The organism is Amycolatopsis sp. NPDC058340 (assembly GCF_042723975.1).
Lineage (GTDB): Bacteria > Actinomycetota > Actinomycetes > Mycobacteriales > Pseudonocardiaceae > Amycolatopsis.
The window spans coordinates 6489-63484 of record NZ_JBHXIB010000011.1; the positions used below are offsets into that span (position 1 = coordinate 6489).

Here is a 56996-nt window from a genome sequence, read left to right on the forward strand (position 1 = left end):
GCCTCCTCGGGGGGTTCATCTCCACGACTAAGTCTGTGGGTAAGTGATTAAACCGGGGTTGGTGTCGTGGGCCTCCCCCTAACCCGAAGGCCTCGTCGCGGCCAACGCCGCGCTCCACGCGTTCATCACCGAACTGTCCGGCAACGCCGTCCTCGCCGAGATGATCGGCATGGTCGACCGCCGCGTCCGCTGGTACTACACCCCGATCGCCCGTCCTCGCAGCCACGACGCCTGGCAGGAACACGAGGACCTGATCAAGGCCATCGCCGCCGGTGACCCCGTCGCCGCCGAACGGATCATGAACCAGCACACCGAGCGCACCCGGCAGGCCTTCCACGAACGTCCGAAAGAGGACTGAGCGGCGCACGCGGGTGTGTCGTCCGGCGGATCACGCGTGACGGCGATCGGATCACGCGTGATCGAAGCCGGATCACGCGGGATTCAGCTCCTGCTCACGCTTCGGCGTCCGCGAACGTGACCGCCCCGGCTGCCGGAGCAGCAGGCTGAGCGCGGCCGCCAGCAGGCTCGTCCCGCCCGCGAGGAAGAACGCGCCGCCGTAACCCCACGCCACCACGACCATCGCGCCGACACCGGAACCGACCAGGCCCGAGATCAGCTTCGAGCTGTAGACCAGGCCGTAGTTGCTGGCGTTGTTGTTCTCGCCGTAGAAGTCCGCCGTCATCGCCGCGAACAGCGGGAAGATCGCGCCGCCGCCGAAACCGGAGATCATCGAGGCCAGCAGGAACAACGGCATGCTGCCGATCGACCCGGACAGGTACACCGCCACCTGCGCGAGGCCGAGCACCACGCAGACCATGAACAGGGTCTGGCGCCGCCCGTAGCGGTCGGAGATCCAGCCGATCACGCCGCGGCCGGTGCCGTTGATGATCGCCTTCAGGCTCATCGCGAGCGCGACGATCCCGCCCGCGAAACCCATCTCGTTGCCGAACGGGACCTGCATCGCGATGCCGAAGATGTTCACCCCGGCCGTGCACAGCAGACAGAACCACATCAGCGGCAGCATGCCGGTCCTGAGCGCCTCCTTCGGCGTGTACTGCTTCACCGCCGGCGGATTCTTCTGCAGGGAACGGCGGACCCGGGGATCGTCGGACACCTTCAACGGGTCGACGTGCGCCGGCCACCAGTTCTTCGGCGGGTCCTGGAAGTAGAAGCCGCTCACCCCGACCACCGCCGCCAGGAAGATGCCGACCACGAGCAGGACGCCCGAGAAGTTGGAAAGGTCCATATAGGAGGTGAAGAGGAAGATGAAGGGCACCGAACCGTAGGCGAAGCCTCCGTTGACGAAGCCCGTCTTGCCACCCCTGCGCTCCGGGTACCACTTCCCCACCATGTTGACGCAGGTCGCGTACACCAGCCCGGCCCCTCCACCGCCGAAGAACCCGAAGCCCAGGTACGCCCAGATCTCGCTGGGCGCGTACGCGAGCGAAAGGTACGCCAGCAGGGTGCCCACCGCACCCAGCAGCATCGCCGCCTTGGCGGGCAAGGTCCCGTTCTCCCGCATCTTCCCCGCCGGGAAGGCGACGATCGCCTGGAAGAACACCCAGACCCCGAGCAGCCAGAAGATGGTGGCGCCGTGCCAGCCGTGTGCGGCCGACAGCGTCTCCTCCGCCGACGTGAACGCGTATTCCGAAGAACTGATGGCCATCATGGCGACCCAGGGCAGGATCACCATCGTCCATCGTGGACGGCCCATGATGTCGCGATCGGTTTCGCCGACGCGATAGATCCGGCCGTTCGAATCGATTACTTCCTTGTACGCTCCGGGTGGTTGAGCCGCGGTCGATGACGTCATTGTCATTCTCCTTGGGTCGGTTTGGGGCCGGAATCAGCCGAGCAGTCCCGCGGAACGTGCCCAGCGATACTTCGCACCGAGCACGGCCACCGGTTTCTCCGTCGTGTAGGGATAGGCGACGACACCGTGCTCGTACAGAAAACTGCTGGCCTGTTCGACCTCGACATCGCCTGCCAGCGAGGCGACGACGGGCTTGTGGATCCCCTTCGCCCGATATTCGGAAACGACTTCCGAAACCAGTTCCGCGAAGATCATCGGCGGGGTGACGATAGTATGCCAATAGCCGAGGATCAAGGCGTGGATTCGCTCGTCCGCCAAACCGAGCGCGATGGTGTTCCGGTAGGTGGTAGGTGGCTCGCCGCCGGTGATGTCGACGGGGTTGCCCGCGGCGCCGAACGGCGGGATGAATTCCCGGAAGGACGCGTCGAGATCGGGCGGGATCTCCATCAGATTCAGCCCGTTGTCCACACAGGCGTCGGAAAGCAGCACACCCGAGCCGCCCGCGCCGGTGATGATCACGACGTTCTCACCCTTCGGCGTCGGCAGCAAGGGGATGCCGCGCGCGTATTCGAGAAGATCGTTGAGGCCGGGTGCCCGGATGACCCCGCTCTGCCGCAGGATGTCGTCGTAGACCTTGTCGTCACCCGCCAGCGCGCCGGTGTGCGAGCTCGCCGCTTTCGCGCCTTGGGAAGTGCGGCCCGCTTTGAGGACGACGACCGGTTTCCGTGCCGAAACCCGTTTCGCCGTTTCCGCGAACGATCGCCCGTCTTTGAGATCTTCGAGATGCATGGCGATCAGCTCGGTGTTTTCATCCTGCTCGAAGAACGTGAGCAGATCGTCCTCGTCGATATCGGCCTTGTTGCCGACTCCGACGATCGACGAGACACCCATTTTCGCCGACCGGCTGAAGCCGAGGATCGCCATCCCGATACCGCCGCTCTGCGAAGAGAGCGCGACACCGCCCTTGACGTCGTACGGCGTGCAGAACGTCGCCGAAAGATTCTCGGGCGTGTAGTAGTAGCCGTAGATGTTGGGGCCGAGGATCCGGACGCCGTGTTCCCGCGCGATCGCGACGACCTGGTCCTGGAGTTCGATGTTCCCGGTCTCGCCGAAGCCGGACGGGATCAGGATCGCCCCGGCCACCCCTTTGCGGCCCGCCTCTTCCAGCGCGGCGGGCACGAACTTCGCGGGGATGGCGAACACCGCGACGTCGACATCGCCCGGAACGTCGGAAATGCTCGGATAGGCCTTGCGGTCGAGGATCTCGGCCGCCTTGGGATTGATGGGATGGATCTCCCCCGCGAACCCGCCGTTGACGAGGTTCTTCATCACCGAGTTGCCGATCTTGCCCGCCTCGGCCGACGCGCCGATGACGGCGATCGACGCCGGCTTCATGATCCGGGTCATCGACGCCAGGATCTCCTCCTGGGTGAACCGCACCGGCTCCCGCGCCGCTTCGGGATCCACCAGGATCCGGACGTCCACCGCGGTGGCGCCACCGGGGGTGGCCAGCACCGGGTTGAGGTCGACCTCGGCAAGCTGCGGGAAGTCGGTGACCAAGGTGCCGACGCGGGTGAGCACGTCGGCCAGCGCGTCCCGGCTCACCGGTTCCGCACCTCGGACGCCGCGCAGGATCTCGGCGGCGGCGATGCCGTCGATCATCGAGAACGCCTCGTCGCGGTCGAGCGGGGCGAGGCGGAACGTGACGTCCTTGAGCACCTCGACCAGCACCCCGCCGAGGCCGAAGGCGACGATCTTGCCGAACGTGGCATCGGTGGTGGCGCCGATGATCACCTCCTGCCCGCTGCTGAGCATCCGCTGCACCTGTACGCCGGTGATCTCGGCTTCGGCGTCGTACGCCTCGGCGTTGGCGACGATGGTCCGGAAGCCGTCCGCCACCGCCTCGGCGGTCGAGAGGCCGACCAGCACCCCACCGGCCTCAGTCTTGTGCAGGATGTCCGGCGAGACGATCTTCAGCACCACGGGGAGCCCGATCTCCTCCGCCTGCGCGACGGCCTCCTCCTCGGTGGTCGCCAGCCGTTCCGCCGGGGTCGGGATGCCGTACGCCTCGCATACCTGACGGCCTTCCGGCGCGGTGAGCGACGTCCGCCCCTCGGCGGCGACCTTTTCGAGGATCTTCTCGACGATCTCTTTGTCTGCCACGAGTTTCTCCACTCAGATCACGCCGGCCGCGCGCAGCCGGTCCAGGTCGTCCGCGCCGTAGCCGAGCTCGCCGAAGACCTCGGCGTTGTGTTCGCCGAGCAGCGGCGAGCGTTCGACCTCGACCGGCGAATCCGACAGCTTCAGCGGGCAGCCCACGGTCTTGAAGGCCCCGCGTTCGGGATGGTCGACCTCGACGACCGAGCCGAGCTCGGCCAACGTGGCGTCCTCGGCGAGTTCCTTGGTGGACAGGATCGGGCCACAGGGGATGTTGTGGGCGTTGAGTGCCTCCATCACCTCCCATTTGGTGTGCTGCTCGGTCCACTCCTCGATCATCCCGAAGGCCTTGTCCAATTTGGACAGCCGGGCTTCCGGGGTGGCCCAGTCCGGGTCCTCGGCCAGTTCGGGTTTACCGATCAGTCGGGTGATCGGCTGCCAGCCGACCGGCTGGATGATCACGTAGATGTAGTCGTTCGGCCCGCCCGGCGCGCATTTCACCGCCCAGCCCGGCTGGCCGCCGCCGGACGCGTTGCCCGAACGCGGGACCTCGTCGCCGAAGACGTCGTTCGGGTACTCGTTGAGCGGGCCGTGCGCGAGCCGTTGCTGGTCGCGAAGCTTGACCCGGCAGAGGTTCAGCACCGCGTCCTGCATCGCGACCTGGACCCGCTGCCCGCGGCCGGTGTTCGTCCGCTGGTAGAGCGCGGCCAGGATCGCGGCGACGAGGTGGATGCCGGTCCCCGAGTCCCCGATCTGCGCACCGGTCGCGGTGGGCGGGCCGTCCTCGAAGCCGGTGGTGCTCATCGCCCCGCCCATCGCCTGAGCGATGACCTCGTAGGCCTTGAAGTCCGCGTACCGGCCGGGCCCGAAGCCCTTGATCGAGGCGTAGATCAGCCGCGGGTTCAGCTCCGCCAGCCGCTCCCACGGGTAGCCGAACCGGTCGACCACGCCGGGCCCGAAGTTCTCCACCAGGACGTCCACACTGGACACGAGCTGGTCGAAGACCTGCTTTCCCTGCTCGCTCTTCATGTTCAGGGTGATGCTGCGTTTGTTGGCGTTGAGCATCGTGAAGTAAAGGCTGTCCACCCCTGGCAGGTCCCGGAGCTGGCCCCGGGTGATGTCGCCACGGCCGGGGGTCTCCAGTTTGATCACGTCCGCGCCGAGCCAGGCCAGGATCTGCGTGGACGAAGGTCCTGATTGGACATGCGTCATGTCGAGGACGCGGACGCCGTCGAGTGCCTTTCCCATCGGTGATCCCTCCCGGCTACTTGTACATGGTCTGGTTCATGGTTCCGGGCGCGTACACGTCCGGGTCGATCCAAACGTTGATCAGCGAAGGCTTTCCGGACTCGCGGGCGCGCAGCAGCGCCGGGCCGATGTCCGCGGGGTCGCGCACCGCCTCGCCGTACCCGCCGAGCATCCTGGCGAACTCGTCGTAGGGGACGTCGCCGAGCGTGTTGCCGACGCGTTCCCGGCCGAGGCCGTACTTCGCCGCCTGGCCGTACCGGATCTGGTTCATCGAGGAGTTGTTGCCGACGATCCCGACGAACGGCAGGTTGAACCGCACCAAGGTCTCGAAGTCCCAGCCGGTCAGGCTGAACGCGCCGTCGCCGAAGAGGGCGACGACCTCCTTCTCCGGCCGCGCGTGCTTCGCGGCGAGGACGAACGGGATCCCGACGCCGAGCGTGCCGAGCGGGCCGGGGTCCATCCAGTGCCCCGGCGCCTTCGGCTGGACGACCTGTCCGGAGAACGTCACGATGTCGCCGCCGTCGCCGATGTAGAGCGAGTCCTCGGTGAGGAATTCGTTGATCTCGTGCACCAGCCGGTACGGGTGGATCGGGCTCGCGTCGGAATGCTGGAGCGGCAGGCGCTTCTGTTTCGCCTTCGCCTCCACGTCCTGCAGTTCCTCCAGCCAGGCCTTGCGCGCGACGGCACCGTTGTCGACCCGGCCGGTGGCCGCCTCCGCGACGGCGGCGAGCACCTGCCCCGCGTCGCCGACGATGCCGAGGTCGATGTCGCGGTTCTTCCCGACGGTGCGGTAGTCGAGGTCGATCTGCACGACGGTCGCCTCCGGCGAGAGCCGTTTGCCGTAGCCCATCCGGAAGTCGAACGGAGTGCCGACGATGACGATCACGTCGGCGTTGTCGAAGGCGTACCGGCGCGAGAGCTGGAAGTGGTGCGGATCGCCGGGCGGCAGCGTGCCGCGCCCGGCGCCGTTCATGTACGCCGGGATGTTCAGCCCACGCACCAGCTCCGTCGCCGGTCCGGTGGCGCGGGTCGTCCACACCTGGCTGCCCAGCAGGATGGCCGGCTTCTTCGCGTGGACGAGCAGATCCGCGAGTTTCTCGATGTCGGCCGGGTCACCGGCGTTGCGGGTCGACGCCCGGTACCGGCCTTCGGCGGGGATCCGCGCCTGGTCCACCGGGACCTTCGCGTCGAGAACGTCCCTGGGAATCTCCAAAAAGGACGGTCCCGGCGCGCCGTGGTAGCACTCCCGGAACGCCATCGAGACCAGATCCGCGACCCGCGCGGTATGCGGGACGGTCGCGGAGAATTTGGTGATCGGCGCCATCATGTCGACGTGCGGGAGATCCTGCAGTGAACCCATCTTGTGCTGGGTCAACGCGCCCTGCCCGCCGATGAGCAGCATGGGGCTCTCCGCCCGCAGCGCGTTCGCGACACCGGTGACGGCGTCCGTGGTCCCCGGGCCCGCGGTGACGACCGCGCAGCCGGGGCGGCCGGTGATCCGCGCGTAGCCGTCGGCCGCGTGCGCCGCGACCTGCTCGTGCCGGACGTCGATGACTTCGATGCCCTCGTCGACGCAGCCGTCGTAGATGTCGATGATATGCCCGCCGCACAACGTGAAGATCGTGTCGACGCCCTCCGCCTTGAGCGCCTTGGCCACCAGGTGGCCGCCGGAGATCAGGTCCGGGGCGGGTTCGGAACCGTTGGTGGTGGCCTTCGTCGCGGTGTCCCCCGCAGCGGTGCCGGTCGTTGGCGCCATCGTTCAACTCCTCTTTCTCGCACGCCGGACCTCTCTGATCCGTGCGCTCGTTTCCGGTTCTGCTCCGTCCGCCCGCCCCTGTTCGAAGCCCCTGGTCGCGGCAGACTGTAGATTGCATACCGTATGAGGTAGGCATATAGTTACTCTTCGAACGCTCCGGTGTCCAGGGCCGCAAGAAGGTTTTCCCGGCCACCCCCGGGGCTCGTCCTCTTCCGCGGAGAAAGGACTTCACGTGGACCTTTTCGAGCACGAGGCACGGGATCTCTTCGAGCGGCACGGTGTCCCGGTCCCCCGGGGAAAGGTCGCCACCACACCGGAATCGGCGAGGGCGATCGCCGTCGAACTGGGTGGATCCGTCGTGGTCAAGGCGCAGGTCAAGACCGGTGGACGCGGTAAGGCCGGCGGGGTGAAGGTCGTCCACTCCCCCGACGACGCCGAACAGGCCGCCGAGGACATCCTCGGAATGGACATCAAGGGACATCGGGTACACAAGGTGCTCGTCACCGAAGCCAGCGCGATCGCCGAGGAGTACTACCTCTCCTTCCTGCTCGACCGCGCGGCCCGGACCTTCCTCGCGATGGCGTCGGCCGAAGGCGGGATGGACATCGAGGCGGTCGCGGCCACGAAACCCGGTGCGCTGGCCCGGATCCCGGTCGATCCACTGACCGGTGTGGACACCGCGCTGGCCTGCCGGATCATCGAAGCCGCCGGGCTGCCCGCCGCGGCGACGGACGCGATCGTCGCGCTGTGGACGGTCTTCACCGAAGAAGACGCCACGCTGGTGGAGGTCAATCCGCTCGTGCTGACCACGGACGGGACGGTCGTCGCGGTCGACGGGAAGGTCACCCTCGACGCGAACGCCGCGTTCCGGCAACCGTCCCACGCCGGGTTCGTCGATTCGCCGGACGAGGACCCGCTCGAACGAAGGGCCCGGGAGTCGGGGCTCAACTACGTCAAACTGGACGGTGACATCGGCGTGATCGGCAACGGCGCCGGACTGGTCATGTCCACTTTGGACGTCGTGGCCGCCGCCGCCGCGGAAGCGGGTGCCCGAGGGCCCGCGAACTTCCTCGACATCGGCGGCGGCGCGTCGGCCGAGGTCATGGCGGCCGGGCTCGGTGTCGTACTTGGCGACGAGCAGGTGCGCAGCGTCTTCGTCAACGTCTTCGGCGGGATCACCGCTTGCGACGCCGTCGCCGACGGGATCGTCCGCGCGCTCGCCCTGCTCGGCGATCGCGCGGCCAAACCGCTCGTGGTACGGCTCGACGGCAACAACGTCGCCGAAGGCAGGCGGATCCTCGTCGAGGCCGCGCATCCCCTGGTGACCTTGGTGGACACGATGGACGACGCCGCCGCTGCGGCGGCGAAACTGGCGGCCGCGGAACCGGAGGCGTGAGATGGCGATCTTCCTGGACGAACACAGCAAGGTCGTCGTCGCGGGTATGACCGGTGCCGAAGGACGCAAGCACACCGCGCGCATGCTGGCCGCGGGAACGAACGTCGTCGGCGGGATCAACCCGCGCAAAGCCGGACAGGAGGTCCACCTCTCCGGGCGTTCTCTGCCCGTATTCGGTGATACCGCCGAGGCCGTCGCGGCGACCGGTGCGGACGTCTCGGTGCTCTTCGTCCCACCGCCCGCGGTGAAGGACGCCGTCATCGAAGCCGTGGACGCCGGAGTCGGGATGGCGGTCGTCATCACCGAAGGGGTTCCGGTGCACGACGCCGCCGCTTTCTGGGCCCACGCGCAGGGAAGCCCCACGCGGGTGATCGGGCCGAACTGCCCGGGCGTGATCAGCCCCGGCCGGTCCAACGCCGGCATCATCCCGGACGGGATCACGAAACCCGGGCGGATCGGGCTGGTCTCGAAATCCGGCACACTGACCTATCAGCTGATGCACGAACTGCGCGAACACGGGTTCTCGACGTGTGTCGGCATCGGCGGCGACCCGATCATCGGCACCACGCACATCGACGTCGTCGAGGCGTTCGAGAAGGACCCCGAGACCGACGTGATCGTGCTCATCGGCGAGATCGGTGGCGACGCCGAGGAGCGGGCCGCCGAGTACATCCGGGCGAGGGTGAGCAAACCCGTCGTCGGCTACATCGCCGGGTTCACCGCGCCACCGGGGAAGACGATGGGGCACGCCGGCGCGATCGTGTCCGGGACCGGCGGAACGGCCGAAGCGAAGAAGAAGGCCCTGGAGGCGGCCGGGATCCAGGTCGGCCGCACGCCGAGCGAGACCGCGGCGATCGTCCGGGAAACCCTCGTCCGGTGAGCGAGATCGACGCCTTGCTGGCGAACGCGAGCGCCTACAAGGAGGCCGTCGGCGACGCGACTAGGCGGCCACGGCGGCGGATCGCCGTCGTGGCCTGCATGGACGCGCGGATCAGCGTGTACCGGCTGCTCGGGCTCCGCGAAGGCGAGGCACACGTCATCCGGAACGCGGGCGGCGCGGTGACCGAGGACGCGATCCGGTCCCTGACCGTGAGCCAGCGTCTGCTCGGCACCCGCGAGATCGTGCTCATCCACCACCACGACTGCGGGATGCGGACGTTCACCGACACCGATTTCGCCCGGCAGATCGAGGCGAGCACGGGGATCCGGCCGCCGTGGGCGGCGGAGACGTTCACCGACTCCGCCCAGGACATCCGGCAGTGCATCGCGCGCCTTCGGACGTCGCCGTTCCTGCTGCACACCGCCTCGGTGCGCGGGTTCGTGTACGACGAGCGGACGGGGAAGCTCGCCGAAGTGTCCTAGGTCGCGGCCGGGTCCGCCACGAGTCGTCCGCCTGGACACGCGTGTCGTCCGTCTGATCACGTGTGTCGTCCGTCTGATCACGCGAAACGCCCGAAGGGGCCCCTCACAGCCCCCTTCAGCCAGCTGACTCACGACCCCGCACAAGGCACCTGGACGCCCTCGGCAAACGTGACATGTTGCGAAAGCCACTTTCGCAACGTTGAAGGTTGCGAAAGTGGCTCTCGCAACGTCACGTGAAGTGTCAGGTCAAACCGAGGCGGTCCGGCCTGCTGTAGACGTTCATCGACGTGCCCCGCAGGAATCCCACCAGCGTCAGGCCCATCTCCGCGGCGAGGTCCACCGCCAGCGACGACGGCGCGGAAACCGCCGCCAGTAACGGAATCCCGGCCATGACCGCCTTCTGCACCAGCTCGAACGACGCCCGCCCGCTGACCATCAGCACCGTCCCGGACAGCGGCAGCCTCCCCTGGCGTGCCGCCCAGCCGACCACCTTGTCGACGGCGTTGTGCCTGCCGACGTCCTCGCGCAGGCACAGCAGCTCCCCCGCCGCGCTGAACAGGCCCGCCGCGTGGAGCCCGCCGGTGCGGTCGAAGACCAGTTGCGCGGTCCGGAGCCGATCCGGCAGTTCGGCCACTGTGGACGGCGAGATCACGAGACCGTCGCCGTCCACCGGCCAGGTCGCGGTCGTCCGGACCGCGTCGAGGCTCGCCTTTCCGCAGAGCCCGCACGACGACGTGGTGTAGAAGTTGCGCTCCAGGGAAGCGTCGGGTGGAGCGACCCCGTCGGCGAGGACGACGTCCAGCACGTTGTAGGTGTTGGCGCCGTCGGCCGTCGCGCCCGCGCAGTACCGGATCGACCGGATGTCGTCGCTCGACCGTGAAACCCCTTCGCCCACCAGGAAACCGGCCGCGAGATCGAAGTCGTGGCCAGGGGTGCGCATCGTGATCGTCAGGGGTTTGCCGCCGACGCGGATCTCCAGCGGTTCCTCGACGGTCAGCGTGTCCGGACGGGCACCGGGCACCCCTTCCACGACCCGGACCACCCGACGTCGGCTCGTCACCCGGCCCATCAGCGGATCGCCGGCAGCAGCGATTTCGGCCGTCCCGGCTGGGAAAGCCGTCCGCCGAGCAACGCCCCGAGCACACTGAGCGCCCCCGCGACGGCGAACGCGCCGAGATAGCCGTGGGTGGACACGACGAAGGCGGCCAGACCGACCCCGAGCAGTGCCCCGACGGCTTTGGCGCTGTACAGCACCCCGAAGTTCTGCAGTGCGGACTCTTCGCCGAAGTAGTCCCGGACGAGGGACACCAGCAGCGAGTAGCAGCTCCCGTTGCCGAGCCCCGCCAGCGCGGCACCGGCGACGAGCCCCGCCGCGTTGTGGCCCGAGCAGAGGAGGACGAACTGGGCGATCCCGCCCGTGGCCAGTGCCAGGCGCAGGATCCGGCGACGGCCGAGCCGGTCGGACAGCCCGCCGAGCAGGACCCGTCCGGCGCCGGTCACCCCGGCGAGCACCGCGAGCGCGACGGCGGCGAGCACCGGCCCGCCTCCTTGCGCGGCGACGAAGGTCGCGAGGTAGGCGACGTCGAAGAGCAGGACCGCGGCGGCGAGCACGACGATGAGGTACATCGCCACCGCGGTCGGGCACCGGAGCACTTCGGACGGCCGGTACTCGCGCAGCGCGGGCCGGTTGACCGCGACGCCGCGGTTGCGCACCTTGTCGGCCGCCCACACGCGCGGATCCGGGTGTTCCGGCCACCACCGGGGCGGCGGATCGCGCAGCAGCACCGCCGTGCTCGCGATCATCATCAGCACGGCCACCGCGACGACGTCCAGGATCGGCCGCCGAGTGCCCTCCGTCAGCCAGAAACCCCCGGCCAGCACGAAAACCACGCTCCCGTAGGCGAAAGCGCCGCTGACGGCGCCGACCCGCGCCGGGACGCGGTCGGGGAACCAGTTCATCACCGTGCCGACGCAAGTCGCGTAGACGACGCCCGTCCCGATCCCGCCGAGTACGGAGTAGCCGATGAACATCGTGAGCAGAGTGCTCGCATGCCCCAGGGTGAACATCCCGGTGGAGCAGAGCACTCCACCGGCGATCACCGCCACCGCGGGCGGGAACATCCCGCGCTCGCGCAGCCGGGCGACCGGGAACACCACGCACGCCTGGCACACCGTCCAGAGTGCGAAGGAGACGACCACTTCGGGGAACGTCCATCCGTAGGTGGCCATCAAGACCGGTGCGACGACACCGAAGCCGTACTGCTGGATCCCGGCGGCGAACATCGCGGCCCAACTGAGCCATGACATCCACGACCGGGGCTTGCCGAGCAGGTCCACGTCGCTTTCGCCGACGCGATACCGGCGGCCGTAGTGGTCTCGCACAATTCGAGGATCGGGCATGGGTCCCACCCCGCTCACGGCAGATTGTATACAGTATGTGGTTTGGTTATAGCACTCGTCCCGCCGGAAGTCCACGAATTGTCGGACCCCCTCGTTAGCGTCGGCCGTCATGGACACCACGCCCTTCCGAGCCCGGATCCCGGAGGCCGATCTCGAAGACCTCCGAGGCAGGCTCCGCCGCGCCCGCTGGCCCGAGGACGAGACCGTCGACGACTGGTCGCAAGGTGTTCCGGCCGCGTACCTGCGCGAACTGTGCTCGTACTGGGCGGACACCTACGACTGGCGGGCCGCGGAGTCCCGGCTCAACGCGTTCCCCCAATTCCGGACCGAGATCGACGGGCTCGGCATCCACTATCTGCACGTCCGCTCCCCGCACCCCGGCGCGCTGCCGCTGATCCTCACCCACGGCTGGCCGGGTTCGGTCTTCGAGTTCCTCGACGTGCTCGGCCCGCTCACCGATCCGGTCGCCCACGGCGGCGACGCGGCGGACGCCTTCCACGTCGTCGTCCCGTCCCTGCCCGGGTACGGCTTCAGCGACAAACCCGCTCGCGCCGGCTGGTCGATCCAGCGCATCGCCGACGCGTGGATCCGTCTCATGGACGGCCTGGGCTACGAGCGCTACGGCGCCCAGGGCGGCGACTGGGGCACCAGCATCACCACGCTCATGGGGCGGACGGCGCCGGAGCGGCTGGCGGGGATCCACCTCACCCCGCCGCTGGCCGCGCCCGATCCGGCGACCTTCGACGAACTGACCGCCTCGGAGCGGAAAGCGCTCGACGACCTCGAAAGCGCCAAGGCGGACGGCTCGGGTTACGCGATCCAGCAGGCGACGAGGCCACAGACGATCGGCTACGCCCTGGCCGATTCGCCGGTCGCGCTGTGCGCGTGGATCGTCGAGAAGTTCCAGGCGTGGACGGATTGCGGCGGCCATCCGGAGAACGCGCTGAGCCGGGACGCGATGCTCGACGACATCACGCTCTACTGGCTGACCGGAACCGGCGCCTCGTCCGCCCGCCTGTACTGGGAGAGCTTCGCCGAAGTGTCGGGCTGGTTCTCCGAACCCACCGTGGACACGATCGCCGTGCCGACGGGCTGTTCGCTCTTCCCGCGCGAGATCCCGCGACCGTCCCGCCGGTGGGCCGGACGCCGGTTCACCGACATCCGGTACTGGAACGAACTGGACCGGGGCGGCCATTTCGGGGCGTTCGAGCAACCGGCCGTCTTCACCGAGGAGGTGCGCTCGTTCTTCCGGCTCGTGCGGTGACCGTTGACTGTGACACCGTGTCAGGCTGTCTGGTGGGAGGACCATGTTCAGTATCGGAGACTTCGCCAAACACGGCCGGGTGTCGGTCCGGATGCTGCGTCACTACGACGTCATCGGGCTGCTGCGGCCCGCCCATGTCGATCCGTTCAGCGGCTACCGGTCCTACACCGGCGACCAGCTTGCCCGGCTCAACCGGGTGATCGCGCTCAAGGATCTCGGCTTCACGCTCACCCAGGTGCAGGAGATCCTCGACGCGGAGATCGGCGTCGACGAATTGCGCGGAATGCTGCGGCTGCGTCGTGCCGAACTCGAAGCCGCCATCGCGGCCGACGAGGCACGGCTCAAGGCCGTCGAAGCGAGGCTCCGGTCGATCGAAAGCGAGGGAACCATGCCTTCCGAAGACGTCGTCGTCAAAAGCCTCCCCGCGGTACGCGTCGCCGAGCTCACCGGGACGGCCGGCGGGTACGTGAACGAGGAGATCGGGCCCGTCGTACAAGGGCTCTACAAGGAACTGTTCGGCGCGCTCGGCCCGATCACGCCGTCCGGGCCGCTCATCGCCTACTACGAGGACGACGTCGACGGCGAACGAGTGCTGATCCACGCCGCGGTCCCGATCTCGGCCGAAACCGACGGCACCGAAGGATTTTCGACCGTTCGCCTCGCCGAAGTCCCGACCGCGGCGACGATCCTGCACCGTGGCTCGATGGAGACCGTGCTTTCCAGCTACCAGGCGCTGGCGAAATGGGTCGACGCGCACGGCTACCGCGCGAACGGCCCGGCGCGGGAGTTCTACCTCGAGTGCCCGGCCGACGGGGACCAATGGGTCACCGAACTGCAGCAGCCGATCGCCAAGGCCTGACCCCTCGTGAGTGGTAAGGACGGTTAGAACCGTCCTTACCACTCACGAGGCAGCGAGGAAATCGGTCACGGTGGCCCGGAAATCGGCAGGCGCCTCCAGCCAAGGCACGTGCCCGACCCCCTCGAACCGCACCCTGGTCACCGAGGGCAAGGCCTGCTCCAGCGAGTCGACGGCCCACCGAGGCCGGTTGTCCGCCATGCCGTCCACGATCAGCGTCGGCAACCGCAGCGACCGGCAGGCCGCGACGAGCTCCGGCTCCGGCACCGCCCGCATTTCCTCGCTCAGCGCCGCGTTCGCCTCGTAGTTGACCGGGAACCAAGGCGTCGCCATCGCTTCGGCGTGACGCTCGCCGTCGGTCACGAAATCGGCCGTCCATTGCCGCACCGCGCGTTCACGGCCCTCACCGCGAAGCTCCCCATCCAGCGCCCGCTCGAAGTTCCGCTTGAACTCCGCGTGCCACTCGTGGCCGAGGCCGACCCCCGACACGTAAACGAGCGCGCTCACCCGTTCCGGGTGCGCGAGCGCGTACAGGAGAGCGAGGTGCGCGCCCCACGAATGCCCGAGCACCGGCACACGGCCGAGGCCGTGCCATTCCCGGACCGCGTCGACGTCGGCGACCATCCGTCCGAGGGTGTACGGGCCGCGTGCTTCCGAGCGCCCGGCGCCGCGCTGATCCCACCGGATCAACCGGAATCGCGGACCGAGATCGAGCGTGCCGAACATGTCCCACAGGCCGGGACCGCCATGGCAGCACAGGATCGGTTCGCCCTCGCCGGTCGCCGTGGTCCACAACTCACGTCCGTCGTCGGTGATCATCACGGGATTATCCGATAGGCGACGGGGCCTTCGTTGGCTATCTTCCGCGGCATGACCACCTACATCCCGCCGCAACGGACAGCCACCCTCGCGGACGCTCCCGCCATCGCGGCGCTGATGCGGGCCTCGGTGCTGGAGTTGTTCCCCAGGTTCTACGACGAGCGGCAGACCCTGAGCGCGGCCGAACACATCGCGAGCCTCGACCTGCGGTTGATCGAAGACGGCACCTACTTCGTCCACGAGGCCGACGGCGAGATCGTCGCCTGCGGGGGCTGGAGCAGGCGCAACAGAACGCACGCGGGCGCGGGCGAGGCGGCGGACGACGACCGTCCCCTCGATCCGGCCATCGAGCCGGCCCGGGTGCGCGCCATGTTCGTCCGCGGCGACTGGACCCGGCGCGGGCTCGGGCGCGCGATCCTCGAGTCCTGCCGTCTCGCGGCGAAGGCGGAGGGCTTCGGCTCACTCACCCTGACGGCGACCCTGCCCGGTGTCCCGCTGTACCTCTCGTTCGGCTTCACCGAAGTCGAGCGGGTGACGGTGACGACGCCCGACGGTGTGGACATACCCGGCGCCGTGATGGCCAGGGACATCGACGAGCCGGATAGCATCGGAAGATGATTTCCGGGGCCACCGCACTCTCGTTCGTCTTGATCTGTCTGCTCGGCGCGATGGCACCGGGCCCCGATTTCCTGGTGGTGACCCGAAGCGCGATCCTCGGCGGGCGCAAGGCCGGGATCGCCGCCGGACTCGGCATCGCGCTCGGGGTCTTCGTCTGGGTGGTCGCGATCGCGCTCGGGGTCGCGGCGATCCTCACCGCGTCGGCGATCGCGTTCACCGTGGTGAAGCTGGTCGGCGCCGCGTACCTGATCTTCCTCGGCGTCAAGGCGTGGCTGGCGGTACGCCGCGGCGACTACAGCGAACTCAAGGACAAGGTCGCACCGGTCGTCGCCCCCAAAGAGGCGTTCCGGCAGGGACTGCTCACCAACCTGCTCAACCCGAAGGTCGCGATGTTCTTCCTCGCGCTCATCCCCCAGTTCCTCCCGCATTCGGCCTCGACCGCGCAGACCTTGCAGCTCGCCGTGCTGGCCACCACGGTGGCCGTCGTCTGGACGTTCGTCCTCGCGACGCTGGTCGGTTCGCTGCGGAGGTTCTTCAGCTCCGGGCGGGTGCGCCGCATGATGGACGCGGTGATGGGCACCTTCCTGGTCGGACTCGGGATCCGGGTCGCGGTCCAGAACTAGAGTACGTCGGCGGCGAGGCGCGTACCTTCGACGCGGGCGGCGATCTTGGCGAACGCGATGTCCCGCGACGTCGAGGTGTCGTCGGCGAACGGGGAGAACCCGCAGTCGTCACAGGTGCCCAGCCGGTCCGGCGGGAGGTACCGCGCCGCCTGGAGAACCCTGTCCCGCACCTCCTCGGCGGTTTCGACCCGCGGGTCGATCGGGTCGGTCACACCGATGAAGACCCGTTGTTCAGGCCTCGCGTGCTCGGCGATCACGCGCAGCGCCCGTTCGGGATCCGCCTCACTGGCGAGCTGGACGTAGACGTTGCCGACCTTCAGCCGGAACAGCGTCGGCAGCAGTCCGGCGTAATCGACATCGAGGCTGTGCACGGAATCCTGGTCCCCGCCAGGACACGTGTGCACGCCGATCTTCTTCCGCTCCTCGTCGGAGAAACGGTCCAGTACCGCGTTGTTCAAGTCCACAAAGGACTGGAGCAGGCCGCCCGACGGATCGAGCTTCAGCGACAACCTGCCCTCGGTGAAGTCGAGCTGAACGCTGTCCGCGCCCGCGTCGAGACTGCGGCGGATATCGGCCTCAGCTTCGTTCACCAGGTCGGCGATGAACTGTTCTTTGTCATATCCCGCCAATTCCTCACCGGGATAGACGAGACTGATCGCCGAAGCCGCGATCACCGCCTGCTTCACCGGTTTGGTCGCATACTTCTTCGCCTCACGCAGATACGAGTCGGCGTAGGCCTGATAACGGAACGGTCCGGCGGTGAGCCTCGGAAGCCGCCGGGTGTGCCCGTCGGCGAATGGGATCACCACACCGTCCGGCGCCAGCGAAGTGAGGCCTGCCAAGGGATACGTGGCGAAGCTCGGCTTGCCCTGCTCCCCGTCGGTGATGACCGGGGAACCGGTCTCCTCCAGGCGCTTGATGGTGTCCACGAGAGCTTTTTCGTGCAACTCGCCGAGCCCGTCGGCATCGAGCCGCCCTGCCGCGTGCTCACCGAGCGCCTCGATGAGATAGCCGGGCCGGGGAATACTGCCGATCGGTTCGGTGGGCATGGTCATCGCTCGCGTCCTCCCGGATGGCGCAACCGCGGCCACCCTGGCCACAGGCGCAGAAGGTACCGAGATCTCCCCTCCGTGACGATCTTTTCCCGTGCCGAAACCCCTAATGGCGCAACCATTCGATCGAAATCGATCTTCTGCCGCCGCGCGGTATAGGCCGTTATACGGAAGAGCGTGAAATCAGATGCTTATCCAGCCCCGCTCCTGGGTATTCCGTGGTTGTCGACGGCCGGGGCGCGCCGAAGGAGAAACCGATGCTGAGCCATCATGATCGGCAAGAGCTGGAGAAGATCGAGCGCTGGTTCGAGCTCACCGAGCCGGCGCTGGCCGCCCGGCTCCGCGCCGGCAAGCCCGCCCGGCCGCCGCTGCTCCGGCTGGCCGTCCTCCTGAGCCTCGACCTGACCGCGGCACTGCTGATGCTGCTGGGCTTGATACTGAACAGCCCGGCCCTGTTGCTGACCGGGATGATCACCGTGACCACGGCGGTGATCGTGCATCTTTCCCGGTTCGGGCGCGACTGATCGTCTTCCCCGCCACCGGTAGAGTCCGGGCGAAACGTCCGGTTCACGGGGAGGAAGACGCATGCGGTTCATGATCATCATCAAGGCGGACGAGGATTCCGAGGCCGGGAAGATGCCGCCGATGGAGGCATTGACCGCGATGGCGAAGTTCAACCAGGACATGCTCGACGCCGGAGTGCTGGTGGGTGGCGAAGGCCTGCAGGAGAGCTCCAAGGGCGCGCGCGTCACGCTCAACGCGGCCGGGGCCACCGTCACCGACGGCCCGTTCACCGAGGCCAAGGAACTCGTCGGCGGTTTCTGGATCGTCGATGTCCCGTCGCGCGCCGAGGCGATCGAGTGGGCGAAGCGCTGTCCCACTCCCCCGACCGGCGACACCGTGCTCGAGGTCCGCAAGATCCTCGAAGCCGAAGACTTCGGCGAGAACTTCACCCCGGAACTGCAGGAGAACGAGCAGCGGATGCGCGACGAGATCGCGGAACGGTCCTAAGCTCGGCTCATGACCGACCGGGAGTGGGTACTCCACGTCGACCTCGACCAGTTCATCGCAGCGGTCGAGGTCTCCCGGCGGCCTGAGCTGCGCGGCAAACCCGTGGTCGTCGGCGGCACGGGCGATCCGACCGAACGGGCCGTGGTGGCGACGGCGTCGTACGAGGCGCGGGAATTCGGCATCCGGTCCGGGATGCCCCTGCGAACCGCCGCGAAACGCTGTCCTGACGCGATCTTCCTCGCCACGGACGCACCCGCGTACCAAGAAGTCTCCGATCGGGTGATGGCGACGCTGCGCGAATTCCCCGTGGTCGTCGAAGTACTCGGCTGGGACGAAGCGTTCCTCGGTGTCACCACCGCCGATCCCGAAGCGCTCGCCGCCGACATCCGGCGGCAAGTGGCCGAAGAGACCGGGCTCTCCTGCTCGGTCGGCATCGGGGACAACAAGCTGCGCGCCAAACTCGCCACCGGGTTCGCCAAACCGGCGGGGATCTTCCGTCTCGTCCAGGACAACTGGTGGGAGGTCATGGCCGGGAAACCGACGGACGCGCTCTGGGGCATCGGCACCAAGACCACGAAGAAGCTCGCCGAGGCCGGCTATCAGACCGTGCTGGAACTGGCGGGCGCCGATCCGGCGGACCTCGCGGCCCGGTTCGGCCCGAAGCTCGGCCCTTGGTACCGGATCCTCGCCGGCGGACTCGGCGACGCCGAGGTCACCGCGACGCCCTACGTCGCGCGTTCTCGTAGCCGCGAGACGACCTTCCAGCAGAACCTCACCGATCCCGAGGTCATGGCCACCGAGGTCGTCGCGCTCGCGAAACGGGTCTCACAGGACGTCGCCGAGGAGGGCAGGCCCGCCGCACGGGTCGCGGTCAAGGTCCGGTTCGCCCCGTTCCAGACCCATACGCACAGCGTGACCCTGCCCGCACCGACGTCCGACCCCGTCGAAATCGAGAAGGCGGCGCTGGCGGTGCTCGGCATGTTCGACCTCGGCAGACCGGTCCGGCTGCTGGGTGTCCGCGCCGAATTCGGCACGCCCGCGTCGCCTTGACAGCGCTCGCGGCGCTTTGCCATTCTGGTTCCGGGTCGAGAGGCGCTGCGACGGAATTCTTCCGCCACGCTCGGCCCGCCGCGACAGACGTAAGGGCGCCTCCCACTGTGGAGGTGCCTTTCTTGCGTCAGAACCCTTTTCCGGCCTTCGTCGTCGAGGCCGCGCGCTGAACCCCCGCACTGACACCGTCCTTCCCGCCACCGGCGAGAAGGACCGATCCGCCCTGCCTTCCTTGATGAATGGAGAACCAGTGAGCCCCACCCTGTCCAAGGTCAACGGGATCGAATTCGCCGTCGCCGACCTTTCCCTCGCCGAGGCCGGCCGCAAGCAGCTGCGCCTCGCCGAGGTCGAGATGCCCGGCCTGATGGCGCTGCGCCGCGAATACGCCGGCTCGCAGCCGCTGAAGGGCGCCCGGGTCGCGGGTTCGCTGCACATGACCGTCCAGACCGCCGTGCTGATCGAGACGCTCGTCGCGCTCGGCGCCGAGGTGCGCTGGGTGTCCTGCAACATCTTCTCCACGCAGGACGAGGCCGCCGCAGCCGTCGTCGTCGGGCCGAACGGCACCGTCGAGAACCCGTCGGGCTCCTCGGTGTTCGCGTGGAAGGGCGAGACGCTCGCCGAATACTGGTGGTGCACCGACCAGCTCTTCGACTTCGGCGACGGCCGGGTCCCGAACATGATCCTGGACGACGGCGGCGACGCGACCCTGCTGATCCACAAGGGCGTCGAGTTCGAGGCGGCGGGTGCCGTCCCGCAGGCGACCGAGGAAGACGGCGAGGAGTACGGCCTCGTGCTGGAGACCCTCCGCGAGAGCCTCGGCCGCGACACCGGCCGGTTCACCCGTATCGCCAAGGAGGTCCGCGGCGTCACCGAGGAGACCACCAACGGCGTCAAGCGGCTCTACAAACTCGCCAAGGAAGGCGAGCTGCTCTTCCCGGCGATGAACGTGAACGACTCGGTGACGAAGTCGAAGTTCGACAACAAGTACGGCATCCGCCACTCGCTCATCGACGGTCTCAACCGCGGCACCGACGTGATGATCGCGGGCAAGGTCGCGGTCGTCTGCGGCTACGGCGACGTCGGCAAGGGCGCGGTGGAATCGCTGCGCGGCCAGGGCGCCCGCGTGGTCGTCACCGAGATCGACCCGATCTGCGCGCTGCAGGCGGCGATGGAGGGCCTCGACGTCGTGGAACTCGACGACGTCGTCGAGCGCGGCGACATCTTCATCACCACCACCGGCAACTTCGACATCATCATGGCCGACCAGATGGCCAAGATGAAGCACAACGCGATCGTCGCGAACGTCGGCCACTTCGACAACGAGATCGACATGGCGGGCCTCGCGAAGATCCCGGGCATCCAGAAGATCGAGGTCAAGCCGCAGGTACACGAGTGGGTCTTCCCGGCGACGGCGGACCGCGAGGCGCACTCGATCATCGTGCTCTCCGAGGGCAGGCTGATGAACCTCGGGAACGCGACCGGCCACCCGAGCTTCGTGATGTCGAACTCCTTCACCAACCAGACGATCGCCCAGATCGAGCTGTTCACGAAGCCCGGCGAGTACACCACCGACGTCCACGTGCTGCCGAAGCACCTCGACGAGAAGGTGGCCCGCCTGCACCTGGACGCGCTGGGTGTCCGGCTGACCAAGCTGACCAAGCGCCAGGCCGAGTACATCGGCGTGGACGTCGAGGGTCCGTACAAGCTGGACCACTACCGGTACTGAGGTCTTCACGCCTCGTGAGTGGCAAGGACGGTTCTAACCGTCCTTGCCACTCACGAGGCCGAGCGGGCGGCGGCTAGGCCGAATGCGTGAAAACTTCGGCCGGATGGACCTGTTTCTCGCGAAATCGAGGCGGGAATCCCTTGCGTAGCCACACCCCGGCAGCACTCGGGCCGGGCGACTACGAAGGAGAAGGTGTTCCCGTGATCATTCTCGGCGTCATCCTGATTGTCGTCGGTGTCATCGCCAGCATCCCGGTCCTGTACTCGATCGGGATCGCGCTCGCGGTCATCGGCATCATCCTGGCCGTTCTCGGGAACACCGGGAAGGCCATCGGCGGTCGCGCCCACTGGTACTGAGCACCGGACCGAACCGGTACCGAGCCCCCGGTACCGGCACCGAAACAGCCCGGGCACCCGGCGTTCCCCTCACGCCGGGTGCCCGGGCTGTTTCCGTCCTCCGTCCGCCGGGTATCCGCCCCGGACAAGGAGAAGGAGGGAGAGCCGATGGCAGGAACAGACCCGCGCCCGTACTTGACGGAGGCGCGCTATCCGTGCGGACGCGACGAACTCCTGCGGGCCGCCGCCGCGGCCGGAGCGGGCGACGAGGTCCTCGGCCCACTGGGTGCCCTTCCCGCGCGTGACTACCAGGACGGAGACGGGGTCTGGGACGCGGTGTGCGCCTGCGACGGCGCTTCGATCCACGACACCGCGAAGGAAGCACCATGACATGAAGGGGTCCCCCGGCTCCGAGGGGGAGGGAGAGCCGGAGGACCCCGTCATAGTTAACACATTCCCGGCCGCGATGTACACGAACGCCTACACCTTCGAGTGGCAATCGGTCGCGATCACCCGAATCGGGCCGGATTGGTGTATTGGCCGCCGGTCAAGAAGCTCGCAGCAGCAACTGGGCCGAAACCTCCGCGCACGAGCAGTCGCCGTCGACGTCGAAGCAGTCGATCGTCAGCGTGTGCCGGGCGAAGTCGAAGTCGACGCAGCCGTCTTCGCTGCATTCGGTGAAGCCGCCGTCGAGGTGGACCACCAGGGTGCCGTGGCAGTGGTCGAGTCCGACGGCGCAGAACGCGCACTCCATGCTCATACCGCCTCCCGCGATCAGGAAAGTTCTCCTCGATTGCCTTACTACCACCGAGGGGCGACAGATCCTGGCATACGCGCGGCGTGTCGCGGCACCCGGCGGGGTGACACCGGGCACAACAGTCCACAAAGGAGGGTCAAGCGCTCTTCGGGGTCCGCTTGCCGGACGCGGGTTTCTTCGCCGCGGTGGCCTTCTTGGCCGCAGCGGGCTTCCTGCTCTTCTTCGCCTCACTCACGCTGGCCTGCAAGGCTTCCATGAGGTCGACGACGTCTGCCTTCGCGCCGACGGCCTTCGGTTTCGTCGTCTGGTTGCCCGCGGCCTTGGCCTCGATCATCGCTTCCAGGGCCTCACGGTACGAATCGCTGTACTTCTCCTGCTCGAACACCGGCTCCGACAGCGAGTCGATCAGCGAGCCTGCCATCGTCAGCTCCTGTGGCCGCACCTGCGGCGGATCCTCGTGCAGGAAACCGAAATCCGGGACGCGGACCTCGTCGGGCCACAGCATCGTCGTCATCGTCAGGACGTCGCTGTGCACCCGAAGGATCGCGAGCGTCTCCCGCTGCCGGATGGCGACCTTCGCGACCGCCACGTGGCTCGCCTTCTGCAGGGCGTCACGCAGGACCACATACGGTTTGACGGCGTTCTTCTGCGGTTCGAGGTAGTAGGTCTTGTCGAACTGGATCGGGTCGATGGACTCCAGCGGCACGAATTCGAGCACGTCGATCGCCCGCGACGACGCCAGCGGCAGTTCGGACATGTCCTCGTCGGTGAGCACGACCATCTCGCCGTCGGGCAGCTCGTACCCCTTGGCGATCTCGGCGTAGGGCACTTCCTCGCCGTCGATCGTGCAGAACCGCTTGTACTGGATGCGGCCGCCGTCGGCCTCGTGCACCTGGCGCAGCGAGACGTTCTTGTTCTCGGTGGCCGCGTAGAGCTGGATCGGGATGCTCACCAGCCCGAAGGACACCGAGCCCTTCCACATCGAACGCATCGAGCCGCACCTCCGCTGCCGTCACCGACCGTACTCACGCACGGTGACCACGGTAGCCCGAAACGGCGCACCGCGACAGTCCCGCGAACCCGATCGCGGGACTGTCGCGGTCCAGGAATCAGACCTCGGCCAGGTACTTCTCGGCTTTCGCGGGGTCCAGGAACCAGTGCTGGAAATCGGTCGGATCGGAGAACCCGTTCGCGAACCGCTGCGCCACGGCCGGCTTCTCCCCCGCCGCGCCGATGATCTGGAGCACGTGCGGGGGCGGCGGCTGCAGCATCGCGTTGGTCCAGGTCGTCACGTGCTGGGCGTACTCCCAGTACTTCTCGAACGACGCGGTCATCCACTCCTCGTCGAACGGCTTGTCCCCGCGTTCGAGGATCGAGTCCAGATAGGACGCCGCGCAGTGGCTCGCGTTGTTGGAGCCCTGGCCGGTGATCGGGTCGTTGGCCACCACGACGTCGGCCATCCCGAGCACCGCGGTCCCCGAGCCCAGCTTGCCGACCGCGTTCCGCACGACCGGGGTGTACCCGCCCGCCAGCGTCGCCTTGTCGTCGGTCAGCACGGCGTTCCGCGAACGCTCGTACTCCCACGGAAGGAACTGCTTCATCAGCGACAAGATCCGGTCGAGATGCTGCTGGGGCGACGGCCGGTCGTCCCAGCAGTCGAGCGGGCCGCCGGGGATGCCCTCGAAGAACAGGATGTCGCAGTTCCCGCTCAGCGTGTACGCGGGGATCATGAACAGCTCACCCACGCCGGGGATGATGTTGAACCGCACCGCCGCCTTGTCCGGGTGCTCGGGCCGTCGCTCCAGACCGTGCACGTACGCCAGCGAAAGCGCGCGCTGGGGTTCGGTGTACGGCGAGCGCTCCGGGATCCGGTCGAACAGCTGGACCAGCTCGCCCTTGCCCGCCGCGATGACCACCAGGTCGTACAGCTTCGCCAGCGGCGCCAGATCCGAGGTGGTGACGCCGTGGATGACGACCTTGCCGCCGCGGTCCTCCACCAGCTCCAGCCAGGCCGCCATCTTCACCCGCTGGTCCACCGACTGCGCGTAGTGCTCCAGCGGCCCGAACCAGTCCAGCACGCGGCTGGAGTCCGGTCCCGCGATGGAAACGCCGAGCCCTTCGACCTTGACGGTCTCTTCCTCCCACAGGTTCAGCTTGTGGTCCCGCTCGTGCTGCAGAGCGGAATGGAACATGCACTGGGTCGACATCACCTTGCCGGACCGGATCTCGTCCGGCGTCCGCGCCGACATCACCGTGACGTCGTAGTCGTGGGCCAGCAGGCTCAAGGCCAGCTGCAACCCCGACTGCCCGGCACCGACGATCAGAACCTTGCGCATCCTCTGCGTTCCTCCCAGAACCGTTCAGCTGAGTGACACGAACTCGCGGCCGGGCCCGGAGACCACCGCGAGGGACAGCGTGTGCGACACCAGTTCCTGCAGCGTCGCGACCGCCGACTTCGGGTCGCGGGCGTCGCAGGTGACCAGCGGGATGTCCGGGGAGAGCGCCAGCGCGTCGCGCACCTCTTCGAGGTCGTGCACCGGCATGCCCTCGAACTGGTTGACCGCGACGATGAACGGCAGCTCCGAGTCGTTCTCGAAGTAGTTGATCGCGGCGAACGACTGGTCGATCCGGCTGGTGTCGACCAGCACGACGGCGCCGAGCGCGCCACGCGAGAGGTCGTCCCAGAGGAACCAGAACCGGGCCTGGCCGGGCGTGCCGAACAGGTACAGGAGCAGGTCTTCACGCAGGGTGATCCGGCCGAAGTCCATCGCGACCGTGGTGGTGGACTTGGTCCCGGGCGGCACCAGCTCGTCGACCCCGGCCCCGGCCTCGGTCATCCAGGCTTCGTTGCTCAGGGGCGGGACCTCGGAGACGGAGCCGACGAACGTCGTCTTGCCAACGCCGAATCCACCGGCGACCACGATCTTGGCGGAGATCGCCAGCAGATCGGTGTTCGATTCGGAACCCGCGACCGCATTCGTGTCGCCAGGGCGCTCTTTCACGACGTCACTCACGCCCTTCCTGAATGGCGCCCTGACACCCCGAAAACGGGACCTGCCGGCCGGGGCGGGTTCGAACTGGGTACCGATGCGGCCGAAGACCCGAAGGCTCGGCCGCTCCGCCTGTGTCAGACAGGGAGGCGCTTGAGTCCATCGAGGATCCTCTCGAGCACGTTCGTATCGTGGTTGTAGGCGTGGGCCGTCGGGTGCACGAAGACGGCGCCTTGGGTGGCGAGGTCGCCGACGAGCACCCGGACCACGCCCAGTGGCAGATCCAGTCCCACCGAAAGCTCGGCGATCGACGAGCGTTCGCGGGCGCGCTCGTACAGCGAATGCGATTCGGGCATCAGCGCCTCGGCCAGCGCCGGGTCGTAACGCGGGACCGAGATCAGGGTCTCCACCAGCAGCAGCTGGCTGCTCTTGGTCCGGCCGCCGGTCAGCGCGTACGGCCGGATTCTGCGGCTGCGCATCTTGACGGGCCGGTCCGGAGATTGGTCGCTGGACACGGTCATCCCTTCCTTCTCCGGATTCTCAGGCCTGCGGCCGTCGGGCGGTCAGGACCTGCCGGAGCCCCGCTCGCACCTCGGGGGTGAGCGCGTGACCGGCGTTGGTGATGAACTGGGTCATCTCGTAGGCGACGACCTTCATGTCGCAGTCCGGTTCGGTGAGCACCGCGAGCCCCGCCTCGGCACCGATCCCCATGAACAGGAAGTACCCGCGGGTGAGGCGGATGATGATCTGCTCGCAGTTGCCCTTGCCGAACAGCGCGGCGCTGTTGCCCGCGAGGCTGAGCAGGCCGCTCGCGATGGCGGCGAGCTGCTCGGCGTCGTCGCTGGACACCGATTCCGAGGCGGTCAAAGGGAAACCGTCGACGGACATGATCAGCGCGTGGCTGGCGCCGTGCACCTTGCGCACGAAGTCGTCGAGCAGCCACGCGAAATCCGTCGTCGCGTCCTGGGCGGTCACTGGGTGTTTCCTCCGGTCTCACGCTCGTGCCGGTCGTCGAGAGCGGCACGCTCACCGTCGGTGAAGGCATCGAGGTCGGCCAGCAGCGCCTCGTGCCCGTCCGCCGCGTCGGCGGGCGGGGTGGTCGGCGGGGCCGGTTCGTCGGGCAAAGTCCTGATACTGCGCGAAACCCGGCGCGGGAGACCGCTGGCCGTGGTCCCTCCGTCGGCGGGCGGCTGGAAGGCCGTGCGCGGACGCGGGCTGGGCTTCCGTTCGGGTTCCGGTTGCGCCGAAGGGGCCGGGCGGCGCCTCGGCAGCCCGGACGGTGTCGCGACCGGATTGCCGACGGGCGCGCCGTTGGTGACCCTGGTCTGCGGCAGCACGACCGTCTGCGAGCCGGACCACTGCTTCTCGGCCAGTTCCGAGACCACCGGGACCGGCAGCAGCACGGTGGCGACCGTGCCGTGCGGGGTGCGGCGGTCGAGTTTCACGGTGATCTCGTGCCGGTCGGCGAGCCTGCCGACGACCGCGAGTCCCATATGCCGCACGGAATCGTCGTCGAGCACCGGACCGGCCGCGAGACGCTCGTTCAGCGCCGCGAGGCGTTCGGGTGGCATGCCGATGCCCTCGTCCTCGATCCGGATCAGCACGCTGCCCTGTTCGGTGAGATGCGCGCTGACGCTGACCGGAGAGCTCGGCGAAGACTGGTTCGCGGCGTTGTCGAACAGTTCCGCGAGGATCCGGCTGACGTCCTCGGCGGCGAATCCGACCACGCCGAGCGAAACGACGCGGCCGATCGTGATCCGCGAGTAGTGGTCGATCGACGACATCGCGGCCCGCATCACGTCGAGCACGGACGAGATACCGGCCGTCGTGTCGTCGGCGTCGCGACCGGCGAGGACGCGCAGGTTCTCGGCGTTGCGCCGCAACCGGGTCGCCAGGTGGTCGAGCCGGTAGAGCTCGGCGAGGCGATCGGAGTTCTCCTCCCCCGCCTCCATCGTCTCCAGCTGCGCGAGCAGCTGGTCGAGCAGGTTGAGGTCGCGCAGCGCGACATTGGAGCAGACCCCGGCGAGCGCGCCGGCGTCCGGCGCGTCCACGGCAGGCCGCTGCTCCGTTTCCGGTTCGACCGGTGGAGCCGACGGAGCGTGCCGGGGCGGTGCGGCGAGGAACTGCGCCGCGGCGACCCTGGAACGGTCCAGAAGAACCCGTGAGCGGTCAAGCAAGCCTCGAGCCCGCGTCACCATGTGCTTCCACTTCTTTCTCTTCGCATACCCGGACCCGTGTCGCACTCCCCAGCACAACGACGGCCATGCAAGCAGAAGTCACTATCCGTGTCCACAGTCGGTTTCCGTTCAACCGCTGGCAGTGACGTGGTCACGAACGCGTTACGGCTGGTGAGCGCGGCGCGCTAGGCCATTCGGCTGCATCTTGCGTGTTGCACGCCACGGGTGATGTCCGAAAAGTGCGGACTGCGCAGAAATTTGCGCGCCACGCAACTTTTCCCTAGTCTGCTGGTATGACCGCACCCTTGGGACTGCGTGAACGCAAGAAGCGCGCGGCCCGGCGCGCCATGAGCGAGGCAGCGCTCAGGCTCGCCATGGAGAAGGGCGTCGAGCAGGTCCGCGTCGAGGACATCGCCAGCGCCGTTGGCGTCTCCCCGCGCACCTTCAACAACTACTTCTCCAGCAAGGAGGAGGCGATCTGCTCGTTCATCGTCGAGCGGCAGGAGATCTTGCGGGAGGCCCTGCGCGAGAGGCCTTCGGAAGAGACGTTGTGGGAGGCGGTCGGCACCGCGACGCTGGAAGCGTACGGCAGCTTGGGAGAACCGAACCGCCACTCGGTGGAGCTGGCGCGGTCCCTGCTCCTGCACCCGTCGGTGCAGGGCGAGTTCCTCAAGGCGCACGCCAAGGTCGAACAGGTGCTGGCGGACGCCATCCTGGAACGCGCGGGCGCGGGCGCGGAAAACGCGTTGAACGCGCGGCTCATGGCGGCGATCGTGGAGTCCGCGGTGAAGACCGCGTTCTTCAGCTGGTTGACGAACGAGGGCCCCGGGCCGTTCCTGGAGACGCTCGAGGTCCTCCTGCACGAGGCGGCCGCGGGCATCCCGTCCCTCACCGGACCCGAAGCGGTGAAGAAACCGAAGAAGCAGTAACACCCTACCCACCACTGGGGAGAAACCGTTGTGCTGACGAAGTTGTTGCGCATCCACCTGCGCCCGTACCGGCGAGACCTGTGGCTGATCGTGCTGCTGCAGTTCGTCCAGACCCTCGCCGGGCTCTACCTCCCCACCCTGAACGCCGACATCATCGACTCCGGCGTCGTCAAGGGCGACATCGACTACATCCTCGGTGTCGGCGGCGTCATGCTGCTGGTGTCGCTGGTGCAGATCGCGTGCTCGATCGGTGCCGTCTACTACGGTGCCCGCACCGCGATGGCGGTCGGCCGTGACGTCCGCGGCGCGATCTTCCACCGCGTCCAGGACTTCTCCGCCCGCGAGGTCGGCCAGTTCGGCACGCCGTCCCTGATCACCCGCACGACCAACGACGTCCAGCAGGTGCAGATGCTGACGTTGATGGCGTTCACCCTGATGGTGTCCGCGCCCATCATGTGCTTCGGCGGCATCATCATGGCGCTGAACCAGGACGTCACCCTGTCGTGGCTGCTGGTGCTCGCGGTGCCGATCCTCGGTCTCTCGGTCGGGGTCATCATCGCGAAGATGCGGCCGGCCTTCCGGCTGATGCAGGAGCGCATCGACAAGATCAACCAGATCCTGCGCGAGCAGATCATGGGTATCCGCGTGATCCGCGCGTTCGTCAAGGACACCCACGAGCGGCGGCGGTTCACGAAGGCCAACACCGAACTGCTGGACGTCTCGCTGATCGTCGGCAGGCTGATGGCCCTGATGTTCCCCATCGTGATGCTCGTGATGAACGCCTCCAGCGTCGCCGTGCTCTGGTTCGGCGGGCTGCGGATCGACGACGGCAGCATGCAGATCGGCGCGCTCACCGCGTTCCTGTCGTACCTGATGCAGATCCTGATGGCGGTCATGATGGCCACCTTCATGTTCATGATGGTGCCCCGCGCCGAGGTCAGCGCCGAGCGCATCACCGAGGTGCTGGACACGCACACCAGCGTCGTCCTCCCGGAGAACCCGGTGACGCCCGGCGAGGTGCACGGGCGGCTCGAACTGTCCGATGTGGAATTCCGCTACCCCGGCGCGGAAAAGCCGGTATTGCAGGACATCTCGCTGCTGGCCCTGCCCGGTGAGACCACCGCGATCATCGGCAGCACGGGCAGCGGGAAGACCACGCTGCTCAACCTGATCCCCCGGCTGATGGACGCCACCGAGGGATCGGTGCGCGTCGACGGCGTCGACGTCCGTGAACTGGACGCGACCGTGCTGTCCGACGCCGTCGGGCTGGTGCCGCAGAAGCCGTACCTGTTCGCCGGGACGGTCGCGAGCAACCTTCGCTACGGCAAGGCCGACGCCACCGACGAGGAACTCTGGCACGCGCTGGAAGTGGCGCAGGGCAAGGACTTCGTCGAACGGATGCCCGAGGGGCTCGACTCCCCCATCGCACAGGGCGGGACCAACGTCTCCGGCGGGCAACGGCAGCGGCTCGCGATCGCCCGGATGCTGGTGCGGCGCCCCGAGATCTACCTCTTCGACGACTCCTTCTCCGCACTCGACTACGCGACCGACGCCGCACTACGGCGCGCGCTCGTGGCCGAGACCGCCGAGGCGACCGTGGTCATCGTCGCGCAGCGGGTCAGCACGATCCGCAACGCGGACCGCATCGTCGTCCTCGACGAAGGCCGCGTCGTCGGCAGCGGCACCCATACCGAACTCATGGACGGCAACGAAACCTACCGGGAGATCGTGCTGTCCCAGCTGACCGAGCAGGAGGCCGCCTGATGAGCGCGCCCGAATCCACGACGAAGGCCAAACCCTTGGGCGAGCGCGCGAGCGCGGCACGGGGGCCAGGCCCCGGCGGGGGCGGCGGTTTCGGCCGTGGCCCCGCCGGCTTGATGGGCGGACAGCCCGCCGAGAAGGCCTTGGACTTCAAGGGATCCTTCAAACGGCTGCTGCGGCTGCTCCAACCGCAGCGCGCCACGCTGTACGGCATCCTGCTGTTCGGCGTCGTCAGCGTCGCGCTGAGCGTCATCGGGCCGAAGATCCTCGGCATGGCGACGGACCTCATCTTCGCGGGCGTCGTCGCGAAGGACATGCCCGCGGGGATGAGCAAGGAGCAGGTCATCGCCGGCCTGCGGGCGGAGGGCGACAACACCCTCGCCGACCTCTTCTCGGGGATCGATTTCGTACCCGGCCAGCGCATCGACCTCGACGCCGTCGGCCAGGTCCTGCTGTGGGTGCTGCTGCTCTACATCGTGGCGGCGTTCTTCTCCCTGCTGCAGGCGAGGCTGACCACGAACCTGGTCCAGCGGGCGGTGTTCGACCTCCGGGAACGGATCGAGGAGAAGTTCGCCAAGCTCCCGCTGAGCTACTTCGACCGCCAGCCGCGCGGTGAGGTGCTGAGCCGGGCGACCAACGACATCGACAACCTCGCGCTGTCGCTGCAACAAACGCTCGCGCAGATCGTGTCGTCGTTGCTGATGGTCGTCGGCGTGCTCGTGATGATGTTCGTCATCTCGCCCGTGCTGGCGCTGGTCGCGCTGCTTTCGGTGCCGGCGTCGGTGCTCGTCGCGGCCAAGATCGGCAAGAAGGCGCAGCCGCAGTTCATCAAGCAGTGGTCCACCACCGGACGCCTCAACGCGCATATCGAGGAGATGTACACCGGGCACTCGCTGGTCAAGGTGTTCGGCCGCCGCGAGGAGGCCGAGGAGGTCTTCCGCGAGCACAACGACACGCTCTACGGCGCGAGTTTCAAGGCGCAGTTCATTTCGGGCACCATCCAGCCCGCGATGATGTTCATCGGCAACCTGAGCTACGTGCTGGTGGCCGTGATCGGCGCGCTGCGGGTGGCGTCCGGGACGCTGTCACTCGGCGATGTCCAGGCGTTCATCCAGTATTCACGGCAGTTCAGCCAGCCGGTCACCCAGATCGCCAGCATGGCGAACCTGCTGCAGTCCGGGATCGCGTCCGCGGAGCGGGTGTTCGCGCTGCTCGACGCGGACGAGCAGGAGCCGGAGCCCGCCGCACCCGCCCGGGTCGCGCAGGTACGGGGTCGGGTCGAGTTCGAGCACGTGTCGTTCCGGTACGCCGAGGACACGCCGCTCATCGAAGACCTGTCGCTCACCGTCGAACCGGGGCACACCGTCGCCATCGTCGGCCCGACCGGCGCGGGGAAGACCACGCTGGTCAACCTGCTCATGCGGTTCTACGAACTCGACGGCGGCAGGATCACCCTCGACGGCGTCGACGTCGCCGGGATGGACCGCGAAGACCTGCGTTCCAAGACCGGCATGGTGCTGCAGGACGCGTGGCTGTTCGGCGGCACGATCGCGGAGAACATCGCCTACGGCACCGAGGGCGCCACGCACGACGAGATCGTCGCGGCGGCCAAGGCGACCCACGTCGACCGGTTCGTCCGCACCCTTCCGGACGGCTACGACACGGTGATCGACGACGAGGGCGGCACGGTCAGCACCGGCGAGAAGCAGCTGATCACCGTCGCACGGGCGTTCCTGGCGAAGCCCGCGATCCTCATCCTGGACGAGGCCACCAGCTCTGTCGACACGCGGACCGAGGTGCTGATCCAGCGGGCGATGAACTCGCTGCGCGAGGGACGGACGAGTTTCGTCATCGCGCACCGGCTCTCCACCATCCGCGACGCGGACGTCATCCTGGTGATGGAGAACGGGTCGATCGTCGAACAGGGCGATCACGAAACACTGCTGCTCACCGGTGGTGCGTACTCCCGGCTCTACGCCGCCCAGTTCGCGGAGGCGCTGGCCGAGACCGACTGAACCACATCGGCGCCGAAGGTCCCTTTTCCTCCTTTTACCGTGGGAAAAGGGACCTTCGGCGCACGGAAGGACCGTGAACGGCGCTAGGCTTGCGTGACCCGATCCGAAAGAGGGGTGCGCTGGCCGACCATGGCGGAGAAACTCGGCGAATACCGCCGTAAGCGCAGACCGGGCCGAACTCCCGAACCCCTTCCGGACCACGACGGGAACACCGGGGCCGACGATCTCTTCGTCATCCAGGAACATCACGCGAGCAGCCTGCACTGGGACATCCGCCTCGAACGGGACGGCGTCCTGGTCTCCTGGGCGGTGCCGAAGGGCCTGCCGATGTCGCCGGACCAGGAACGTCTGGCCGTGCACACCGAAGACCACCCGATGGAATACCTCACCTTCGAAGGCGAGATCCCCGCGGGCGAATACGGCGGCGGCACCATGACCGTCTGGGACACCGGCCGGTACGAAACCCTGCACTTCAACGACCACAAGGTCGAAGTCGTCTTCCACGGCAGGCGGGCACGCGGGAAGTACCTGTTCCTCAACGTGAAGAAGGACGGTCGCGACAACGGCTGGCTGCTCAAACGGCTCGACCCCGCCGACCCCGGCCGGAAGGAACTCCCCTCCTTCCTCGCCCCGATGCTGACCAAACCGGGCCGTCTCCCGTCGACCGGCGAAGACCCGGAATGGGCCTACGAATTCGACTGGTCCGGGCGCCGCACCCTCATCCGGGTGTCCGGGGGCCGGATCACCGCCTACGACGATTCGGGCGACGACGTCACCGGGCTGTATCCCGAATTCCGCGGCCTCGGCGAACAACTCGGTGCCACGGAAGCCTTTCTCGACGGGGAAATCGTCGTCTTCGACGGCGGGAAACCGAGTCCGGAAGGGCTCGGGCACCGCGCGCGGGCGACGAAGAACTCCGCGAAACGGCTCACCTCACGATATCCGGCGTTCTACCTGGTCAACGATCTCCTGCATCTGGACGGCCGTTCCTGTGTCGGGACGCCCTATGTCGAACGGCGGGAACTCCTCGACGAACTCGGGCTCGCCGGGCCGCATTGGCAGGTCCCGCGGTACTACCTCGGGGACGGCGGCGCGGTCGCCAGGGCGGCCCGCGAGCACGGGCTCGCCGGTGTCGTCGCCAAACGGGCCGACTCCGCGTACCACCCGGGAAAGCGCACCGGCGAATGGCTTTCCATCACCGGAACCCTGGTGCAGCAGGTGGTACTGGGTGGCTGGCGGCCGGGCGGCGGCAGCCGGGCCGGCACGTTCAGTTCGCTGTTGCTCGGCGTCCCGCACGAGGATGGCTTGCGGTACATCGGAAACGTCGGTGTCGGCTTCGCGAGTGACGAACTGGAGAAGCTCTCCAAGCAGCTGTTCCGCTTGGAGCGCAAGACATCCCCGTTCCACTCCGTCCCGGAGAAACAGGCGCGGGACGCGCGCTGGTCGAAGCCGACCATCGTCGGAGAAGTCGTCTTCGGCGGCTGGACCGACGCGGGCTGCCTCCGCAATCCACGGTGGCGTGGCCTGCTGCCGGACGTCGCCGCCGAAGACGTCGAACTCGACTAGATTCGCACGTCTTCCACGTCCCACCGGACGTCGAGGTCGGCCCCGACCCCGCTGACGTCGAGAATCCGTGACACCAGAGCGGTCTTCACGATCACCGAGAATCGGGGCGACCTCGCGTTGGCCTCTTCGAGTGCCTGCAACCCGGCGCAGCTGAGGAATCCGACGCCGGAGAGGTCGAGGATCACGTGCTTTCCGTTGACGCAGGCGCCACTGAGCTCGGTGCGGAAGCGCCCGACCGTCGCCGCGTCGATCTCCCCCACCGCGGTGAGGATGAGGACGCCGTCTTTGCGGCGGCAGGTGGTCACGGCCAGGGCCGGCTGTTCGCCGGGTACGCGCTGACCAGGCAACATTGGGGGCGCCTCTCTCCAGACCACCAAGTCCCCTCGACGTTACTCGGCGTCGGCGACAGGTCAACCCGGGCTACCTCATTTGAGCCATTTCGGGCGAGAACCTTTACCCACCTTTTGCCATTCCCCGGCGAAGCGCCGGTGCGCGGCGTCGGCCTCGGCGACCGAACGACCGTGCAGAAGCCCATACGTGAAAGCGTTTTCGTTCTCGGCGTAGGCTCGGAGGCCGAGGAGTCGCAGGACCTCCCGGCTGACCACGATGTCGTGATGCTCGCCGAGGGTGCTCTGCACCGCCTTGACGTTCTTTCGCCATTTTCGAAGCTTCTTGCCGGTCACCGGCCGGACCGCGTCCGCGGCGTAGCGGGCCCGCTTGGCCTTCTTGCGGGCCTCGTGCAGTGCGGCGTCCTGCTCCGCACCGGGCTTCAGCTCACTCGCCACGGCCACGGCCTTGCGCAGCTTCCGGTCCGACCGCGCGACGGCCTTGCGCAGTTCCTTCTTGCCATCCTTGATCTTCCGCGGTTTACCGACGAGCTTTTCCAGCGCTTGCAACAGTTTCGTGTAGCGCTTGCTGTCGAGCGCCCGGATCGCACGTGCCTTGGCCTCCTCGGCCTCGCGTGCGAAGTGCCGCGTCATCAGCTGCTCGACGTTGCCCAGCACCAGTTCGGCCGGGAGCGCCTCGACCTCGTCGTGGAGGCGCGCGGCCATCACCTCGCTGTCCCTCGCCGGCCCGAGTTCGCCGCCGAGCCAGCGGAGTTCCTCGGCGAGCCCGTTCGCGACGTCGGGGTCGAGCGAGCGGCGGAAGGTTTTCAGGCCGCTCCTCAGCCGCCTGCTCGCGACGCGCATCTGGTGTACCGCGTCGTCGACGTCCCGGCGGACCCCGATGTCGTTGCGTCGCAACGCGTCCAGTTGCGCGGCGAGGTAATCCGCAAGTACCGAACCCGAAGCTCCGGTGGCCGAGGGCACGAGCTCGTCGGTCAGCCGCCGGAGCTTCGACGGCCACCTCGACCGCTCGGCGCCCCCTTCCACCACCGCCCGCTCCAGGCTTTGGAGCACTTCGGGATCGGCGCCGGGCGAGAGTTCGATTTCGATCTCCCGCCAGCGGTCCAGATGCGCCTTGTCCCCACCCGCCTCTCCGGTGACGACGTCGTCGGTCAGCGTCGCGAGCTCGCGGCCCTCGGCGTCGAGCAGGGCGTACGACGTTCGCTCCGTGCGCAGATGCGCGGCCTGGACCAGCTTGGCGCCGAGCGTGTGCGCCCGGACCAGCTTCGCCAGCTCGCCGGGCACCTTGTCCGGCTTCCCCGCCAGCGAGAGACGGAGTTCCTCTCGCCTGTCCTCCCCGACCGGGAGTTTGAGGTGCCAGCCCTCGTCGCTTCCGCCCAGCCTCCGCCGCAGCGTGATACCCGCCTGCGCGAGCCGGAAGTCGGCGGTGTCGAAGTACGTGGCGTCGAGGACGTCGACCCTCGGATCGGCCTGGTTCGTCACCGGACCGGCCGGGACCAGCGGCGGGATGGGCTTATCGGCCGCCAAGTCGTACTTCCGCTCGATCTCCGCCTCGGCGACCGGGGCACCACCCTGCGTCTTCGTCACCACGAACTCCTTCTCCTCGGCTACCTGGAAGGATTACCCCCTGCGGAGGTGACGGGAAACCCCGGACGGATCATTCCTCCATCCGGTCGTACCGGTCCGCCCATTCGGCGAGCGTTTGCCGTGATCTCTCCTCGGTCAGCGTATCGCTTTCCAATCTCGCGACGAGAGAATAATAGGCCTCGACCGCGACCCGGTCGTCGATGAACACTCCGGCCGCGTAGGAATCCGTGTACACCACCGCCGGATGTTCGGCGAATTCCATGATGGTGAAGGAATTCTCGATCACCCTGCCCACTTCGCCGCTTTCCGGGACGATGCGAATGGAGCAATAAGGCAGGTTCGCCGACAGGACGAGATGGAGCAGTTGCTCGTGCATGATCCGGGGGCCGCCGACGACCGACCGCAGCGCGCGCTCGTGCACGTAGAACCGGCAGCGCGGGGGACGATCCCGCTGAAGCAACCGCTGCCGTTCCAGCCGGGCGCTCACGACCTTGTCCAGCTGAGCCTGGTCGCGGTTGCCGATCAGTTCGAAGGCGGTGCGGGCGTACGGTTCGGTCTGCAGCAGCCCGGGGAGCGTCAACGACTCGTAGCGCACCAGCGTATGCGCGAGGTTTTCTTGGATCTCCAGGGATTTCATCGGGTCGACGAGTTCGTCGAAGTACGGCCGGACCCAGTACAGGTCGCCGCCGGGCTGGGTCAGTTCCAGCAGCAGATCGCGTTCCGGCTCCGCCTCGCCGCAGGTCGCGAGATACAGCGCCGCGTCCACCACGGACAGCTCGCGCAGCCCTTGTTCCCACCTCGTGACCTTGCTCTGCAACCAGCCGTTACGGCGGCTGACGTCGGCGCCGCTGAAGTGCCTGCGCTGCCGGAACGCCTTCATGCGGTGGCCCAGCTCCCGGGTCCGCGCCGTCGAATCCTTCTCAACCATGCGGGACAAAGTAGGGCCGAACTCCGGCCGCGCGGCGATTGCCACGCGGTGATTCACCTCAACTGCTGATAACTTGCGGTCGCGCACCTATGCGAAAGGCCGCTTCGCGAGCGAAGCGCCTTCGCACGCGAAGGGTTCTTTAAAGCTTTATAGCGGAAGAAAGAAATGGAATCCAGCTATTCGTAAGTGGATTTCTTGCGGTACCGCAGACTCGGCGCCGGTCCGTGAGGGCCTCCTTGCCTACCCTGAAGGTAGTGAAGGAGGCCCTCACGGACATGTCGGCAGGGGGACTCGCAGTCACGGCGGCCGCGCGTTGCAGGACCCCTCGGCGAGCCGAGGTCATCACCTGACGTGCGGTTTGAGGCTTTTGGAACGTTGACCCAGGGCGATGCGACCAAAGTTTCAACTGGCACATCAACGATATGCTTGAACCTCATGAGTCAAGACATCCGAGACTTCGTGACCCCTTCCTGCGACCTGCTGGCGCTGGGCGAGCCGACGCACGCGACCCCGGTCTTCGCGGAGGTCCGCAACGAGCTGTTCGCCCAGCTGGTCGACCGCGGCTTCCGCTCGATCGCCCTCGAGACGGATCGTGTGGCCGCGCTCGTCGCGAACGACTTCGTCCAAGACGGCACCGGATCCCTCGACCTCGCGATGAACGAAGGCTTCTCGCACGTCTTCGGTGCCGTGGAAGCGAACAGGCGGCTGATCGCGTGGATGCGCGAGTGCAACGAAACCCGGCCGCCCGAGGAGCGCCTTACGTTCCACGGCTTCGACACCCAGACCGAGAACACGTCCGCGCCCAGTCCACGGCGCTACCTCGAATACGCCCGCGACTTCCTGGGGCTGGACATCGACATCGCCGGCCCGGCCGGCGACGACGAACGGTGGAGCCGCACGGAAGCCGTCATGGACGCGGCTTCCTCGCCCGGCGCCACGGCCGACGCCTACCGCCTGCGTGCGATCGCCGCCGAACTGCTCACCGCCCTTCGCTCTCGGCAGCCCCGGACGGACGCGTGGTCGCGGGCGGAGCTCCACCTCATGGCGGGGATCGATCTCCTGCGCTACCACCGGCAATGCGCCGAGCCTCTAGAGCCGCACGAGCGCTACGCGCCCCTCGTCGCGACCAGGGACGCCTTCATGGCGCGGAACCTGCTGGAGATCCGCGCCGCCGAAGCGGGTCGCGGCCGGACGCTGGTCTTCGCCCACAACCTCCACCTCCGGCGCCAAGCCAGCACCATGCACGTCGCCGGAACCGATACGACGTGGTTCCCCGCCGGTGCGCTGGTGGCGCCGCTGCTCGGCGATCGCTACACCTTCGTCGCGACCAGCCTCGGCGGTAGCGAGGCCATAGGGCTCGATGAGCCGGAGCCCGACACGTACGAAGGGTTCTTGCAGAAGCACGTCACCACGGCTTGGGGCCTGCTCCCCGCCTCCGACGTCCCGCCCGCGACCGTCCGGACCGATCCCACCCCGAGGCAGGGCTACTTCCCGCTCGACCAAGGGCTGCTGAACGACGCGGACGCGATCCTGCACGTACGCGGATAGCTTGCGAACCGGGTGACGCCTCCTGCCCTCTGAAGGCGTCACCCGGCCACGAGCACGCGCCGCCACCCCCAGTTCCGCGAATTCGGGGCGGCGCGAAGTCCGTTCACCTGAGCGCCAGTCAACACACCGTCGCCATAACTTCGCCAAACGCCGCGGCCGCCGCTCCCCCGCCGGGCTATGCCGGAGTCACCCCGAAGCGGATCTTCGTCAAGGCTTCACGGGCCCGATCCCGCTGGCGTCCGCCGGTGTCGACGGCGGAAAGATCCTGGAGCGCACGCAGTTCCCACACCGGGAATCCCAGTTCCCGGAACAGCCCCGCCGCCGTCCGGAGCCCTTCGGCTGCTTCAGTCGCGATGCCTTCGTCCGCCCGAAGACGTCCGAAGCTGAGCAAGGCGTATCCGCCGCCCCGGCGGTCCCCGAGCTCACGGAAGGTGCTCATCGCCAGGCTCAGGTGCTCGGCCGCGCGGCCGTGTTCACCCGCCAGACGCAAGGACTCGCCGAAACTTCGATGCGTGTACGCGGCGGCGTGGCGATGCCCGACGTCCTCGAACAGTTCCAGTGACCGCGACAGACACCGTTCGCTCTCCCCCGCGTCGCCGGTTTTCGCGTGAAGGTCACCGAGGCTCCGGAGGACGTGCGCCTCCCAGTGACGTTCACGCGAGCTGCGCGTGCCGATCAGGGCGCTCGTCAGCAGTTCACCGGCCTCGTCCACGCGGCCGTTCCGGCGCAGGACGTCGGCGTACCGCTTGGCGGACCGGTCGTGCTGGTGCCCGTCCTCGCAATGGAGCGAAAGGAACAGGCTCGCGTCGAAGCATTCCTTCGCCCGGCGGAAGTCGCCGAGATCGTCCCACAGTGAGCCGAACTGGGCCGACGCCATCGCCTGCCCGGCGAGGTCACCGCAGTCCCGCAACAGGTCCAATGCCTCCCGCAGCGCGTGGACCGCCGCGCCGGTCCGGCCGGAGTCCGCGTCGACGTCGGCGAGCGAGACGAGCGCGGCCCCGGTGCCCGGCTGATCACCGACGGCGCGGAACTTGGTCTCCGCCAACGAGAAACAGGTCCTCGCCCGGGCCAGATCCCCCGCGTCGGCGTGGGCATGCCCGAGCTTCAGCAGTTTCTCCGCCTCCGCGGGGAGATCGAGGCGATCACGCACGATACCGAATCCGAGCCAGGCGGGAGAACCGCCTTTCCGTGGGCCGACGAGGTCGCTGTAGGCGTCGGCCAGCCGCATGGCCAGCCCGGTCCAGCCATGGTTCTTCGCGGTGCGGACGGCGAGCGCGAGGTTCGCGGTTTCCGCGACCCGCCAGCCGATCGGGTCGGCCGCGACGCGGTCCGAAACGGCCGCCGGGACGTCCGCGCGCCGAGAGGGCGGGTACCCGGCGCCGAGCGCGGCGGAAGCGTGTTCGGCCAAGGCCGCCATCACCGTCAGCGCGCGTCTGAGAGCCGCGGGTTCCGGCGGTTCCCGGAGCGCGAGCCGGATCAGCCCCGGCAGCCGGTACCGGAGGAAACCCGCCTGATCCGGTTCGGCGTGAAGCACGTGCTCGTCCACGAGTTCGTCGAGCAGTTCCGCCGCCTCGCGGGGCGGACCGCCCAGCATGGCCGTCGCGAACCAGTCGGCGATCTCGGTGGCACCGGGAAAACCCAGCGACCGCAGGGAATTCCGCTGTCGCGCCGGCAGCTCGGCGAGATATCCGGTGAGCACCGGGCGGACGGCCAGGTCGCCGGCGGCGAGTTCGTCGAGGCGCAGCCGTTCGTTCTCCAGGCGTGTCGCGAACTCGGCGACGCTCAGCCGAGGCCGCTGCAGCAGCTTCGTCCCCGCCGCCCGCACCGCCAGCGGAAGACCGTCGCAGCAGGCCAGCACCCGGCGGACGGCATCGGGTTCGGCGGACAGCCGGGCTTCTCCGGCGATCTCACCGAGCAGGGTCCGCGCGTCCTCGTGGGGCAGCGCCCCGACCTCGACCGGCCTGGCGCCGGCGAGACCGGCCAGCCGCCGCCGTGTCGTGACGATCGTCGCGCAGCCGGGGCCACTCGGCAGCAACGGCCGCACTTCGGCTTCGGACCGGCCGTTCTCGAGGATCACCAGCAGCCGCCGGTCGGCGGAGTGGCTCTGCCACAACGAGATCAGCCCGGCCCGGTCGGTGGGAAGTTCCGCTTCCGCAAGCCCGAGCGCGCGAAGGAACCCGGCGAGGACGTCACCGGGTTCACGCAGATCGGCGACGAGCTGGCCGTCCGGGAACCGCTTGCGCACGCGCCAAGCGGCTTGGACGGCCAGCGCGCTCTTCCCCGCTCCCGCCGCCCCGTGCAGCACGATCGGCGCGGGAGACCGCACCGCGCGCCCCACTTCCGCCAGTTCCGCCGCCCTGCCGGTGAAATCCGGCGTCGCGGCGGGCAGACGGCACGGCGCGCCGCCCGCCGACCAGCCGGTTCCGGAGATCCGGCGGTGGACCGCGAGCAGATCGTCCCCCGGCGAGACCCCGGACTGTTCCCACAGCGCCTGGCGGCAGCGGTCGAGGACGGCGAGAGCCGCGTCCCGCCGTCCGAGACCGTGCAACGCCTCGGCCAGCCACCCGGCGAAACGTTCGTCGCCCGGCCGGGCGGCCAGCTCCGGGCCCAACCGGTCCGCGACCGCCTTGTGGTCACCGACGGCCAGTTCCACCTCCACGAGCTTTCCCAGCACCGAACAACGCCGGTCCTCCAGCCACAACCGGTGTGCCTCCACCAGCGGGCCGACCGGCACGTCGGCGAAGGCCCGGCCACGCCACAACCCCAGCGCCCGTTCGAGCAACGTCTTGCGTTCGTCGCCAGTCGCCCTCGCGGCCGCGGCCGTCAGCTCCGAGAAACCGGTGACGTCCAGCTCCCCTGCCGACACCGTCAGCCGGTAGCCGCTCCGGCCGGACCGCAGCCGCTGCCGCTCGTCGTCCACCGGGACGCCGGGTGACAACGCCTTGCGCAGCTTGGAAACCGCCATCTGCACGACCGCCGCGGCACTCGACGGCGGCCCCTGCGGCCAGAGTTCGTCCACGAGCGTGTCCCGGTGGACGAACTCGTTCGGCCGGGTCAGGAGCACCGCGAGCACCCGACGGGGCTGAGCCGCCGACGGCAGCGGGACCGAGGCCGCGAGCGGGCCGAGCACCTTGAACTCCACGAACCACCTATCACCTGGACGGATGACCCGAATGTAACCCGGCGCTCTCCCCTGATCGGCGATTTCTCACCCGGATGGCCGCCCCCTCACTTCCCGGTGTGCGCGAGGAGCCTGTCCCGCAGCGCGGGCTCGTCCGCGAGCGCGTCTTTCAGCGTGTGCTCCAACAAGGGCTTGAGGTCCCCGTACGGGCGCTTCGACCAGTCGAGCGGACCCTGCGGCGGCTCCGGGTCGTACTCGATGACGAACTGGATCGTCCGGGCGATCTCGGCGCCGGCGAGCCGCTCGACCAGGTGCAGCGCGAGGTCGATCCCCGCCGACACCCCGGCGGCGGTGATCACGTTCCCGTCCTCGACCCAGCGTTCCGCGACCGGTTCCGCGCCGAACGCGCCCAGCAGTTCGCGGAACATCCAGTGCGTCGCGGCCTTCCGGCCCTTCAACAGCCCGGCCTGCCCCAGCAGCAGCGATCCCGTGCACACCGAGGTCACGAGTTCCGCGTTCGCCGCGGCGCCGCGCAGGTATCCGACCAGTTTCTCGTCGGCGAGGGCCTTCAGCGTCGGCGCGGCGCCGCCGGGCACGAGCAGCGCGTACGGCGACGGGACCTCGTCGTAGGTGTGGGTCGCCACGAGCTTCAAGGGGTTGTCGGTGGTGACCGGGTCCTTCGTCTCGCCGACCACGACCGTCCGGTACTCCTGCGTCGTGCTCGCCATCCCGTCCAGCACGGTCAGCGGCCCGACCATGTCGAGCGGGGTCATCCCCGGGTACACCACGAACGCGATCGTCTTCTTGTCGTCTGTCATGGGGACAACGGTGTCGCAGGGGCGGGCCGACGGTGGCCCGGATGTCCGGATTCCTGCGAACAACGTCCGACGGCCGGGCACTACTGGTAGCGTTCGATCATGCCGGGTTCACCCAGACGAGTGTTGATCGTCGGCTACAGCAACGCCGAGCTGCTCGACATCGCCGGTCCGTCGGACGTCCTGGACGCCGCGACCAAACTCGGCGGCAAGCCGGGGTACGAGATCATGCTCGCCAGCGTCGACGGCCGCGGCATCCGCTGCGAGTCCGGGCTGACCCTGCAGGCACAGCACCGGCTCGACCAGATCACCGGCGAACTCGACACGCTGATCGTCGCGGGCGGCACCGGACACGAGGCGGCCGCCGCGGACGCGCGGTTCGTCACCCACGTCCGGAGGCTCGCGCAGCAGAGCCGCCGGGTCGCCTCGGTGTGCACCGGCGCCACCGTGCTCGCCGCGTGCGGGCTGCTCAACGGCCGCCGCGCCACCACCCACTGGCGGTTCGCGAACCGGCTCGCGACGAACTACCCGCAGGTGAACGTCGACCCCGTGCCGCTGTACGTGCGCGACGGCAACGTCTACACGGCGGCGGGGGTCACCAGCGGGATCGACCTCACCCTCGCGTTCGTCGAGGAGGACCACGGTCCGAGCGTCGCCAGGGAGGTCGCCCGCATGCTCGTGACCTACCTGCAGCGGCCGGGCAACCAGGCGCAGGTGAGCATGTTCCTGTCCGGCCCGCCGCCGGAGAACCGGCTGGTCCGCGACATCACCGCGTACGTCGCCGAACACCTCGCCGGTGATCTCGGCACCGCCGTCCTCGCCGAGCGGGCCGGGATCAGCACCCGGCAGCTGACCAGGTTGTTCGACGCGCATCTGAGCACCACGCCCAGCAGGTACGTGCGGGCCGCGAGGACCGAGAACGCGGCGAAACTGTTGTGCGGCACCGAACTCCCGCTGTCCTCGATCGCGAGGCGATGCGGTTTCGGCTCGACCGAGACGCTTCGCCAAGCCTTCCTCGACCACTTCGACACCCCGCCTTCGGCCTATCGCCGTGTCCACCTTCGGCAGGCGTTCGGCTAGGCCGTGTGCGGCGCCCGGCGCGCACTGTGGAGGATGTGCGGGTGAACCGCCGCGACATCTCCGACGACGACACCGGCCCGATTCGCCGGGTAACGGACACCCCGTCCGATCGTTCGCCCGGAACGTCCCGTTCGCCGCGCCGGACGCCGCCGCCCGAGGGCACGCGGCGCCCCCGCCCTCCGGCCCAGCGGCCGAGAACGGCCGAACCGGGCAGACGTCGCGCCGCCGAGCCGAAGCCCGAGCCGGTCGGCCATGGGCATTCGCACGGTCACGGGCCGGCGGCGCCCGCGTCGCGCCGGGTCCGGCTGCTGCTGATGTGGCTGCTGATCCCGCTCGCCGTCGCGACCGTCGCCGGGATGGTCTTCCTGTATCCGTGGGGCAAGGATCCGGCGAAAAGCGTCTTCCCCCAAGGGACCCCGGTGAACGCGACGGTCACCGGGACGATCACCGGACCGTGCCTCGCCGAAGGACAGGTGCAGGTCGGCGAGCCGCCGCCGGACGCGAAACCGTGTCTCACCAGCGAGCTCACGATGACCGACGGTCCCGCGTCCGGGAAGCCGTTGAAGCTCACGCTCCCCATCGAACCGAGCACTCCGCGGTTCGCCGCGGGCGACAAGGTGGTGCTGTCGTACAACGGCGGCGACGTCGCGAACCCCGCGTCGTTCCAGATCGTCGACTTCCAGCGGGGGACGCCGCTGCTGCTGCTCGCCGGGCTGTTCGCGCTCGCGGTGATCGTCCTCGGCCGGTGGCAGGGGCTCGCCGCGCTGATCGCGCTCGGGCTGAGCTTCCTGGTGCTGGCGCTCTTCGTGCTGCCTTCGATCCTCGCCGGCGAAAGTCCGCTGCTGGTGGCGATCGCGGGCGCGGGCGCGATCATGTTCGTCGCGCTGTACCTGACGCACGGGCTGTCCGCGAGAACCTCGGTGGCGGTGCTGGGCACCCTCGTGAGCCTGGTCCTGATCGGCGTCCTGTCGGCGATCTTCTCGGCCGCGGCGTCCCTCACCGGGCTCGACGACAGCACCTCCCAGCTGATCGGCTCGCTCGGGCACGGGGTCGACGCGCGGGGCCTGCTGCTGGCGGGTGTCGTGATCGGCGCGCTCGGTGTGCTCGACGACGTCACGGTGACACAGACGAGCGCGGTGTGGGAGCTCCGGCGGGCGAACCCGGCACTCGGCTGGCGTGAGCTGTACGGCGCGGGCCTGCGGATCGGGCGCGATCACGTCGGCTCGGCGGTCAACACGCTCGTGATGGCGTACGCGGGCGCGGCGCTGCCGGTGCTGCTGTACACCTCGCTCTCGGGCGTCGGGCTCGGCTCGATCCTGGGCGCGGAGAACATCGCCCAGGAGATCGTGCGGACGCTGGCCGGAAGCGTCGGCATCGTCGCGGCGGTGCCGGTCACCACCGTGCTTGCCGCGCTGATCGCCTCGCGGGAGCCCCAAGAGTCCCTGTAGCCACAAGCGCCCCAAAGCGCGAGCCCACCGCGCGATCACGGGCCGGAGTCGGGTACGAAGAGGCCGCACCCGAGGTTCGCCGCGTGATCGGAGGGGCCATGTTCGACGTTTTCGGCGCTGCGTTCGCCATCCCCGGACAGTTGACCGCCGTCGCGCGGCGCGTGCTCGTCTCGACGCTCGAAGCCGTCGAGGCGGTCCCCAAGATCGCCGTCGCGCTCGACGACGTGCGGGCGACGCTCAAGCACTCGGAGCGGCTGGCGACCTTCGCCGCGGGCGAGCTGCCGGAGATCGTCTACCAACTTGAGGAGATCAAGGCGCGGCTGGAGAAGCTGGAGACCCGCACCGAAGCCTCGTGAGTGTTGAGGACGGTTCTAACCGTCCTCAACACTCACGAGACCGAACGCCTCCCGTGCGCGTCAGTCCAGGGTCGCCACGAACCGGCTGACCGCCTCCATCGTGAACCGCTGGATGTACTTCCCGGCAGGCGCCGCGGAGGCCAGCCGGTACAGCGGCCGTTCCGCCGCCGCGTCGCCGCGCGCCTCCGATTTCAGCTGCGCCACCAGCAGTTCCGAGAACACGAGACCGTTCGCGTCGGTGTTGTTCAGCAGGGCGTTCGCCAGCTTGCGCAGCTGCAGGATGCCCAGTTCCCGGCCGCCCGCGCCCGAGTACACGGCCAGATCGACCTTCGCGACCTTGCTGCGCTTGCCCGCGTTGACCAGCAGGCTGACCGTCCGGGTCCCGCGCACGTCGCTGATCACCAGGTCGATGCGCTCGGCCGCGGTCAGGTCGATCCGCCGCACGCCCCAGGTCCGCACGATGAGCGTGTCGCCTTCGAGCCACACCCGGCGGCGCAGGTTGTAGAACATGACGTACAGCAGTGGCAGCGCGATCACCCCGGCGACCACGAGCCCGGCGATCTCACCGCCGATCAGCCCGGCGATCCCGCCGAACGCGGCCGCGAAGATCACGACACCGGCGACGCTGGAGCAGCCTCGTTTGCGACGGAGCTTGGGGTCGTCGTGGAACAGCGGGAGACGTTCGGGGGTCTCCGGGGTCCCGGTGGGCTCGGTCATCACACGCCCGTCCCGGCCAGGAACGGGTTCGCCGCCCGCTCTTGGCCGATCGTGGTGGCCGGACCGTGGCCCGGCAGGACGACGGTGTCGTCGGGCAGCGTCATCACCTTGGCGCCGAGGGAACGCACGAGCTCACCGCCGTCACCGGAAGACCGGCCGATCGAACCGGCGAACAGGCTGTCCCCGGTGAGCACGATCCGGCCGCCCTCGGCGGAGGTCAGTCCGAGGACCACCGAGCCGGCGGTGTGACCCGGTGTGCCGGACACCGTGATCTCCAGCCCGGCCAGCCTCAGCGGGCCATCGACGAGTGGCACCATCCCGTCCTTCCGTAGACCGGCGTCCTGGCCGAGAAGTGGCCGGTCCGCCTCGTGCAGATAGAGAGGTATCCCGTGGCGCGCGCCGACCTCGCCCGCCGAAGCGACGTGATCGGGGTGGCCGTGGGTGGCGAGCATCGCGACCGGCGTCAGACCGTGTTCGGCGAGCGCGGCCTCGAGCGGCCCGGCGGCTTCCTCGCCGGGGTCGACGATCACGCACTCACCGCCGCCCTCCGGGGCGAGCAGGTAGCAGTTGGCTTCGAGGGGGCCTGCCGGAAAACCGACAACCAGCACGAAACGCCTCCTCAGATCTTCCGCCGAACAGGTGACAGGATGGCCCTGATCACGATCAAGTAAGCCTAGCGGCCCCTGTACGGGGGCCTCACAGGCTGTGCCAATAGACTCCCGCTACCTCAGACGTGTGACATCGAGTGGAAACCGGGAGGGCGGGTGCCGACCAACCAGCAGCGCCGCGAAGCCGCGAAGCGCAAGCTCGAGCGACAGATCGTGCGACGGGCCGAAAAGGCCAAGCGGCGCAGGATCGTCGGCTCGGTGGCGGTCGTCGGCGTCGTCGCCATCGTGGCGGGCGCGGTGTGGTGGATCGTCAGCAGTAACAGTGGTGACGACGCCGCCTCCGACGCTTCCCCGAGCTCGGCTCCTCCGACCCCCGAGGTCACCATCCCCACGGAGCGCGCTCCGATGCCGAAGCGGCCGACGCCGCTGGCGAACCCGGTGGCCTGCGACTACAAGGACGACACCACCAAGCCGGCTTCGAAGAAGGTCAACAAGCCGGAAGGCAAGGACGTCTCCTCGAACGGCACGGTGAACGTCGTGCTGAAGAGCACCGCGGGCGACATCCCGCTGACGCTGGACCGGGCGCTCGCCCCGTGCGCCGTGCAGAGCTTCATCAGCCTTTCCCAGCAGGGCTACTTCAACGACACCAAATGCCACCGGCTCGGCACCACCGGCCTGCAGATGCTGCAGTGCGGTGACCCCGAGGCCAGCGGCATGGGCGGCCCGGGCTACACGATGCCGGACGAGGCGTTCAAGGAGATCAAGTACGGCCGCGGCATCCTCGCGATGGCGAAGACGCAGCAGCCGAACTCCGGCGGAAGCCAGTTCTTCATGGTCTACGGCGAGGCCGAGCTGTCCCCGGACTACTCGGTCTTCGGCAGCATCTCCGACGAGGGCCTGAAGGTGCTCGACAAGGTCGCCAAGGCGGGCGCGAACGCGCAGGCGGGCAACGGCGACGGCACCGGCCCGCCCAACACCGAGGTCAAGTTCACCGGCGTCACGGTCAACGCCTGACGTGAAGCTGGAGCTCAACGGCGCGCCCGCCCGGTCGGAAGACCTGGCGGGCGCGTTCGGTTACGGCCATTTCACCGCCATGCAGGTCCGCGACGGCAAGGTCCGCGGCCTGGACGTCCACCTTCGTCGCCTCGTGACGAGCACGCGGCGCATGTTCGGCAGCGACCTCGACACCGACGCGGTGCGCGCGTACGTACGGCAGGCCGTCCGGGGCGAGGACGCGCTGTCGGTGCGGGTGCTGATCTTCTCCCGCGCGATGGACTGGTCCGATCCCGGCGCGCCCGCGGCGCCGGACGTCCTCGTCCGGACCGGGCCACCCCGGGAGCACGAGACGACGCCGCTGCGCCTGCGGTCGGTGCGCTACGAACGGGTGCTTCCGGAGGTCAAGCACGTCGGCACGTTCGGGCTGCTCCACCACACGCGCGAGGCGAAGCTGGCGGGATACGACGACGCTTTGTTCGTCGACTACGACGGCAGGGTCAGCGAAGCGTCGATCTGGAACGTCGGGTTCCTCGACGGCGGCACGGTGGTCTGGCCGCAGGCCCCGGTGCTCGACGGCGTCACCCAGCAGCTCGTACGACGCGGCCTGGAACGGAACGGGATCCCGCAGGAGGTCCGCGACGTCCGCCCGGCCGACCTGCCCGGGTTCGACGCCATGTTCCTGACGAATTCGGAGTCGGCGGGCCGGCTGGTGGCGTCGGTGGACGACGTCGTGCTGCCGTACGCTCCGGAAACGAGCCGGATCCTCGCCGAAGCGTACGACAGCAATCCCTGGGACGAGATCTAGCGCGGGACCTGGAAACCGCCGAGCGCCTGTTCGAGCAGTTCGGCCAGCCGCAACGGGGTGCGGTCCTCGAACGCCGGACCGATGAGCTGCACGCCCACCGGAAGGCCCTCGGCGGACCGGCCCGTCGGCACAGCCGTGGCGGGCAGGCCGGGCATGGTGGCCACACCCGCCCAGACGAGCTGGTCGAAGTACGGATACCCAACGCCGTCGATGTCGATCAGCCGTCCCAGCAGATCGGGGTCGTGGTCGTGCGGGAACGCGGGGGTCGGCGTGATCGGGCAGACCACGGCGTCGAAGTCGGCGAACAGCCGCCGCCAGCCGTGGCGATGGCGTTCGCGATGGTCGTACGCCTGCAGCCAGTCGCGGTGGGTGAACACCGTGGCGCGCAGCCGAACCGCGCCGAGACTCCGATCGTCCGCGCTCAGCCCGGCGACGGTGGCTTGCAGCTGCTCGTACGCTTCGATGGGGAAACGCGCGACTGTGCCCGAGAACAGCAACTGCGTGTAGAGCGTCGCGGACTCCGTCAGGTCGGGCAACAACGGGCTGGACCGTTCGACGCGGGCTCCACCTTCGGCAAGCGCGTCGGCCACCCGGTTCACCCCAGCCCGCACGGCGGCCCCGGTCGGGATGAGCGGATGGTCCTCGATCACCAAGACCCGGAAGTCGCGGAGCCGCTCATGGCGTGCGGGCGGCAGCTTCACCTCGTACGCCATGCCGTGCGTCAGCGGGTCCGGCCCGGCCATGACGTCGAGCAGGAGCGTGAGGTCGCGGGCGGTGCGCGCCATCGGACCGGCGACGGCCAGGTCGAGGTCGACCGGCAAGGCGGGCGCCGGTGGCGGGACCATGCCGCGGGTCGCCGCGAGCCCGACCGTCGGCTTGTGCGCGTAGATACCGCAGAAATGCGCGGGGGTCCGCAACGAGCCGGCGAGGTCGGAGCCGATGGACAGCGCGCCGAATCCGGACGCCAGTGCCGCCGCCGATCCGCCGGACGACCCGCCCGGGGTGCGCTCGTGATCCCACGGGTTGTTCGTGGTGCCGTAGAACTCGTTGAAGGACTGGATGTCCTGCAGTCCCAACGGCACATTGGTCTTGCCGAGCACCACCGCCCCGGCGGCCTTGAGCCGCGACACCTGCACCGCGTCCTCGGCGGGCACGAAATCCTGATGCTGCGGCATCCCCCAGGTCGTGGGCAGGCCGGTCATGTTGAAGGACTCTTTGACCGTGACCGGGATCCCGAGCAGCGGCCGGTCCTCGCCGCGGGCGCGCGCCTGGTCGGCATCGCGCGCGGCGGCCCGCGCCCGGTCGAAGTCCGGCACACAGATCGCGTTGATCGCCTTGTCGTCCCGCTCGATGAGCGCGATCGCCTCTTCGGTCAGTTCCGCCGAGGTCACCTCACCGGCACGCAAAGCGGTCGTGAGCTCTTCGGCAGTCTGAAATCTCCACTCCATGAAACGACCATAAGCACCTCTGGCGCAGGCCATAAAAGACTTTTTCGCGCAACATCGCGGCCCTCGGCGAGGAGACCTGCCGAGGGGCGGAAAATGCGGCGCCGCGGGGTTTCTCGGGGAGAGAGCCGAGGTGGAAGTGGCGTGATCGAACCCCTGTCGCACAGGCCGGCTTCGCGATGAGATGCCCACCCCGGACGGCAGGGGTTCCGGACCGACCTGCGGGCTCACCCCGGCACACAGTGTCCACAAAGGACAATGCGCACTGATCGCGCGTCCGATTGATGTCGCGATGCCCGCTTCTCGCGAGGGTCGTGAGTGGCAAAAACGGTTAGAACGATCATTGCCACTCACGACCCTCACGCAAAGCACCCAAATCGGACACGATTGCCGAATTATCGTCCTTTGTGGACAGTTGTGGGTGCCTCAGGTCTCACAGGCGAGCCCTTGGCCTGCGGCACGCCACGTTCGCCTTACCCCTCACCAAGTTCCCGGTCTTGCGCGAAAGCCGGCACGACCACGAGCGGCCCGGCGAACGCGGGACCCTCAGCGATAAGTGAACTTCGGCGGCCGCCGCGCCAGGAAGGCGGCCACCCCTTCCGCATAGTCCTCGCCGTGCAGGGCGCCCAAGCGGATCTCGTCCACTTCGGCGTCGGATTCCTGTTGTCCCGCCACGATCTTCTCGATGATCCGGTTCATCCCGCGCACCGACGCCTGCGAACGCGAGGCCAGCGTTTCGACGAACTTCGCCGTCGAGGCCTCCAGCTCGTCCGGCGGGAACACGTCGTTGAGCAGCCCGATCTCCCGCGCCCGCCGCGCGTCGACGAGCTCGCCCGAGAGCAGGAAGTACTTCGCGTTCGCGGCGCCGACCAGTGAGACGAGCTGCCGGGTCGAGTCGAAGTGGTAGACGATCCCGAGCTTGGCCGGCGTGATCCCGAAGCGCGAACCCTCCGCCGCGAAGCGGAAGTCGCAGGCGACCGAGATCTGGCATCCGCCGCCGATGCAGTTCCCCTGGATCATCGCGACCGTCGGCTTCCGCGACGCCGTCAGCGCCGCCACGGCCCCGTCGACGGCCTTGTCGTAGGTCTGGGCCGCGTCGGCGGTGGACCGCAGCTCCCGGAACTCGCTGATATCCGCCCCGGCCGAGAAATGCGCGCCCGCGCCGGTCAGCACGAGGACCTTGATCGCCGGGTCCGCCTCCACCCGCGCCACCACGTCCGGGATCGCCGACCACATCCCGTAGGTGATCGCGTTCATCTTCTCCGGCCTGGTGAACGTCAGCCGCGCGACCTCGCCGTCGCGAGTGAATTCGAACCCGTCAGTCATCCTCGGACCTTAGCCGGGACCCACCAGTGGTCACGAAGCCGAAGTGACCCGATACACGTCGTAAACGCCTTCGACACCCCGGACCACCTTCAGCACGTGTCCGAGATGCTTCGGGTCGCCCATCTCGAAGGAGAACCGGCTGACCGCGACCCTGTCTCGCGACGTCGTGACCGACGCGGACAGGATGTTGACCTTCTCGTCCGCGAGCACCTTCGTGACGTCGGAGAGCAGACGGTGCCGGTCCAGCGCCTCGACCTGGATCGCGACGAGGAACACCGAAGACGCCGACGGCGCCCATTCGACCTCGACCAGCCTCTCCGGCTGGGCCCGCAGGTCGTCGGCGTTGGTGCAGTCGGTCCGGTGCACGCTGACCCCACCACCACGCGTGACGAAACCGAGGATCTCGTCGCCCGGCACCGGCGTGCAGCAGCGGGCGAGCTTGGCCCAGATGTCGCTGGCGCCCTTCACCACGACGCCGACGTCGTTCGAGCCGCGGCGGCGGGTGACGGTGGACGGGGTCGCGCGTTCGGCGAGCTCCTCCTCCGCCTCGTCGACGCCGCCGATGAGCGCGACCAGCCGCTGCACGACATGCTTCGCGCTGGTGTGCCCCTCGCCGACGGCCGCGTACAGCGAGCTGATGTCGGGATGCCGCAGCTCGGTGGCGACCGCGCCCATCGATTCGGCGGAGACCAGCCGCTGGATCGGGAGGCCGACCTTGCGGACCTCCTTGGTGATGGCCTCCTTGCCGCCCTCGATCGCCTCGTCGCGGCGTTCCTTGGCGAACCACTGCCGGATCTTCGCGCGTGCCTTGGGCGAACCGGCGAACTGCAGCCAGTCGCGGCTCGGCCCCGCCGTCTCGGCCTTCGAGGTGAAGATCTCGATGACCTCGCCGTTCTCCAGCTTGCGCTCGAGCGCCACGAGCCTGCCGTTGACGCGGGCACCGATGCACCGGTGACCGACCTCGGTGTGCACGGCGTAGGCGAAGTCGACCGGCGTCGAATCGACCGGCAGCGTGATCACGTCGCCCTTGGGCGTGAACACGAAGATCTCGCGCGAGGCGAGCTCGTAACGCAGCGACTCCAGGAAGTCGCCCGGGTCCGCCGCTTCCCGCTGCCAGTCGAGGAGCTGGCGCATCCACGCCATCTCGTCGACGTCCATGGCGTTCCCGTTGTGGGTGCCCTTGGTCTCCTTGTACCGCCAGTGCGCGGCGATGCCGTACTCGGCGGTGCGGTGCATCTCGTAGGTCCGGATCTGGACCTCGAGCGGTTTGCCGTCCGGCCCGATCACCGTGGTGTGCAACGACTGGTACACACCGAACCGAGGCTGCGCGATGTAGTCCTTGAACCGGCCGGGGACCGGCTGCCACAGCGCGTGGACGACACCCATCGCGGCGTAGCAGTCACGGACGTCCTCGACCAGGATCCGCACGCCCACCAGGTCGTGGATGTCGTCGAGGTCGCGGCCGCGGACGATCATCTTCTGGTGGATCGAGTAGTAGTGCTTCGGGCGGCCCTCGACCTTGGCGGTGATCCGCGAGCCTTCGAGGTTGCTGGTCAGCTCGGTGATCACCGACCGCAGGTACGTGTCGCGCGAAGGCGCTCGATCGGCGACGAGGCGGACGATCTCGTCGTACTTCTTCGGCTGCAGGATGGCGAAGGCCAGGTCCTCCAGCTCCCATTTGACCGTCGCCATGCCGAGCCGGTGCGCCAGCGGGGCGAGGACCTCCAGGGTCTCGCGCGCCTTGCGGGCCTGCTTCTCCGGCGGCAGGAAACGCATCGTGCGCATGTTGTGCAGCCGGTCGGCCAGCTTGATGACCAGCACGCGCGGGTCGCGCGCCATCGCGATGACCATCTTGCGGATGGTCTCGGCTTCGGCGGCCGTGCCGAGCTTGACCTTGTCCAGTTTGGTGACACCGTCGACGAGCTCGCCGACCTTCTCGCCGAAGTCGGCCTTCAGGCTCTCCAGCGAGTAGCCGGTGTCTTCGACGGTGTCGTGCAGCAGCGCCGCGACCAGCGTCGTGGTGTCCATGCCGAGTTCGGCGAGGATGGTCGCGACGGCCAGCGGATGCGTGATGTACGGGTCACCGGACTTGCGCCGCTGCTCGCGGTGCAGCTCCTCGGCGACGTCGTACGCGCGCTGGAGCTGCGCGAGGTCCGCGTTGGGATGCAGCTCGCGGTGGATGACGGCGAGCGGCTCGAGAACCTGCTTGACCGGCGCGGCGCGCTGCGCGGTGATCCGGCGGGCGAGGCGGGCGCGCACGCGGCGCGTCGCGGACGGCGTCGGCGCTGCCCCCTGTCGCGCCGCACCGTTCTGCTCGGTGCCGTCCTTCGAGGACACCGCGGCATCGAGCTCTTGGCTCACCCGCACCTCCTGCGCTTCGTGCGGCCTTCGGACATCAAGGGTAACCGCTCCCCCTCGCGGCTCACTTGGTGCGCCCGGTCAACACACCCGGAGGGCCTCCACACGACGCCCCTCAAGCACGGAACGACCGCTGAGCGCGGCGAGTTCCATGACCACCGAAACCCCGGTGACCTGCGCCTTCGCGTCTTCCAGCAGTTTGCAGGTGGCCGCGACCGTGCCACCGGTGGCGAGCACGTCGTCGAGGACCGCGACACGCTGGCCGGGCTCGACGACCCCTTCGGGCAGCTCGACGGTCGCGGTGCCGTACTCCAGCGTGTAACCGACCCTGCCCGCGACGCGGGGCAGCTTGCCCGGCTTGCGGATCAACGCGACACCGAGGCCACGGGCGTAACCGACGGCGGCCGCCAGCAGGAATCCGCGCGCCTCCACTCCGGCCAGCAGATCGGCCTCGGGATCGACGGTGGCGGCCAGCGCGTCGGTGACGGCCTTGAAACCCGCCGCGTCGGCGAACAGCGGACTCAGGTCCCGGAACAGCACGCCGGGCTCCGGGAAGTCCGGCACATCGGCGATGAGGTCGAGTGCCTTGTCCAGCTCCATGTGCTTCCTGCTCTCCTGAACACCAGGAAAGGTCCTTCCCTCACGGAGTTCGCAAGGAAAGGACCTTTCCGGGGGTTGAACTCGATTACCTCTTGCGCTTGCCCGACGGACGGCCCTTGTGGGCCTTCTGGTTCCGGGCGGGCACGCTCGCCGCCGCGGCGTACGCCTTCTCCTTGCGGAGCTCGGCGGCCAGCGCGTCCTCGTCGTTCGGGTCGAAGTCCTCGTCGCGCTCGGCGGCCTTGCGGGCCTGGTTCGCGCGCCGCGCGGCGACCCGGTCGGCCTGCTGGCGGAACTTCGGATCGCGCATCTTCAGATCCACCAGCAGCGGGGTGGCCAGCGCGACCGACGACAGCACGCCGACCAGGGTGCCGGTGAGCTGCACCAGCGCCAGGTCCTGCAGCGTGCCCGAGCCGAGCAGGATGTACCCGACGACGAGCAGGCCGAGAATCGGCAGCATCGCGATCAGCGCCGTGTTGAACGACCGCATCAGCGTCTGGTTCAGCGCCAGGTTGGCCGCCTCGCCGAAGGTGCGGCGGGTGAGCCCGAGCAGGCCGCGCGTGTTCTCGCGGACCTTGTCGAACACCACCACCGTGTCGTACAGCGAGAACCCGAGGATCGTCAGCAGACCGATCACCGTCGCCGGTGTGACCTCGAAGCCGATCAGCGAGTACACACCCGCCGTCACCACGATGTCGTGCAGGAGCGAGATCAGCGCCGCGGCGGCCATCCTGGTGTCGAAGTACAACGCCAGGAACAGCGTGACCGCCAGGAGGAACACCCCGAGCGCGATCAGCGCCTGCCGTGAGATCTCCCCGCCCCAGGACGCGCTGACCGCGCTGTCACTGATGGCCTGGACACTCGGCTGGCCGCTGCTCCCGATCGGGCCGAGGTCCCGGAACAGCGCCTCCTTGATCTTGGCGACCTCACCGGCGTCCAGGGTGTCCGAACGGAGCTGGATGGTCGACGAGGCACCGCTGCCGACCTTCTGCGCCTCGTCGGCCGGACGGCCGAGCGCCTCGGCGAAGACGTCCTTGGCCTGCTGTTCGGTGATCTGCCCGTTCTTGCCGTTGGCGGGCAGCTGGATCTGGGTGCCGCCTTCGAAGTCGATCCCGAAGTTGAAGCCCTTGATCCCCATCGACGCGATGCAGACCAGCACCAGCGCGCCGAAGAAGATGTACCAGCGCTTGCGCTTGCCGACCACGTCGAACGCGCCCGTGCCCACGTAGAGGCGGCGGAAGATGCTCTCGCGCTTGCCCGCGGTGGTGGTGTTGTCGTCGACCACGGTCACGCCTCCTTGACGTTCGGGCGGCCGGCGGCCGGACGGGCCGCCTTGCGCTCCGAGCCCACCTGCTGCACGGCACCGAGGCCGAGATTCTTGGGGTTGGACAGGAACTTCGACTTCGACCGCGACACCATCGCGACCAGCGGGTGGGTCACGAGGTAGACCACGACGAGGTCGAGGACCGTCGACATGCCGAGCGTGAACGCGAAGCCCTTGACCTCACCGACGGCCAGCCAGTACAGGATCGCCGCGGCGAGGAAACTGACCGCGTCGGACGCCAGGATCGTGCGCTGGGCACGAGACCAGCCTCGCGGCACCGCCGAGCGGAACGTCCTGCCTTCCCGGATCTCGTCCTTCAACCGTTCGAAGTAGATGACGAACGAGTCCGCGGTGATACCGATCGCGATGATCAGGCCCGCCACGCCGGCGAGGTCGAGGGTGTACCCGATCCACCGCCCCAGCAGCACCAACACCGCGTAGACCAGCGAGAACGACAGGGCGAGCGACAAGATCGTCAGCACGCCGAGCAGCCGGTAATAGAACAAGCAGTAGATGAACACGATCAGGAGGCCGAGGCCACCGGCGATCAAGCCGGCCTGAAGCGACGCGAGACCCAGCGTCGCGGACACCGTCGTCGCGTCCGAGGACTCGAACGACAGCGGCAGCGAGCCGTACTTCAGCACGTCCGCCAGGTCCTTGGCCTCGGACTGGCTGAACCGGCCGGTGATCTGGGTCTGACCGCCCAGGATCGCGGACTGGATGGTCGGCGCGGAGACGACCTGCGTGTCGAGGACGAACGCCGCCTGCTTCTGGACGTTCTTCGAGGTGAAGTCGCCCCAGATCCGGGAACCCTCGCCCTTGAAGTTCAGGTTGACGACCCACTGGGAGTTCTGGGTGTCGTAGCCCGAAGTCGCGTCGGAGATCTCGGTTCCGGGCAGGAACTCCGGCTCCAGCAGGTACTTCATGGTGTTCTTGTCACCGCAGGCGACCAGCGGCTTGTCGGTGAGGTCGTTGCCGACCAGCGGGTCCGACACCTTGGGGTCGCAGTTGAGGGCCGCGAAGGCCTTCTCGGCGGCCGCGGCCTGCTTCGCCTGGTCCGTCGAAAGCAGATCGGGGTTCTGCCGGAGGTTCCGGGCCTCCTCGATCTCCTTCCGCGTCTGCTCGTCGGAGTCCGCGCCGGGCTGCTGCTGCGGCGCGCCGGCGGCTCCACCGCCGCCGTTGGCCGGGCTGCTCGGCGGGGCGCTCACGCCCGGCGAGGACGGCGGCGCCGAAGACGGCGCGCCGGAAGCGGGCGGGGCCGACGGCTGCTGGACCGGGGTCACCGGCTGCGACGTCACGACCTTCCGGAAGCCCAGCTTCGCGGTCTTGCCCAGGGTCTTGGCCTGGTCGCCCTGCTCACCGGGGACGGTGATGACGACGTTGCTGCCGTCGAGGACGACCTCGGTGCCGCTGACGCCGATACCGTTGACCCGGCGCTCGATGATCGAGCGGGCCTGTTCGAGGGACTCTCGCGGAGGGTCGCCGCCGTCGGGGTTTCGGGCGGACAGGGTGACCCTCGTGCCGCCTTGCAGATCGATGCCGAGCTTCGGCGTCGGCTTGCCGCTACCGGTGAAGAACACCAGGGCGTACAGCGCCACCACGATCAGGGCGAAGAAGGCGAGATAGCGTCCCGGGCGGAGATGCCCGGCCGGTGCGGCCACTGTGCTTCGGTCTCCTCGGACGGACTGGGTTTTTCCCCAATGGACTTGGCTGTTCACTCACTGGACGGGAGTCCGGCGGTACCGCGAACGAGCACGACTATGACGACGGACACGCACGCAGCACCGAGACACTACTCGGTGCTGCGTGAGCCCGGCGTTGGCCCCGCACCTACGAAAGTCTGGTGTCGGGGATGGCCTTACAAGCGCTACTTCTTGCCGTGCTCCAGCGGAGGAGCGATCTGCGCGCC

The 56996-nt window shown here is 68.5% G+C and carries 52 protein-coding genes and 1 pseudogene (1 of these 53 only partly in view); 24 read left to right on the plus strand and 29 right to left on the minus strand.

The window, feature by feature from the left end; genetic code table 11:
* Positions 1–97: 97 nt before the first annotated feature.
* A pseudogene (locus tag ACFWIW_RS15580) lies at positions 98–358 on the plus strand (FCD domain-containing protein); the annotation flags it as partial.
* Positions 359–430: 72 nt separating this feature from the next.
* Here ACFWIW_RS15580 and ACFWIW_RS15585 read toward each other — a convergent pair.
* From ACFWIW_RS15585 to ACFWIW_RS15600, 4 genes are read right to left on the minus strand one after another with little or no spacing between them, the layout of a single operon-like run.
* The gene (locus ACFWIW_RS15585; protein WP_240598156.1) at positions 431–1813 is read right to left on the minus strand and encodes an OFA family MFS transporter; all 1383 of its coding nucleotides are present in this window, start codon (positions 1811–1813) and stop codon (positions 431–433) included.
* Positions 1814–1846: 33 nt separating this feature from the next.
* Positions 1847–3976, minus strand: coding sequence for an acetate--CoA ligase family protein (locus ACFWIW_RS15590; protein WP_378369062.1), 2130 nt, complete (start codon positions 3974–3976; stop codon positions 1847–1849).
* Positions 3977–3988: 12 nt separating this feature from the next.
* On the minus strand, positions 3989–5218 hold the full coding sequence (frc, locus tag ACFWIW_RS15595; protein WP_378369063.1) for a formyl-CoA transferase: 1230 nt from the start codon (positions 5216–5218) through the stop codon (positions 3989–3991).
* Between the two features lie 16 nt (positions 5219–5234).
* Positions 5235–6974 carry a thiamine pyrophosphate-binding protein gene (locus tag ACFWIW_RS15600; RefSeq protein WP_240598152.1) on the minus strand — a complete coding sequence of 580 codons (1740 nt, stop codon included), beginning with the start codon at positions 6972–6974 and terminating at the stop codon, positions 5235–5237.
* 232 nt (positions 6975–7206) lie between these two features.
* On the opposite strand from ACFWIW_RS15600, the gene sucC reads away from it, so the two are divergent.
* From sucC to ACFWIW_RS15615, 3 genes are read left to right on the plus strand one after another with little or no spacing between them, the layout of a single operon-like run.
* A complete protein-coding gene (sucC, locus tag ACFWIW_RS15605; RefSeq protein ID WP_378369064.1) occupies positions 7207–8370 on the plus strand; it encodes an ADP-forming succinate--CoA ligase subunit beta in 1164 nt (387 codons plus the stop codon).
* A 1-nt stretch (position 8371) separates the two neighbouring features.
* Positions 8372–9250: a succinate--CoA ligase subunit alpha gene (gene sucD, locus ACFWIW_RS15610; protein WP_240598150.1), complete on the plus strand. Its 879-nt coding sequence runs from the start codon at positions 8372–8374 to the stop codon at positions 9248–9250.
* Positions 9247–9732, plus strand: coding sequence for a beta-class carbonic anhydrase (locus ACFWIW_RS15615; RefSeq protein WP_378369065.1), 486 nt, complete (start codon positions 9247–9249; stop codon positions 9730–9732). Before sucD ends, ACFWIW_RS15615 begins: the two co-directional genes overlap by 4 nt.
* Before the next feature lie 241 nt (positions 9733–9973).
* Here ACFWIW_RS15615 and fdhD read toward each other — a convergent pair whose 3' ends face one another.
* Both fdhD and ACFWIW_RS15625 read right to left on the minus strand, forming a co-directional pair.
* Positions 9974–10801: a formate dehydrogenase accessory sulfurtransferase FdhD gene (fdhD, locus tag ACFWIW_RS15620; RefSeq protein WP_378369066.1), complete on the minus strand. Its 828-nt coding sequence runs from the start codon at positions 10799–10801 to the stop codon at positions 9974–9976.
* Positions 10801–12132 (minus strand): OFA family MFS transporter, encoded by a 1332-nt coding sequence (locus ACFWIW_RS15625; protein ID WP_378369067.1) that lies wholly within the window; start codon positions 12130–12132, stop codon positions 10801–10803. The genes fdhD and ACFWIW_RS15625 overlap by 1 nt, the downstream gene beginning before the upstream one ends.
* A 109-nt stretch (positions 12133–12241) precedes the next feature.
* On the opposite strand from ACFWIW_RS15625, the gene ACFWIW_RS15630 reads away from it, so the two are divergent.
* Both ACFWIW_RS15630 and ACFWIW_RS15635 read left to right on the plus strand, forming a co-directional pair.
* Positions 12242–13396, plus strand: a complete 1155-nt coding sequence (locus tag ACFWIW_RS15630) for an epoxide hydrolase family protein (RefSeq protein ID WP_378369068.1) — start codon at positions 12242–12244, stop codon at positions 13394–13396.
* Between the two features lie 43 nt (positions 13397–13439).
* Positions 13440–14255, plus strand: coding sequence for a MerR family transcriptional regulator (locus ACFWIW_RS15635; RefSeq protein ID WP_378369069.1), 816 nt, complete (start codon positions 13440–13442; stop codon positions 14253–14255).
* 42 nt (positions 14256–14297) lie between these two features.
* On the opposite strand, the gene ACFWIW_RS15640 is transcribed toward ACFWIW_RS15635, so the two are convergent.
* A complete protein-coding gene (locus tag ACFWIW_RS15640; protein WP_378369070.1) occupies positions 14298–15071 on the minus strand; it encodes an alpha/beta fold hydrolase in 774 nt (257 codons plus the stop codon).
* A gap of 51 nt (positions 15072–15122) precedes the next feature.
* Between ACFWIW_RS15640 and ACFWIW_RS15645 the strand changes: the two genes are divergently transcribed.
* Both ACFWIW_RS15645 and ACFWIW_RS15650 read left to right on the plus strand, forming a co-directional pair.
* Positions 15123–15689 (plus strand): GNAT family N-acetyltransferase, encoded by a 567-nt coding sequence (locus tag ACFWIW_RS15645; RefSeq protein ID WP_378369071.1) that lies wholly within the window; start codon positions 15123–15125, stop codon positions 15687–15689.
* Positions 15686–16312, plus strand: coding sequence for a LysE family translocator (locus tag ACFWIW_RS15650; protein ID WP_378369072.1), 627 nt, complete (start codon positions 15686–15688; stop codon positions 16310–16312). The genes ACFWIW_RS15645 and ACFWIW_RS15650 overlap by 4 nt, the downstream gene beginning before the upstream one ends.
* On the opposite strand, the gene ACFWIW_RS15655 is transcribed toward ACFWIW_RS15650, so the two are convergent.
* Positions 16309–17367, minus strand: coding sequence for a cobalamin-independent methionine synthase II family protein (locus tag ACFWIW_RS15655; protein WP_378369073.1), 1059 nt, complete (start codon positions 17365–17367; stop codon positions 16309–16311). The genes ACFWIW_RS15650 and ACFWIW_RS15655 overlap by 4 nt on opposite strands.
* Before the next feature lie 254 nt (positions 17368–17621).
* On the opposite strand from ACFWIW_RS15655, the gene ACFWIW_RS15660 reads away from it, so the two are divergent.
* The 6 genes from ACFWIW_RS15660 to ACFWIW_RS15685 all read left to right on the plus strand — a co-directional run bounded on the left by ACFWIW_RS15660 (position 17622) and on the right by ACFWIW_RS15685 (position 21876).
* A complete protein-coding gene (locus ACFWIW_RS15660) occupies positions 17622–17888 on the plus strand; it encodes a DUF3040 domain-containing protein (RefSeq protein WP_378369074.1) in 267 nt (88 codons plus the stop codon).
* Between the two features lie 61 nt (positions 17889–17949).
* The gene (locus ACFWIW_RS15665) at positions 17950–18375 is read left to right on the plus strand and encodes a YciI family protein (RefSeq protein ID WP_378369075.1); all 426 of its coding nucleotides are present in this window, start codon (positions 17950–17952) and stop codon (positions 18373–18375) included.
* A 9-nt stretch (positions 18376–18384) separates the two neighbouring features.
* Positions 18385–19425 carry a DNA polymerase IV gene (locus ACFWIW_RS15670; protein WP_378369076.1) on the plus strand — a complete coding sequence of 347 codons (1041 nt, stop codon included), beginning with the start codon at positions 18385–18387 and terminating at the stop codon, positions 19423–19425.
* Between the two features lie 250 nt (positions 19426–19675).
* Positions 19676–21151: an adenosylhomocysteinase gene (gene ahcY, locus ACFWIW_RS15675; RefSeq protein WP_378369077.1), complete on the plus strand. Its 1476-nt coding sequence runs from the start codon at positions 19676–19678 to the stop codon at positions 21149–21151.
* A gap of 200 nt (positions 21152–21351) precedes the next feature.
* Positions 21352–21507: a DUF6131 family protein gene (locus tag ACFWIW_RS15680; protein WP_007034891.1), complete on the plus strand. Its 156-nt coding sequence runs from the start codon at positions 21352–21354 to the stop codon at positions 21505–21507.
* A 147-nt stretch (positions 21508–21654) separates the two neighbouring features.
* Positions 21655–21876, plus strand: coding sequence for a DUF2795 domain-containing protein (locus ACFWIW_RS15685; RefSeq protein ID WP_378369078.1), 222 nt, complete (start codon positions 21655–21657; stop codon positions 21874–21876).
* A gap of 157 nt (positions 21877–22033) precedes the next feature.
* On the opposite strand, the gene ACFWIW_RS15690 is transcribed toward ACFWIW_RS15685, so the two are convergent.
* The 7 genes from ACFWIW_RS15690 to ACFWIW_RS15720 form a co-directional block, all read right to left on the minus strand.
* A complete protein-coding gene (locus ACFWIW_RS15690; protein ID WP_378369079.1) occupies positions 22034–22246 on the minus strand; it encodes a hypothetical protein in 213 nt (70 codons plus the stop codon).
* A gap of 133 nt (positions 22247–22379) precedes the next feature.
* Complete coding sequence (locus ACFWIW_RS15695) at positions 22380–23234, minus strand: Ku protein (protein ID WP_378369080.1); 855 nt, start codon at positions 23232–23234, stop codon at positions 22380–22382.
* Between the two features lie 118 nt (positions 23235–23352).
* Positions 23353–24579, minus strand: coding sequence for a styrene monooxygenase/indole monooxygenase family protein (locus ACFWIW_RS15700; protein ID WP_378369081.1), 1227 nt, complete (start codon positions 24577–24579; stop codon positions 23353–23355).
* Between the two features lie 24 nt (positions 24580–24603).
* Positions 24604–25245 (minus strand): ATP/GTP-binding protein, encoded by a 642-nt coding sequence (locus ACFWIW_RS15705; protein ID WP_378369215.1) that lies wholly within the window; start codon positions 25243–25245, stop codon positions 24604–24606.
* Between the two features lie 125 nt (positions 25246–25370).
* On the minus strand, positions 25371–25754 hold the full coding sequence (locus ACFWIW_RS15710) for a DUF742 domain-containing protein (protein ID WP_378369082.1): 384 nt from the start codon (positions 25752–25754) through the stop codon (positions 25371–25373).
* A gap of 19 nt (positions 25755–25773) precedes the next feature.
* Positions 25774–26208, minus strand: a complete 435-nt coding sequence (locus ACFWIW_RS15715) for a roadblock/LC7 domain-containing protein (protein ID WP_378369083.1) — start codon at positions 26206–26208, stop codon at positions 25774–25776.
* On the minus strand, positions 26205–27431 hold the full coding sequence (locus ACFWIW_RS15720; RefSeq protein WP_378369084.1) for a sensor histidine kinase: 1227 nt from the start codon (positions 27429–27431) through the stop codon (positions 26205–26207). The genes ACFWIW_RS15715 and ACFWIW_RS15720 overlap by 4 nt, the downstream gene beginning before the upstream one ends.
* 272 nt (positions 27432–27703) lie before the next feature.
* On the opposite strand from ACFWIW_RS15720, the gene ACFWIW_RS15725 reads away from it, so the two are divergent.
* From ACFWIW_RS15725 to ACFWIW_RS15740, 4 genes are all read left to right on the plus strand, one after another.
* Complete coding sequence (locus tag ACFWIW_RS15725; RefSeq protein WP_378369085.1) at positions 27704–28339, plus strand: TetR/AcrR family transcriptional regulator; 636 nt, start codon at positions 27704–27706, stop codon at positions 28337–28339.
* 30 nt (positions 28340–28369) lie between these two features.
* On the plus strand, positions 28370–30103 hold the full coding sequence (locus ACFWIW_RS15730) for an ABC transporter ATP-binding protein (RefSeq protein WP_378369086.1): 1734 nt from the start codon (positions 28370–28372) through the stop codon (positions 30101–30103).
* Positions 30103–32115 carry an ABC transporter ATP-binding protein gene (locus ACFWIW_RS15735; RefSeq protein ID WP_378369087.1) on the plus strand — a complete coding sequence of 671 codons (2013 nt, stop codon included), beginning with the start codon at positions 30103–30105 and terminating at the stop codon, positions 32113–32115. The genes ACFWIW_RS15730 and ACFWIW_RS15735 overlap by 1 nt, the downstream gene beginning before the upstream one ends.
* Positions 32116–32229: 114 nt before the next feature.
* Complete coding sequence (locus ACFWIW_RS15740) at positions 32230–33681, plus strand: DNA polymerase ligase N-terminal domain-containing protein (protein ID WP_378369216.1); 1452 nt, start codon at positions 32230–32232, stop codon at positions 33679–33681.
* Here the strand turns inward: ACFWIW_RS15740 and ACFWIW_RS15745 are convergent.
* The 3 genes from ACFWIW_RS15745 to ACFWIW_RS15755 all read right to left on the minus strand — a co-directional run bounded on the left by ACFWIW_RS15745 (position 33678) and on the right by ACFWIW_RS15755 (position 36543).
* The gene (locus tag ACFWIW_RS15745) at positions 33678–34031 is read right to left on the minus strand and encodes an STAS domain-containing protein (RefSeq protein WP_378369088.1); all 354 of its coding nucleotides are present in this window, start codon (positions 34029–34031) and stop codon (positions 33678–33680) included. The genes ACFWIW_RS15740 and ACFWIW_RS15745 overlap by 4 nt on opposite strands.
* Positions 34032–34106: 75 nt before the next feature.
* Complete coding sequence (locus ACFWIW_RS15750) at positions 34107–35618, minus strand: CHAD domain-containing protein (protein ID WP_378369089.1); 1512 nt, start codon at positions 35616–35618, stop codon at positions 34107–34109.
* A 67-nt stretch (positions 35619–35685) separates the two neighbouring features.
* Entirely contained in the window at positions 35686–36543 is an 858-nt protein-coding gene (locus ACFWIW_RS15755; protein WP_378369090.1) for a helix-turn-helix domain-containing protein, read from the minus strand.
* A gap of 435 nt (positions 36544–36978) precedes the next feature.
* Between ACFWIW_RS15755 and ACFWIW_RS15760 the strand changes: the two genes are divergently transcribed.
* Positions 36979–38091 carry an erythromycin esterase family protein gene (locus ACFWIW_RS15760; protein ID WP_378369091.1) on the plus strand — a complete coding sequence of 371 codons (1113 nt, stop codon included), beginning with the start codon at positions 36979–36981 and terminating at the stop codon, positions 38089–38091.
* A 175-nt stretch (positions 38092–38266) separates the two neighbouring features.
* Here the strand turns inward: ACFWIW_RS15760 and ACFWIW_RS15765 are convergent, their stop codons facing one another.
* Positions 38267–41233 (minus strand): BTAD domain-containing putative transcriptional regulator, encoded by a 2967-nt coding sequence (locus ACFWIW_RS15765; RefSeq protein WP_378369092.1) that lies wholly within the window; start codon positions 41231–41233, stop codon positions 38267–38269.
* 86 nt (positions 41234–41319) lie between these two features.
* Positions 41320–42030, minus strand: a complete 711-nt coding sequence (locus tag ACFWIW_RS15770; RefSeq protein WP_378369093.1) for a DJ-1/PfpI family protein — start codon at positions 42028–42030, stop codon at positions 41320–41322.
* A gap of 99 nt (positions 42031–42129) precedes the next feature.
* On the opposite strand from ACFWIW_RS15770, the gene ACFWIW_RS15775 reads away from it, so the two are divergent.
* From ACFWIW_RS15775 to ACFWIW_RS15785, 3 genes are all read left to right on the plus strand, one after another.
* Positions 42130–43107: a GlxA family transcriptional regulator gene (locus ACFWIW_RS15775; RefSeq protein WP_043848155.1), complete on the plus strand. Its 978-nt coding sequence runs from the start codon at positions 42130–42132 to the stop codon at positions 43105–43107.
* Between the two features lie 41 nt (positions 43108–43148).
* Entirely contained in the window at positions 43149–44555 is a 1407-nt protein-coding gene (locus ACFWIW_RS15780; protein ID WP_378369094.1) for a YibE/F family protein, read from the plus strand.
* 83 nt (positions 44556–44638) lie between these two features.
* Positions 44639–44911: a hypothetical protein gene (locus ACFWIW_RS15785; protein WP_378369095.1), complete on the plus strand. Its 273-nt coding sequence runs from the start codon at positions 44639–44641 to the stop codon at positions 44909–44911.
* Positions 44912–44971: 60 nt separating this feature from the next.
* On the opposite strand, the gene ACFWIW_RS15790 is transcribed toward ACFWIW_RS15785, so the two are convergent.
* A complete protein-coding gene (locus tag ACFWIW_RS15790) occupies positions 44972–45628 on the minus strand; it encodes a hypothetical protein (protein ID WP_378369096.1) in 657 nt (218 codons plus the stop codon).
* Complete coding sequence (locus tag ACFWIW_RS15795; RefSeq protein ID WP_378369097.1) at positions 45628–46236, minus strand: MBL fold metallo-hydrolase; 609 nt, start codon at positions 46234–46236, stop codon at positions 45628–45630. Before ACFWIW_RS15795 ends, ACFWIW_RS15790 begins: the two co-directional genes overlap by 1 nt.
* A gap of 156 nt (positions 46237–46392) precedes the next feature.
* Between ACFWIW_RS15795 and ACFWIW_RS15800 the strand changes: the two genes are divergently transcribed.
* Together ACFWIW_RS15800 and ACFWIW_RS15805 are read left to right on the plus strand one after the other, a co-directional pair.
* Entirely contained in the window at positions 46393–47250 is an 858-nt protein-coding gene (locus tag ACFWIW_RS15800; RefSeq protein ID WP_378369098.1) for a peptidylprolyl isomerase, read from the plus strand.
* A gap of 1 nt (position 47251) precedes the next feature.
* Positions 47252–48037 carry an aminotransferase class IV family protein gene (locus ACFWIW_RS15805; RefSeq protein ID WP_378369099.1) on the plus strand — a complete coding sequence of 262 codons (786 nt, stop codon included), beginning with the start codon at positions 47252–47254 and terminating at the stop codon, positions 48035–48037.
* Here ACFWIW_RS15805 and ACFWIW_RS15810 read toward each other — a convergent pair.
* The 7 genes from ACFWIW_RS15810 to yajC all read right to left on the minus strand — a co-directional run.
* The gene (locus tag ACFWIW_RS15810; protein WP_378369100.1) at positions 48034–49485 is read right to left on the minus strand and encodes an amidase; all 1452 of its coding nucleotides are present in this window, start codon (positions 49483–49485) and stop codon (positions 48034–48036) included. The genes ACFWIW_RS15805 and ACFWIW_RS15810 overlap by 4 nt on opposite strands.
* Before the next feature lie 543 nt (positions 49486–50028).
* Positions 50029–50808, minus strand: coding sequence for an enoyl-CoA hydratase/isomerase family protein (locus ACFWIW_RS15815; protein WP_378369101.1), 780 nt, complete (start codon positions 50806–50808; stop codon positions 50029–50031).
* 30 nt (positions 50809–50838) lie between these two features.
* The gene (locus ACFWIW_RS15820; RefSeq protein WP_126734608.1) at positions 50839–53169 is read right to left on the minus strand and encodes a bifunctional (p)ppGpp synthetase/guanosine-3',5'-bis(diphosphate) 3'-pyrophosphohydrolase; all 2331 of its coding nucleotides are present in this window, start codon (positions 53167–53169) and stop codon (positions 50839–50841) included.
* Between the two features lie 78 nt (positions 53170–53247).
* On the minus strand, positions 53248–53766 hold the full coding sequence (locus ACFWIW_RS15825; protein ID WP_378369102.1) for an adenine phosphoribosyltransferase: 519 nt from the start codon (positions 53764–53766) through the stop codon (positions 53248–53250).
* Positions 53767–53851: 85 nt separating this feature from the next.
* Positions 53852–55054: a protein translocase subunit SecF gene (gene secF / locus ACFWIW_RS15830; RefSeq protein WP_378369103.1), complete on the minus strand. Its 1203-nt coding sequence runs from the start codon at positions 55052–55054 to the stop codon at positions 53852–53854.
* Positions 55051–56748 carry a protein translocase subunit SecD gene (gene secD, locus ACFWIW_RS15835; RefSeq protein WP_378369104.1) on the minus strand — a complete coding sequence of 566 codons (1698 nt, stop codon included), beginning with the start codon at positions 56746–56748 and terminating at the stop codon, positions 55051–55053. The genes secF and secD overlap by 4 nt, the downstream gene beginning before the upstream one ends.
* Before the next feature lie 206 nt (positions 56749–56954).
* Positions 56955–56996: the end of a preprotein translocase subunit YajC gene (gene yajC / locus ACFWIW_RS15840; protein ID WP_063275515.1), read on the minus strand. The gene runs 366 nt beyond the window's last position; the window shows 42 of its 408 coding nt (coding positions 367–408); its start codon lies beyond the right edge, outside the window; its stop codon occupies positions 56955–56957.

What these genes read in the sequence shown, in the direction of transcription:
- ACFWIW_RS15585 (WP_240598156.1), bottom strand. Translation starts at nt 1,813, where the DNA reads ATGACGTCATCGACCGCGGCTCAACCACCCGGAGCGTACAAGGAAGTA.
- frc (WP_378369063.1), bottom strand. Translation starts at nt 5,218, where the DNA reads ATGGGAAAGGCACTCGACGGCGTCCGCGTCCTCGACATGACGCATGTC.
- ACFWIW_RS15600 (WP_240598152.1), bottom strand. Translation starts at nt 6,974, where the DNA reads ATGGCGCCAACGACCGGCACCGCTGCGGGGGACACCGCGACGAAGGCC.
- sucD (WP_240598150.1), top strand. Translation starts at nt 8,372, where the DNA reads ATGGCGATCTTCCTGGACGAACACAGCAAGGTCGTCGTCGCGGGTATG.
- fdhD (WP_378369066.1), bottom strand. Translation starts at nt 10,801, where the DNA reads ATGGGCCGGGTGACGAGCCGACGTCGGGTGGTCCGGGTCGTGGAAGGG.
- ACFWIW_RS15625 (WP_378369067.1), bottom strand. Translation starts at nt 12,132, where the DNA reads ATGCCCGATCCTCGAATTGTGCGAGACCACTACGGCCGCCGGTATCGC.
- ACFWIW_RS15630 (WP_378369068.1), top strand. Translation starts at nt 12,242, where the DNA reads ATGGACACCACGCCCTTCCGAGCCCGGATCCCGGAGGCCGATCTCGAA.
- ACFWIW_RS15635 (WP_378369069.1), top strand. Translation starts at nt 13,440, where the DNA reads ATGTTCAGTATCGGAGACTTCGCCAAACACGGCCGGGTGTCGGTCCGG.
- ACFWIW_RS15640 (WP_378369070.1), bottom strand. Translation starts at nt 15,071, where the DNA reads ATGATCACCGACGACGGACGTGAGTTGTGGACCACGGCGACCGGCGAG.
- ACFWIW_RS15645 (WP_378369071.1), top strand. Translation starts at nt 15,123, where the DNA reads ATGACCACCTACATCCCGCCGCAACGGACAGCCACCCTCGCGGACGCT.
- ACFWIW_RS15650 (WP_378369072.1), top strand. Translation starts at nt 15,686, where the DNA reads ATGATTTCCGGGGCCACCGCACTCTCGTTCGTCTTGATCTGTCTGCTC.
- ACFWIW_RS15655 (WP_378369073.1), bottom strand. Translation starts at nt 17,367, where the DNA reads ATGACCATGCCCACCGAACCGATCGGCAGTATTCCCCGGCCCGGCTAT.
- ACFWIW_RS15660 (WP_378369074.1), top strand. Translation starts at nt 17,622, where the DNA reads ATGCTGAGCCATCATGATCGGCAAGAGCTGGAGAAGATCGAGCGCTGG.
- ACFWIW_RS15665 (WP_378369075.1), top strand. Translation starts at nt 17,950, where the DNA reads ATGCGGTTCATGATCATCATCAAGGCGGACGAGGATTCCGAGGCCGGG.
- ACFWIW_RS15670 (WP_378369076.1), top strand. Translation starts at nt 18,385, where the DNA reads ATGACCGACCGGGAGTGGGTACTCCACGTCGACCTCGACCAGTTCATC.
- ACFWIW_RS15685 (WP_378369078.1), top strand. Translation starts at nt 21,655, where the DNA reads ATGGCAGGAACAGACCCGCGCCCGTACTTGACGGAGGCGCGCTATCCG.
- ACFWIW_RS15690 (WP_378369079.1), bottom strand. Translation starts at nt 22,246, where the DNA reads ATGAGCATGGAGTGCGCGTTCTGCGCCGTCGGACTCGACCACTGCCAC.
- ACFWIW_RS15695 (WP_378369080.1), bottom strand. Translation starts at nt 23,234, where the DNA reads ATGCGTTCGATGTGGAAGGGCTCGGTGTCCTTCGGGCTGGTGAGCATC.
- ACFWIW_RS15700 (WP_378369081.1), bottom strand. Translation starts at nt 24,579, where the DNA reads ATGCGCAAGGTTCTGATCGTCGGTGCCGGGCAGTCGGGGTTGCAGCTG.
- ACFWIW_RS15710 (WP_378369082.1), bottom strand. Translation starts at nt 25,754, where the DNA reads ATGACCGTGTCCAGCGACCAATCTCCGGACCGGCCCGTCAAGATGCGC.
- ACFWIW_RS15720 (WP_378369084.1), bottom strand. Translation starts at nt 27,431, where the DNA reads ATGGTGACGCGGGCTCGAGGCTTGCTTGACCGCTCACGGGTTCTTCTG.
- ACFWIW_RS15725 (WP_378369085.1), top strand. Translation starts at nt 27,704, where the DNA reads ATGACCGCACCCTTGGGACTGCGTGAACGCAAGAAGCGCGCGGCCCGG.
- ACFWIW_RS15735 (WP_378369087.1), top strand. Translation starts at nt 30,103, where the DNA reads ATGAGCGCGCCCGAATCCACGACGAAGGCCAAACCCTTGGGCGAGCGC.
- ACFWIW_RS15745 (WP_378369088.1), bottom strand. Translation starts at nt 34,031, where the DNA reads ATGTTGCCTGGTCAGCGCGTACCCGGCGAACAGCCGGCCCTGGCCGTG.
- ACFWIW_RS15755 (WP_378369090.1), bottom strand. Translation starts at nt 36,543, where the DNA reads ATGGTTGAGAAGGATTCGACGGCGCGGACCCGGGAGCTGGGCCACCGC.
- ACFWIW_RS15760 (WP_378369091.1), top strand. Translation starts at nt 36,979, where the DNA reads ATGAGTCAAGACATCCGAGACTTCGTGACCCCTTCCTGCGACCTGCTG.
- ACFWIW_RS15770 (WP_378369093.1), bottom strand. Translation starts at nt 42,030, where the DNA reads ATGACAGACGACAAGAAGACGATCGCGTTCGTGGTGTACCCGGGGATG.
- ACFWIW_RS15775 (WP_043848155.1), top strand. Translation starts at nt 42,130, where the DNA reads ATGCCGGGTTCACCCAGACGAGTGTTGATCGTCGGCTACAGCAACGCC.
- ACFWIW_RS15790 (WP_378369096.1), bottom strand. Translation starts at nt 45,628, where the DNA reads ATGACCGAGCCCACCGGGACCCCGGAGACCCCCGAACGTCTCCCGCTG.
- ACFWIW_RS15810 (WP_378369100.1), bottom strand. Translation starts at nt 49,485, where the DNA reads ATGGAGTGGAGATTTCAGACTGCCGAAGAGCTCACGACCGCTTTGCGT.
- ACFWIW_RS15815 (WP_378369101.1), bottom strand. Translation starts at nt 50,808, where the DNA reads ATGACTGACGGGTTCGAATTCACTCGCGACGGCGAGGTCGCGCGGCTG.
- ACFWIW_RS15825 (WP_378369102.1), bottom strand. Translation starts at nt 53,766, where the DNA reads ATGGAGCTGGACAAGGCACTCGACCTCATCGCCGATGTGCCGGACTTC.